The sequence below is a fragment of the Citrobacter sp. Cu231 genome, assembly GCF_030332265.1.
Taxonomy (GTDB): domain Bacteria; phylum Pseudomonadota; class Gammaproteobacteria; order Enterobacterales; family Enterobacteriaceae; genus Citrobacter; species Citrobacter meridianamericanus.
In genome coordinates, this window is record NZ_JAOWIE010000034.1 from 346,030 (window position 1) to 403,700 (window position 57,671).

The 57,671-nt window shown below is 53.4% G+C and carries 50 protein-coding genes (2 of these 50 only partly in view); 29 read left to right on the forward strand and 21 right to left on the reverse strand.

The features are described from left to right. Together glpG and OGY15_RS12525 are read left to right on the forward strand one after the other, a co-directional pair. Positions 1 to 567: the 3' portion of a rhomboid family intramembrane serine protease GlpG gene (gene glpG, locus OGY15_RS12520; protein ID WP_151224132.1), read on the forward strand. Its footprint begins 264 nt before the window's first position; 567 of the gene's 831 nt are visible here — the last part of the coding sequence; its start codon lies off the left edge, out of view; its stop codon occupies positions 565 to 567. Positions 568 to 728: 161 nt separating this feature from the next. Beyond that, entirely contained in the window at positions 729 to 1,487 is a 759-nt protein-coding gene (locus OGY15_RS12525) for a DeoR/GlpR family transcriptional regulator (RefSeq protein ID WP_151216868.1), read from the forward strand. Between the two features lie 41 nt (positions 1,488 to 1,528). Here the strand turns inward: OGY15_RS12525 and malT are convergent, their stop codons facing one another. Further along, positions 1,529 to 4,234: an HTH-type transcriptional regulator MalT gene (gene malT / locus OGY15_RS12530; protein WP_151216867.1), complete on the reverse strand. Its 2,706-nt coding sequence runs from the start codon at positions 4,232 to 4,234 to the stop codon at positions 1,529 to 1,531. A 595-nt stretch (positions 4,235 to 4,829) separates the two neighbouring features. Here malT and malP point away from each other — a divergent pair. Next, positions 4,830 to 7,223, forward strand: coding sequence for a maltodextrin phosphorylase (gene malP / locus OGY15_RS12535; protein ID WP_286539410.1), 2,394 nt, complete (start codon positions 4,830 to 4,832; stop codon positions 7,221 to 7,223). 9 nt (positions 7,224 to 7,232) lie between these two features. Further along, entirely contained in the window at positions 7,233 to 9,320 is a 2,088-nt protein-coding gene (gene malQ, locus OGY15_RS12540) for a 4-alpha-glucanotransferase (protein ID WP_151216865.1), read from the forward strand. 44 nt (positions 9,321 to 9,364) lie between these two features. Here the strand turns inward: malQ and gntT are convergent, their stop codons facing one another. From gntT to gntX, 3 genes are all read right to left on the reverse strand, one after another. Further along, positions 9,365 to 10,681 carry a gluconate transporter gene (gntT, locus tag OGY15_RS12545; protein WP_003023507.1) on the reverse strand — a complete coding sequence of 439 codons (1,317 nt, stop codon included), beginning with the start codon at positions 10,679 to 10,681 and terminating at the stop codon, positions 9,365 to 9,367. A 315-nt stretch (positions 10,682 to 10,996) separates the two neighbouring features. Further along, on the reverse strand, positions 10,997 to 11,572 hold the full coding sequence (nfuA, locus tag OGY15_RS12550; RefSeq protein ID WP_003023509.1) for a Fe-S biogenesis protein NfuA: 576 nt from the start codon (positions 11,570 to 11,572) through the stop codon (positions 10,997 to 10,999). A gap of 58 nt (positions 11,573 to 11,630) precedes the next feature. Beyond that, positions 11,631 to 12,314 carry a DNA utilization protein GntX gene (gene gntX / locus OGY15_RS12555; RefSeq protein ID WP_151216864.1) on the reverse strand — a complete coding sequence of 228 codons (684 nt, stop codon included), beginning with the start codon at positions 12,312 to 12,314 and terminating at the stop codon, positions 11,631 to 11,633. Positions 12,315 to 12,351: 37 nt separating this feature from the next. Here gntX and bioH point away from each other — a divergent pair, with 37 nt between their 5' ends. Then, positions 12,352 to 13,131, forward strand: coding sequence for a pimeloyl-ACP methyl ester esterase BioH (gene bioH / locus OGY15_RS12560; protein ID WP_151216863.1), 780 nt, complete (start codon positions 12,352 to 12,354; stop codon positions 13,129 to 13,131). Positions 13,132 to 13,227: 96 nt separating this feature from the next. Here bioH and feoC read toward each other — a convergent pair whose 3' ends face one another. From feoC to greB, 5 genes are all read right to left on the reverse strand, one after another. Next, on the reverse strand, positions 13,228 to 13,464 hold the full coding sequence (feoC, locus tag OGY15_RS12565) for a [Fe-S]-dependent transcriptional repressor FeoC (protein ID WP_003023516.1): 237 nt from the start codon (positions 13,462 to 13,464) through the stop codon (positions 13,228 to 13,230). An 11-nt stretch (positions 13,465 to 13,475) separates the two neighbouring features. Continuing rightward, positions 13,476 to 15,794: a Fe(2+) transporter permease subunit FeoB gene (feoB, locus tag OGY15_RS12570; protein ID WP_286539416.1), complete on the reverse strand. Its 2,319-nt coding sequence runs from the start codon at positions 15,792 to 15,794 to the stop codon at positions 13,476 to 13,478. 18 nt (positions 15,795 to 15,812) lie between these two features. After that, positions 15,813 to 16,040 (reverse strand): ferrous iron transporter A, encoded by a 228-nt coding sequence (gene feoA, locus OGY15_RS12575; protein ID WP_003023519.1) that lies wholly within the window; start codon positions 16,038 to 16,040, stop codon positions 15,813 to 15,815. A 373-nt stretch (positions 16,041 to 16,413) separates the two neighbouring features. Continuing rightward, the gene (locus OGY15_RS12580; protein WP_151224128.1) at positions 16,414 to 18,747 is read right to left on the reverse strand and encodes a Tex family protein; all 2,334 of its coding nucleotides are present in this window, start codon (positions 18,745 to 18,747) and stop codon (positions 16,414 to 16,416) included. Between the two features lie 98 nt (positions 18,748 to 18,845). Next, positions 18,846 to 19,319 (reverse strand): transcription elongation factor GreB, encoded by a 474-nt coding sequence (gene greB, locus OGY15_RS12585; RefSeq protein WP_003023524.1) that lies wholly within the window; start codon positions 19,317 to 19,319, stop codon positions 18,846 to 18,848. Positions 19,320 to 19,544: 225 nt separating this feature from the next. Between greB and ompR the strand changes: the two genes are divergently transcribed. Together ompR and envZ are read left to right on the forward strand one after the other, a co-directional pair. Then, on the forward strand, positions 19,545 to 20,264 hold the full coding sequence (gene ompR / locus OGY15_RS12590) for an osmolarity response regulator transcription factor OmpR (RefSeq protein ID WP_001157751.1): 720 nt from the start codon (positions 19,545 to 19,547) through the stop codon (positions 20,262 to 20,264). After that, the gene (gene envZ / locus OGY15_RS12595; protein ID WP_151216861.1) at positions 20,261 to 21,613 is read left to right on the forward strand and encodes a two-component system sensor histidine kinase EnvZ; all 1,353 of its coding nucleotides are present in this window, start codon (positions 20,261 to 20,263) and stop codon (positions 21,611 to 21,613) included. Before ompR ends, envZ begins: the two co-directional genes overlap by 4 nt. 87 nt (positions 21,614 to 21,700) lie before the next feature. Here envZ and pckA read toward each other — a convergent pair whose 3' ends face one another. Then, positions 21,701 to 23,323 carry a phosphoenolpyruvate carboxykinase (ATP) gene (gene pckA / locus OGY15_RS12600; protein WP_151216860.1) on the reverse strand — a complete coding sequence of 541 codons (1,623 nt, stop codon included), beginning with the start codon at positions 23,321 to 23,323 and terminating at the stop codon, positions 21,701 to 21,703. A gap of 378 nt (positions 23,324 to 23,701) precedes the next feature. Here pckA and OGY15_RS12605 point away from each other — a divergent pair, with 378 nt between their 5' ends. After that, positions 23,702 to 25,420: a DUF4153 domain-containing protein gene (locus OGY15_RS12605; protein ID WP_286539419.1), complete on the forward strand. Its 1,719-nt coding sequence runs from the start codon at positions 23,702 to 23,704 to the stop codon at positions 25,418 to 25,420. An 87-nt stretch (positions 25,421 to 25,507) separates the two neighbouring features. Here the strand turns inward: OGY15_RS12605 and hslO are convergent, their stop codons facing one another. From hslO to igaA, 4 genes are all read right to left on the reverse strand, one after another. Beyond that, positions 25,508 to 26,386, reverse strand: coding sequence for an Hsp33 family molecular chaperone HslO (gene hslO / locus OGY15_RS12610; RefSeq protein ID WP_151216858.1), 879 nt, complete (start codon positions 26,384 to 26,386; stop codon positions 25,508 to 25,510). A gap of 24 nt (positions 26,387 to 26,410) precedes the next feature. After that, positions 26,411 to 26,812, reverse strand: coding sequence for a ribosome-associated heat shock protein Hsp15 (gene hslR / locus OGY15_RS12615; protein ID WP_151216857.1), 402 nt, complete (start codon positions 26,810 to 26,812; stop codon positions 26,411 to 26,413). 10 nt (positions 26,813 to 26,822) lie between these two features. Then, a complete protein-coding gene (gene yrfG, locus OGY15_RS12620) occupies positions 26,823 to 27,491 on the reverse strand; it encodes a GMP/IMP nucleotidase (RefSeq protein ID WP_187253796.1) in 669 nt (222 codons plus the stop codon). A 62-nt stretch (positions 27,492 to 27,553) separates the two neighbouring features. Next, positions 27,554 to 29,689 carry an intracellular growth attenuator protein IgaA gene (igaA, locus tag OGY15_RS12625; protein ID WP_187253795.1) on the reverse strand — a complete coding sequence of 712 codons (2,136 nt, stop codon included), beginning with the start codon at positions 29,687 to 29,689 and terminating at the stop codon, positions 27,554 to 27,556. A gap of 322 nt (positions 29,690 to 30,011) precedes the next feature. On the opposite strand from igaA, the gene nudE reads away from it, so the two are divergent. Beyond that, positions 30,012 to 30,572, forward strand: a complete 561-nt coding sequence (nudE, locus tag OGY15_RS12630; protein ID WP_016154795.1) for an ADP compounds hydrolase NudE — start codon at positions 30,012 to 30,014, stop codon at positions 30,570 to 30,572. 87 nt (positions 30,573 to 30,659) lie between these two features. Here nudE and mrcA read toward each other — a convergent pair whose 3' ends face one another. Beyond that, positions 30,660 to 33,212 (reverse strand): peptidoglycan glycosyltransferase/peptidoglycan DD-transpeptidase MrcA, encoded by a 2,553-nt coding sequence (gene mrcA, locus OGY15_RS12635; protein ID WP_187253794.1) that lies wholly within the window; start codon positions 33,210 to 33,212, stop codon positions 30,660 to 30,662. Between the two features lie 120 nt (positions 33,213 to 33,332). On the opposite strand from mrcA, the gene OGY15_RS12640 reads away from it, so the two are divergent. From OGY15_RS12640 to OGY15_RS12735, 20 genes are all read left to right on the forward strand, one after another. Further along, entirely contained in the window at positions 33,333 to 34,112 is a 780-nt protein-coding gene (locus tag OGY15_RS12640) for a type IV pilus biogenesis protein PilM (RefSeq protein WP_151216854.1), read from the forward strand. Then, a complete protein-coding gene (locus OGY15_RS12645) occupies positions 34,112 to 34,651 on the forward strand; it encodes a PilN domain-containing protein (protein WP_286539427.1) in 540 nt (179 codons plus the stop codon). Before OGY15_RS12640 ends, OGY15_RS12645 begins: the two co-directional genes overlap by 1 nt. Beyond that, positions 34,635 to 35,090, forward strand: coding sequence for a HofO family protein (locus OGY15_RS12650; RefSeq protein WP_151216852.1), 456 nt, complete (start codon positions 34,635 to 34,637; stop codon positions 35,088 to 35,090). Before OGY15_RS12645 ends, OGY15_RS12650 begins: the two co-directional genes overlap by 17 nt. Beyond that, positions 35,080 to 35,493 carry a HofP DNA utilization family protein gene (locus OGY15_RS12655; RefSeq protein ID WP_187253790.1) on the forward strand — a complete coding sequence of 138 codons (414 nt, stop codon included), beginning with the start codon at positions 35,080 to 35,082 and terminating at the stop codon, positions 35,491 to 35,493. Before OGY15_RS12650 ends, OGY15_RS12655 begins: the two co-directional genes overlap by 11 nt. Next, positions 35,396 to 36,643, forward strand: a complete 1,248-nt coding sequence (gene hofQ, locus OGY15_RS12660) for a DNA uptake porin HofQ (RefSeq protein ID WP_151216850.1) — start codon at positions 35,396 to 35,398, stop codon at positions 36,641 to 36,643. The genes OGY15_RS12655 and hofQ overlap by 98 nt, the downstream gene beginning before the upstream one ends. A 404-nt stretch (positions 36,644 to 37,047) precedes the next feature. Beyond that, complete coding sequence (gene aroK / locus OGY15_RS12665) at positions 37,048 to 37,569, forward strand: shikimate kinase AroK (RefSeq protein ID WP_003023552.1); 522 nt, start codon at positions 37,048 to 37,050, stop codon at positions 37,567 to 37,569. A 57-nt stretch (positions 37,570 to 37,626) separates the two neighbouring features. Beyond that, positions 37,627 to 38,715: a 3-dehydroquinate synthase gene (aroB, locus tag OGY15_RS12670; RefSeq protein ID WP_151216849.1), complete on the forward strand. Its 1,089-nt coding sequence runs from the start codon at positions 37,627 to 37,629 to the stop codon at positions 38,713 to 38,715. Between the two features lie 96 nt (positions 38,716 to 38,811). Then, positions 38,812 to 40,101 carry a cell division protein DamX gene (gene damX / locus OGY15_RS12675; RefSeq protein ID WP_151216848.1) on the forward strand — a complete coding sequence of 430 codons (1,290 nt, stop codon included), beginning with the start codon at positions 38,812 to 38,814 and terminating at the stop codon, positions 40,099 to 40,101. Positions 40,102 to 40,218: 117 nt separating this feature from the next. Further along, the gene (gene dam, locus OGY15_RS12680; RefSeq protein ID WP_151216847.1) at positions 40,219 to 41,055 is read left to right on the forward strand and encodes an adenine-specific DNA-methyltransferase; all 837 of its coding nucleotides are present in this window, start codon (positions 40,219 to 40,221) and stop codon (positions 41,053 to 41,055) included. A gap of 17 nt (positions 41,056 to 41,072) precedes the next feature. Next, positions 41,073 to 41,750 carry a ribulose-phosphate 3-epimerase gene (rpe, locus tag OGY15_RS12685; protein ID WP_003023561.1) on the forward strand — a complete coding sequence of 226 codons (678 nt, stop codon included), beginning with the start codon at positions 41,073 to 41,075 and terminating at the stop codon, positions 41,748 to 41,750. Beyond that, on the forward strand, positions 41,743 to 42,501 hold the full coding sequence (gph, locus tag OGY15_RS12690) for a phosphoglycolate phosphatase (protein WP_003837920.1): 759 nt from the start codon (positions 41,743 to 41,745) through the stop codon (positions 42,499 to 42,501). The genes rpe and gph overlap by 8 nt, the downstream gene beginning before the upstream one ends. Then, positions 42,494 to 43,498 carry a tryptophan--tRNA ligase gene (gene trpS / locus OGY15_RS12695; protein WP_151216845.1) on the forward strand — a complete coding sequence of 335 codons (1,005 nt, stop codon included), beginning with the start codon at positions 42,494 to 42,496 and terminating at the stop codon, positions 43,496 to 43,498. Before gph ends, trpS begins: the two co-directional genes overlap by 8 nt. 165 nt (positions 43,499 to 43,663) lie before the next feature. Beyond that, positions 43,664 to 44,569, forward strand: coding sequence for a GntR family transcriptional regulator YhfZ (yhfZ, locus tag OGY15_RS12700; RefSeq protein WP_151216844.1), 906 nt, complete (start codon positions 43,664 to 43,666; stop codon positions 44,567 to 44,569). 15 nt (positions 44,570 to 44,584) lie between these two features. Beyond that, positions 44,585 to 44,947, forward strand: a complete 363-nt coding sequence (locus OGY15_RS12705) for a PRD domain-containing protein (protein WP_151216843.1) — start codon at positions 44,585 to 44,587, stop codon at positions 44,945 to 44,947. Between the two features lie 83 nt (positions 44,948 to 45,030). Then, on the forward strand, positions 45,031 to 46,194 hold the full coding sequence (locus tag OGY15_RS12710; RefSeq protein WP_151216842.1) for a YhfX family PLP-dependent enzyme: 1,164 nt from the start codon (positions 45,031 to 45,033) through the stop codon (positions 46,192 to 46,194). Beyond that, positions 46,194 to 47,420 (forward strand): phosphopentomutase, encoded by a 1,227-nt coding sequence (locus OGY15_RS12715; protein WP_151216841.1) that lies wholly within the window; start codon positions 46,194 to 46,196, stop codon positions 47,418 to 47,420. The genes OGY15_RS12710 and OGY15_RS12715 overlap by 1 nt, the downstream gene beginning before the upstream one ends. Beyond that, positions 47,417 to 48,295 (forward strand): phosphotriesterase-related protein, encoded by an 879-nt coding sequence (locus OGY15_RS12720; RefSeq protein ID WP_151224122.1) that lies wholly within the window; start codon positions 47,417 to 47,419, stop codon positions 48,293 to 48,295. The genes OGY15_RS12715 and OGY15_RS12720 overlap by 4 nt, the downstream gene beginning before the upstream one ends. Positions 48,296 to 48,305: 10 nt before the next feature. Further along, positions 48,306 to 48,659, forward strand: coding sequence for a DUF2620 domain-containing protein (locus OGY15_RS12725; protein WP_187253785.1), 354 nt, complete (start codon positions 48,306 to 48,308; stop codon positions 48,657 to 48,659). An 11-nt stretch (positions 48,660 to 48,670) separates the two neighbouring features. After that, a complete protein-coding gene (locus tag OGY15_RS12730) occupies positions 48,671 to 49,975 on the forward strand; it encodes a YhfT family protein (protein WP_151216839.1) in 1,305 nt (434 codons plus the stop codon). A gap of 13 nt (positions 49,976 to 49,988) precedes the next feature. Then, a complete protein-coding gene (locus OGY15_RS12735; protein ID WP_286539434.1) occupies positions 49,989 to 51,083 on the forward strand; it encodes an aminotransferase class I/II-fold pyridoxal phosphate-dependent enzyme in 1,095 nt (364 codons plus the stop codon). A 67-nt stretch (positions 51,084 to 51,150) separates the two neighbouring features. On the opposite strand, the gene OGY15_RS12740 is transcribed toward OGY15_RS12735, so the two are convergent. From OGY15_RS12740 to tsgA, 6 genes are all read right to left on the reverse strand, one after another. Beyond that, on the reverse strand, positions 51,151 to 51,321 hold the full coding sequence (locus tag OGY15_RS12740; protein ID WP_286539435.1) for a YhfL family protein: 171 nt from the start codon (positions 51,319 to 51,321) through the stop codon (positions 51,151 to 51,153). A 272-nt stretch (positions 51,322 to 51,593) separates the two neighbouring features. Further along, positions 51,594 to 52,967: a siroheme synthase CysG gene (cysG, locus tag OGY15_RS12745; protein WP_151216837.1), complete on the reverse strand. Its 1,374-nt coding sequence runs from the start codon at positions 52,965 to 52,967 to the stop codon at positions 51,594 to 51,596. 15 nt (positions 52,968 to 52,982) lie between these two features. Then, positions 52,983 to 53,792 carry a nitrite transporter NirC gene (gene nirC / locus OGY15_RS12750; RefSeq protein ID WP_187253782.1) on the reverse strand — a complete coding sequence of 270 codons (810 nt, stop codon included), beginning with the start codon at positions 53,790 to 53,792 and terminating at the stop codon, positions 52,983 to 52,985. Positions 53,793 to 53,987: 195 nt separating this feature from the next. Further along, positions 53,988 to 54,314 (reverse strand): nitrite reductase small subunit NirD, encoded by a 327-nt coding sequence (nirD, locus tag OGY15_RS12755; protein ID WP_151216835.1) that lies wholly within the window; start codon positions 54,312 to 54,314, stop codon positions 53,988 to 53,990. Then, a complete protein-coding gene (gene nirB / locus OGY15_RS12760) occupies positions 54,311 to 56,854 on the reverse strand; it encodes an NADPH-nitrite reductase large subunit (RefSeq protein ID WP_286539450.1) in 2,544 nt (847 codons plus the stop codon). Before nirB ends, nirD begins: the two co-directional genes overlap by 4 nt. Positions 56,855 to 57,125: 271 nt before the next feature. Then, positions 57,126 to 57,671: the end of an MFS transporter TsgA gene (gene tsgA / locus OGY15_RS12765; RefSeq protein WP_286539452.1), read on the reverse strand. 636 nt of this gene lie beyond the right edge of the window; only the last 546 of its 1,182 coding nucleotides appear in the window; its start codon lies beyond the right edge, outside the window — the gene reads right to left on this strand; it ends in the stop codon at positions 57,126 to 57,128.

Sequence of the window (57,671 nt, forward strand, 5' to 3'; positions counted from 1 at the left end):
TTGCGCGAACGTGCAGGCCCGGTAACCTGGATAGTGATGGCCGCATGCGTGCTGGTGTTTATCGCGATGAACGCGCTGGGCGACCAGGCGGTAATGCTCTGGCTGGCATGGCCGTTTGATCCTTCGCTGAAATTTGAATTCTGGCGTTATTTCACCCACGCTTTTATGCACTTCTCGCTGATGCATATTCTGTTCAACCTGCTGTGGTGGTGGTATCTCGGCGGCGCGGTGGAAAAACGTCTGGGTAGTGGAAAACTGATAGTCATTACCGTGATTAGCGCCCTGCTGAGCGGGTATGTTCAGCAGAAGTTTAGCGGCCCGTGGTTTGGTGGGTTGTCTGGCGTGGTATATGCGCTGATGGGCTACGTGTGGTTGCGCGGCGAGCGCGATCCGCAAAGCGGTATTTTCCTGCAGCGTGGTTTGATTATCTTTGCTTTGATCTGGATTGTTGCCGGCTGGTTTGATGTGTTCGGTATGTCGATGGCGAATGGCGCACATATCGCCGGGCTGGCCGTGGGTCTGGCAATGGCGTTTGCTGATACTATTCATGTGCGAAAACGAACGTAGAAATTCGCCTGTAGGCAATCTTATTTGCCTGTATGAGCCAGGGCAGTGCTCAAAATCCTCACGTACCGTAAGTACGCTGCGGTTTCTGCGCGCTGGCCATGCCCAGACGGCCTGCAACGATAACGCCTGATAGACGAATTCTATATTTTCAGGGAACTATAATGAAACAAACACAACGACATGACGCGATCATCGAACTGGTAAAGAAACAAGGATACGTCAGCACCGAGGAGCTGGTGGAGCATTTTTCCGTCAGCCCACAGACGATTCGCCGCGATCTCAACGATCTGGCCGATCAGAATATGATTTTGCGACATCACGGCGGCGCGGCGCTGCCATCCAGCTCGGTCAATACCCCGTGGCATGACCGTAAAGCGACGCAGACGGCTGAAAAAGAGCGCATTGCCCGCAAAGTCGCCACGCAGATCCCGAACGGCTCGACGCTATTTATTGATATCGGCACAACCCCGGAAGCGGTGGCCCACGCGCTGCTCAGTCACAGCAATTTACGCATTGTGACCAACAACCTCAATGTGGCGAATACTCTGATGGCGAAAGAGGATTTCCGTATTATTCTGGCGGGTGGCGAACTGCGTAGCCGTGACGGCGGTATTATGGGCGAAGCGACCCTCGACTTTATTTCTCAGTTCCGTCTGGATTTCGGCATTTTAGGCATCAGCGGCATCGACAGCGATGGTTCCCTGCTGGAATTTGATTATCACGAAGTCCGCACCAAACGCGCGATTATTGAGAATTCACGCCATGTGATGCTGGTGGTGGATCACTCGAAGTTTGGTCGTAACGCGATGGTGAATATGGGCAGTATCAGCATGGTGGATGCGGTGTATACTGACACGCTACCGCCCGCAGGCGTGATGCAGGTGATCGCTGACCATCATATTCAGTTAGAGCTGTGCTAAGTTAATTACAGGCCTGATTAGCATCGCTCGTCAGGCTCTCACTACACCCCATATCCCATCATCTTCAGCAGCTTCTGCGCATGTTGCACTGCATCCTGGCGATGTGCGACGCCGAGCTTTTGGTACAAATTGCGGATGTGCGTCTTGATAGTCGTTGCCGCGACGGCCAGCTCTCCGGCGATCTGCTCGTTGCTGTAGCCCGAATAAATCAGTCCCAAAACCTGCCATTCGCGCTGGGTCAGCGGGCTGGTGCGGATAAGCTCCGGTACTTCCGGGTGCGTAAGCAGACGCTCAACGAACCCTTCATCGAAGTGGGCGAATTTATGGCGATGGTGCTGGTTAATCTCACGCAAAATGCGTTGGGCGCGATGCTGATCGAGTTCCGGCAGCGTATTGAGCTGAATCAGCTGACGCAGTTGCTGCGCCATAGCCTCACCTTCGATAACAAAGTGACTGATAAACCCGGTGCGGTTCGCCAGCTGTAACGCGTCGAGTAACACGCGCTGTGCGTCATTTTTGCGCCCTGCCTGCCAGTACAACTGATTAAGCAGCAGCAGGTTGCGGTTCAGATCGCTCATCAGGCGCAGATTGCGCGCATTTTCATTCAACTCTTCCAGCACAATCTCAGCCGGTTCAAATTCGCCCAGCAGGATCTGCGCGCGGGCGATGTTGCGCCATTGGCCTTGCAGGAAGTGGTTATTGGCGAATTCCGGTTTCGGCGTGTGGCGCAGCCAGTTGGCGGCTGAATTTTTGTCGCCGACCATTTGCCAGTAAATCACCCGGACTTTATCAGCGTTTGAGATCCAGTCGCTGTGATAGTGGCCATTACCCAGCAGGTTTTCCAGACGGTTGAGCAGGCTACGCGCGTTGTCCAGATCGCCCCGCGCCAGCGAACACTGAACCAGCAGTGCCAGGCACTGTAGCTGCTGCTGCGGCTGGAAAGTGGAAAGCAGTTCAATACCCGAGCGGGCAGACGCTTCCGCTTCGTCCAGGCGAGCCCATGCCCACAGGAGCTGCGCACGGATGCGCACCAGGAACTCGTGCATCGGTAGCTGTTCGAGATGCTGCTCTTTGATCAACTGGAACGCTTTTTCCTGGATTTCCCAGGCGGCCTGCAAAAAGCCCTGGGCAAACAAGATTTCACTTTGCTGAATAAGACTCCACAGGGCGTAATGCCAGACGTCATGATGGCGCGCCATTTGTTCGGTTTGCTGCATCAACGCCAGAGAACGCGTGAGGTCGCCCTTACAGTGCAGAACTTCGCCGTGCACCGAGGTGGCGACGATTCGGCTGTAGAACCAGGCGATGGGTAGCTCATCCAGTGCCAGTTTCGCCAGACGCTCGGCTTCATCAGGATTTCCGTCGTTAATCGCGACCTGCGCTCGCAGGGCGTTAAATTCGGCATGCAGCGTCGGCTCCATGTCGCCTTTCATTTCCTGCTCAGCGCGTGCCAGCAGGGTATTCACCTCGCTGTAGCGGTGCTGGCTTTGCATCAGCCACGCTTGCAGCAGAACCAGACGCGGATTTTCCAGCAGGCTTTCCCATGGCAGCGCTTTCAGGGATTCTTCCAGTAGCGTCAGCTCACTGTGGTTAAACAGTCCCCACGCATGGTTAAGCAGGATATCGCGTAGCATATGGGCATCGCCTGCCGCCAGCGCATGGTGGATAGCTTCGCTGGGAAAACCTTGCGCCATCCAGCTTTCAGCAGCCGCGCGGTGTATTTCGGGCAGTTCGCTCGCCAGTTCCCATTGACAGCGTTGACGTAAAAAGCTGCCAAACAGCGGGTGATAGCTGAACCATTCACCGACGTCATCCATCCGCTGCAGAAATAATCCCTGGCGTTCGATCTCCTCCAGCCGCATCTGGCCATTTTCTTCCCCGGTAACCCGGACGATCAGCGCGTCGTTCATGGAGCGCAGAATGGCGCTTTTCAGCAGGAAGTGACGGGTGCCGAGGTCAACGCTGTCCAGCACTTCATCAACCAGATAATCGGACAAATGGCTGGCGTTTATCCCCGCGAGGCGGCGTGCGGACTGGTGTGCAGAATGGTTGTTCTGGCGGGCGGAGAGGGCAATCAGCTGTAACGCCGTGGCCCAGCCCGCAACGTCGTCGCACATTCGACTGCTTTCCGCTGCTTCGATAGGAGAAGACAAACGGCGATCGAAAAATTGTTTGGCTTCCTGGTGGTTAAACGCCAGTTGCTGGCTGCCTATCTCCAGCAACTGATCGCGTACTCGCAGGTTGGCAATGCCCAACTGTGGGAGATTGCGCGACAACACGACCAGCGTGAGATTTTCAGGCTGGTGACGCAGGAAGAAACGCATCGCTTCGTGGATAGCTGGGTTGGAGATCAGATGATAATCGTCCACCACCAGGTAGAGTGGGCGATGCCACTCGGCCAGTTCAATAAATAGCTGTGCAAACAGTGACGTCAGACTGGCGTATTGGCGCTTTTGCACCATCGCTTCGCTGGTGGTGCAGTGTCCACCGGTTGCCTGCTGAATTGCGGCGATCAGATAGCTGGCAAAACGTTCTTGCTGATTATCGCCTTCATCCAGTGAGTACCAGCCTAAGTCGTTCTTCCCCGCTGCCCATTGTGAGACCAGCGTCGTTTTTCCATAGCCAGCGGGACTTGTTATCAGGGCAAGCCTGAAATTATTCACGCCGGAAAGTTTAGCCAACAGGCGCTCGCGGACCACCGTATGGTCGAGTCGAACCGGACGACTTAATTTAGACGGAATCAACATAAGTTTGTCACTTCACTGTGTGAACATGGGGGAAGAATGATTTTTTTTGCGCTTCGTAATTAATGGGTATAAGGTCGGCCAGATTAATGTTTTATGCAAGCTAAGCGGCCTTTTTGTGTGTCTGATTTTGCACTATGTCACAAATCTATACATCTATTGCAATAATTACTTTAAAGAGTCGCAACAGGCGTGGTGACTGGATCCGTCGCGATTTTTACGATGCGTAAAAACCCCATCTCTTTGCAAGGTTATTCGGCGGGTTAATAAAAATATCCGAATTTTGTGGCCGATTTAAAGTTTTTATGTGAATCATCTTATTCATCACAGGTGTTTCAGGTTAGAAACTATTTCTCTGTTTACACATTGTTTCCCATCGTCACCCCTCTATTTGATATTGTCGATTAATTGCCCGGTAATAAGGGGGACGCCGTGGCACATGGGTGATTACGCTTCCCTTTAAGCGGTGTCGATCACACTTTTATGCTCATCCCCGCTCCTCCTCCCTGCCTAATCCGTGCCAGGATGAGGAATGTCAACAACGAGCCAGGCAAACTAGCGATAACGTTGTTTTATTACCTAAGGATCTGGAACCCCTATGTCACAGCCTACTTTCAACAAAGATCAATTTCAGGCTGCCCTGACGCGTCAGTGGCAGCGCTTCGGTTTACTGTCGGCTCAAGAAATGACGTCGCGCCAGTGGTGGCAGGCAGTGAGTGGGGCGTTGGCTGAGTTACTCAGCGCCCAGCCTGCGGCTAAGCCGGCAAAAAACCAGCGTCATGTTAACTACATCTCGATGGAGTTTTTGATTGGCCGTCTGACCGGCAACAACTTACTCAACCTCGGCTGGTATCAGGGGGTGAGCGATGAGCTTAAAGCGCATGACGTCAACCTGACCGATCTGCTTGAAGAAGAGATCGATCCGGCGTTGGGTAACGGTGGGTTGGGGCGTCTGGCAGCCTGCTTCCTCGATTCGATGGCGACTGTCGGCCAGTCGGCGACGGGTTATGGCCTCAACTATCAATACGGCCTGTTCCGTCAGTCCTTTGCCGATGGGCAGCAGATGGAAGCCCCGGACGACTGGCATCGCGGCAGCTATCCGTGGTTCCGTCACAACGAAGCGCTGGATGTGCAGGTAGGGATTGGCGGCAAGGTCAGCAAACAAGGCCACTGGGACCCGGGATTCATCATCACCGGTCAGGCCTGGGATCTACCGGTTCTCGGCTACCGTAATGGCGTGGCGCAGCCGCTGCGTTTGTGGCAGGCCAGCCACGCGCATCCGTTTAACCTGACAAAATTCAACGACGGTGATTTCCTGCGCGCAGAGCAGCAGGGTATCGACGCCGAAAAACTGACCAAAGTGCTGTATCCTAACGACAACCACACGGCAGGTAAAAAGCTGCGCCTGATGCAGCAGTACTTCCAGTGCGCCTGCTCCGTAGCCGATATTCTGCGCCGCCATCATCTGGCTGGGCGTAAACTTCATGAGCTGGCTGATTTTGAAGTTATCCAGCTCAACGATACTCACCCGACCATCGCTATTCCCGAGCTGTTGCGTGTACTGATTGATGAGCACCAGATGAGCTGGGACGATGCGTGGGCCATCACCAGCAAAACCTTTGCTTATACCAACCATACTCTGATGCCAGAGGCGCTGGAGTGCTGGGACGAGAAGTTGGTGAAAGCGCTACTGCCGCGCCATATGCAAATCATCAAAGAGATTAACGACCGCTTTAAGATGTTGGTCGATAAAACCTGGCCGGGTGATGCTGAAGTCTGGGCGAAGCTGGCGGTGGTACATAACAAACAGGTGCGCATGGCCAACATGTGTGTGGTCAGCGGCTTTGCGGTTAACGGTGTGGCGGCACTGCACTCCGATCTGGTGGTGAAAGATCTGTTCCCGGAATATCACCAACTGTGGCCGAACAAATTCCACAACGTCACTAATGGGATTACCCCACGTCGCTGGATTAAGCAGTGCAACCCGGCGCTTGCCGCGCTGTTGGATAAATCGCTGAAAAAAGAGTGGGCCAACGATCTCGACCAGCTGATTAATCTGGAAAAATACGCCGACGACGCGAAGTTCCGTCAGCAGTATCGTGACATCAAGCTGGCGAACAAAGCGCGTCTGGTGAAGTTTATTAAAGCGCGTACCGGTATTGAAATAACGACTAACGCGATTTTTGATATTCAGATCAAACGCCTGCATGAGTACAAGCGTCAGCACCTGAACCTGCTGCATATTCTGGCGTTGTACAAAGAAATTCGTGAGAACCCGCAGGCCGATCGCGTGCCGCGCGTATTCCTGTTTGGCGCGAAAGCCGCGCCGGGTTACTACCTGGCGAAAAATATCATCTTCGCCATCAATAAGGTGGCGGAAACCATCAATAACGACCCGCAAGTGGGTGACAAGCTGAAAGTCGTGTTCCTGCCGGATTATTGTGTCTCGGCGGCGGAAATGCTGATCCCGGCGGCGGATATCTCCGAGCAGATCTCAACAGCAGGGAAAGAGGCTTCCGGCACCGGCAACATGAAGCTGGCGCTGAACGGTGCCTTAACCGTCGGTACGCTGGATGGTGCAAACGTCGAAATCGCCGAAAAAGTGGGCGACGAGAATATCTTTATCTTTGGTCATACTGTGGAAGAGGTGAAGGCGCTCAAGGCCAAAGGTTACGATCCGGTGAAATGGCGTAAGAAAGACAAAGTACTGGATGCGGTCCTGAAAGAGCTGGAAAGCGGGAAATACAGCGACGGCGACAAACATGCTTTTGACCAGATGCTGCACAGTATCGGCAAGCAGGGCGGCGACCCGTATCTGGTGATGGCAGACTTCGCGGCTTACGTTGAAGCGCAGAAGCAGGTTGACGTGTTGTATCGTGACCAGGAAGCCTGGACCCGGGCGGCGATTCTGAATACTGCCCGTTGCGGCATGTTCAGTTCAGATCGCTCCATCCGCGATTATCAGGCGCGTATCTGGCAGGCGAAACGTTAAGGAATCGCGATGGAAAGCAAACGTCTGGATAATGCCGCGCTGGCGGCGGGGATCAGCCCCAATTACATTAATGCCCACGGTAAACCGCAGTCTATTGGTACCGAAACCAAGCGGCGTTTGCTTGACGCCATGCATCGCACCACCGCCGCCACTCCGGTGGCGGTGACCCCAGTGCCGAATGTCATGGTTTATACCGCCGGTAAGAAAATGCCGCTGGCGGTTGAGGGAAGCGGAGAGTTTACCTGGCTGCTGACTACCGAAGAGGGCGTGCAGCACAAAGGGCATGCTGTCGGTGGTAAATCTTTCAACCTTCCGGCCAGGCTGCCGGAGGGATATCACACGCTGACCTTGACCCAGGGTGAGCTGCGTAGCCATTGTCGCGTCATCGTGGCGCCAAAACGCTGTTATGAACCGCAGGCGCTGTTAGCCGGGCAGAAGCTGTGGGGCGCATGCGTTCAGCTCTACACCTTGCGTTCAGAAAAAAACTGGGGGATTGGCGACTTTGGCGATTTGCGCGCCATGCTGGTGGATGTGGCGCAACGCGGCGGCGCGTTTATCGGGCTCAATCCGATTCATGCGCTGTACCCGGCGAACCCGGAGAGCGCCAGCCCGTACAGCCCGTCGTCACGTCGCTGGCTGAACGTTATTTATATTGATGTTAACGCAGTAGATGATTTCCGCCTGAGTAAAGAGGCGCAGGCCTGGTGGCAGAAACCCGCGACTCAGCAAGCGCTGCAACGCGCGCGCGATAGTGAATGGGTTGATTACTCTACCGTTACCGTCCTGAAGATGACCGCGTTACGTATGGCATGGAAAAATTTCTCTGCACGTGACGATGAGCAGATGGCGGCATTTCGCCAGTTTGTCACTCGGGAGGGAGATAGCCTGTACTGGCAGGCAGCCTTTGACGCGCTGCATGCGCATCAGGTGCAAGAGGATGCATTGCGCTGGGGCTGGCCGGTGTGGCCGCAGGCACTCCAGTCGGTGGACTCACTGGAAGTAAAACGCTTCTGCGAAGCACATCGTGACGATGTGGATTTCTATCTGTGGTTACAGTGGTTGGCGTATACCCAGTTTGCTGACTGCTGGAAAACCAGCCAAAGTTTTGCGATGCCGATTGGACTGTATCGCGATCTGGCGGTTGGTGTGGCCGAAGGCGGGGCGGAAACCTGGTGCGACCGCGAGCTGTATTGCCTGAAAGCCTCGGTTGGCGCTCCGCCGGATATTCTCGGTCCGCTCGGGCAAAACTGGGGGTTGCCGCCGATGGATCCGCACATCATCACGGCACGCGCCTACGAACCGTTTATCGAACTGCTGCGCGCCAATATGCAGAACTGCGGCGCGCTGCGTATCGACCATGTTATGTCGATGCTGCGTCTGTGGTGGATCCCCTACGGTGAAACTGCCGATCACGGCGCTTACGTGCACTATCCGGTCGATGACCTGCTTTCAATTCTGGCGCTGGAAAGTAAACGTCATCATTGCATGGTAATTGGTGAGGATCTGGGTACCGTGCCGGTAGAAATCGTCAGCAAGCTGCGCGACAGCGGCGTGTACTCCTATAAAGTGCTTTATTTTGAGAATGACCATGAGAAAAACTTCCGTGCGCCGAAAGCGTACCCGGAACAATCAATGGCAGTCGCGGCGACGCATGACCTTCCTACGCTTAAAGGTTATTGGGATAGCGGCGATCTGACGCTGGGTAAGGCGCTGGGCCTGTACCCGGATGAGGTTGTGCTGCGTGGGTTGTATCAGGACCGAGAACTGGCGAAGCAGGGGCTGCTGGACGCGTTGCACAAGTACGGCTGTTTGCCAAAACGTGCTGGTCACAAGGCGTCACTGATGTCGATGACGCCGATTCTTAATCGCGGCATGCAACGCTACATCGCTGACAGCAACAGTGCGCTGCTGGGCCTACAACCGGAAGACTGGTTGGATATGGCTGAACCGGTCAACATTCCGGGGACCAGCGACCAGTACAAAAACTGGCGGCGTAAGCTCACCGCTACGCTGGAGCAGATGTTTGCCGATGAGAGAGTGAACAAGCTGATTAAGGATTTGGATAAGCGGCGAAAAGCGGCCGCGAAGAAGAAGTAAAAAAGCCGGGGATTCCCCGGCTTTTTTGTCTGAAACGTGTGTTGTTAAACTACCATACCCAGCAGCAGACACCCTACCAGGCCGCAGACGGAGATAATGGTTTCCAGCATTGACCATGACTTGATGGTTTCACCGATAGTCAGGTTGAAGTACTCCTTGAACAGCCAGAAGCCTGGATCGTTCACGTGGGAGAAGATGACCGAACCGGAACCCACCGCAATAACCATTAGCTCAGGGCTTACGCCGGTCGTTGCAATCAGTGGTGCCACAATCCCGCCTGCGGTGATTGCTGCAACAGTTGCAGAACCCAGTGCGATACGCAGGACCGCCGCGATAGACCATGCCATCAGCAGTGGAGACACGTTAGAGCCGTGCATCATTGATGCAATGTATTTGTCCACGCCGCTATCAACCAGGACCTGTTTGAAGGCACCGCCGCCGCCGATGATCAACAGCATCATCGCAATGATTTTGATTGAGGACACCAGCGTGTCGTTAATCTGATCCATCGAACGTCCACGGTTCAGACCAAACGTGAACATCGCAATCAGCACCGCGATAAGCGTTGCCATAACCGGGTCACCGAGGAATTCTGCAACCGTCAGGAAAGCATGACCTTTCGGCAGAATCATCTCCGCCACGGCACGCATCGCCATCAGGATCACCGGTACCAGAGAGGTCCAAACGCTGACGCCAAAGCCAGGCATCTCTTCTTCAGTGAAGGTTTTTGCGCTGTACAGACCTTCCGGGATCGGCTTGTCGATACCTTTCAGGAAACGTGCGTATACCGGACCGGCGAGAATAACGGTCGGGATTGCCAGAATCGTACCAAACAGCAGGGTTTTGCCCATATCTGCATGGAAAATAGTGGCGATAGCAGTCGGACCCGGGTGCGGTGGCAGGAAGCCGTGCGTTACGGACAGCGCCGCAGCCATCGGCACGCCAACGTACAACAGCGGGATGTTGGCAGCTGCGGCAATGGTGAACACCAGCGGCAGCATCAGTACGAAACCAACTTCGTAGAACAAGGCAAAACCAACGGTGAAGCCGGTTAATACCACCGCCCACTGAATATGTTTTTTGCCGAATTTAGCAATCAGGGTGGTTGCGATGCGCTGTGCGCCGCCGCAGTCCGCCAGCATTTTGCCCAGCATGGCGCCAAAACCCATAATCAGGGCGAGGCTGCCAAGGGTTCCGCCGACGCCGGCTTTAATCGAACCGATGACTTTATCCAGTGGCATCCCTTGCATCAATCCGACAGCAAGCGCCACCAGGACGAGAGCGATGAAACCGTTCATTTTGAAACGGATCATCAGGAGGAGTAACAAGATTACACCGATAGCAACGATGACTAATGGCATGATTTACCTGGCCTTAACTTTGTTATGGGTAACGTCAGTGTTTAGATGACAAATTCCGATTGTCCCGACCGGGAACAGAGTATTCTCAGCACCAATGCTGGTTGCCTGCAAAACTAATCAGTTTAGCGGACTATTATGTGTGTGTTAGGTGCTGATACGAATGATACGGGTAACATATGGCGCTTGAAAATCACCTGGGCAGGCAAAATTTAAATTATGAGAGGCTGGTCAAATTATGAGGGAGATTGTTGCAGGAGATATGCGAAGAATTTTCGACCCGGCAGGGATTAGGCTACCGGGCAAATACAGACGGGCTTAGTAGTAAGAGTGTTCGCCACGCTGGTGTTCGGTTAAATCGCGAACGCCTTTCAGTTCAGGGAATTCAGCCAGCAGCTGCTTCTCGATACCTTCTTTCAGCGTCACATCGACCATTGAACAGCCGTTACAGCCGCCGCCAAACTGCAGAATGGCGTAGCCTTCATCGGTGATTTCCATCAGTGAGACGCGACCGCCATGGCCTGCCAGCTGTGGATTGATCTGTGATTGCAGCATGTACTCCACGCGTTCCATCAGCGGTGCATCATCGGCCACTTTACGCATTTTGGCGTTTGGTGCCTTCAGCGTCAGCTGGGAGCCTAACTGGTCGGTAACGAAATCGATTTCTGCATCTTCCAGATACGGTGCGCTCAGTTCATCAACATATGCGGTCAGCAGGTCAAATTTAATGGCGGTGTCGGTTGCTTCCACGGCGTCCGGCGGACAATAAGAAACGCCGCATTCAGCGTTAGGCGTGCCGGGATTAATCACAAATACGCGGATTTGTGTCCCTTCTTCCTGATTTGCCAGCAGTTTGGCAAAGTGCGCTTGTGCAGCATCGGAAATATGGATCATAGTAATGGCCTAATAGTTGACTATTTTACTTGGTTATAATACGCCCATCATCGAGGCTCTACAAGGTTCGACACAGGCACCATACCTGGACAGTCGCGGCGCCGTTGCGTAAAAGCAGCTGCGCGATTTCCGCGACGGTACTTCCGGTAGTGACGACATCATCCACAATAACCATATGGAGTCCCTGCACCGGCAATTCAAGGCGAAAGGCGTTTTTCAGGTTACGTTTACGCAATCGGGCGCTGAGATGGTGCTGCGTGGCGGTTGCCCGAACCCGCGAGATGGTCCGGCTGTCCCAGTCGCAACCCAGCCAGTGCGCCAGTGGGCGACACAGCAATTCGCTCTGATTAAACCCCCTGCGCCAGTGCCGTCGTTGCCAGAGCGGGACGCTGACGAGCCTGTCTGGCAGGGGAAGACCGCTGACGCGCCGGGCCTGTAATACCTCCAGCAACAGCAAACGTGAAAGGGCGGAGGCCATTTCACTGCGTCGCGAAAACTTGAACTGGTGGATAAGTCCGCTCAACGGCGGAAGATAGTCGCTGATGGTGACCAGGCGCTGCCACGGTGGGGGTTTTTGCAAGCAACGTCCGCAGGGAACGACGGCGTGGGCGGCAGGGAGTCCGCATTGAGGGCAAAGGCTGACGTGCTGACGCGTTGCCCGTGCGCAGACTGAACAGATCCCCCAATGCCCTAACGTCAGGGGCATTCGGCATAGCCAGCACAATCCCGGTACTGTTAGCATAGAAACATCCTGTTAGGCTAAAAGAGAACAATAACTGATGAATGACATCTGGTGGCAGACCCAGGGTTCGGGAAATTGCCATCTTGTGCTGCTGCACGGATGGGGACTGAATGCGCAAGTGTGGCATTGCATAAGCGAGGAACTGAGCTCGCATTTCACGCTGCATCTTGTCGACTTACCGGGATTTGGCCGCAGCCAGGGTTTCGGCGCGATGTCGCTGGAAGAGATGGCTGAGCGGGTATTAAAACAGGCGCCGGAGAACGCTATCTGGCTCGGCTGGAGTCTGGGGGGGTTGGTTGCAAGCCAGGTGGCGTTAACTCATTCTGAGCGTGTTCAGGCGTTGGTGACCGTGGCGTCATCCCCTTGCTTTAGCGCGCGTGAGGAGTGGCCGGGCATCAAGCCAGAAGTGCTGGCCGGTTTCCAGCAGCAACTGAGTGAAGATTTCCAGCGTACGGTGGAGCGTTTTTTGGCGTTGCAAACGATGGGCACGGAAACCGCCCGTCAGGATGCGCGAGCGCTGAAGAAAACGGTACTGGCTTTACCCATGCCGGATGTTGAGGTACTTAATGGCGGGCTGGAGATCCTGAAAACGGTCGATTTGCGTGAGCCATTGTGCTCGGTGGAAATGCCTTTCCTGCGGTTGTACGGCTATCTCGATGGACTGGTTCCGCGCAAAGTCGTCCCGATGCTCGATGCCCTGTGGCCACAGAGCGAGTCGTTGGTGTTTGCCAAAGCGGCGCATGCACCGTTTATCTCGCATCCTGCCGAGTTTTGCGCAGCGCTGGTGGCGTTAAAACAGAAACTGAATTGTTTCTAAAGTAACGGATATCTGCATAAACGAGTTATCCGGCCTGAACATTTGCAGTTTTTTGTAGGCCGGATTAGCGTAGCGCCATCCGGCAGGAGCGGCAAATTAACGCAAGGCCCACCATTCGCGCAGGCAGGCTTTACCTTCCGGGCAACTTTTGCAGCTTCCGGAAAGACACCCGTCGGCATCCTCCTGAATCCGCACCGCTTTGCCCATTTTTTCTAACTGATTCAGCATGGCGTCAATCATAGGCTGTGGGGTATGTAGCGTGTGGCTAATTTGTGTTGCCTCCATGCGCCCCCGCAAAGCCAATAAATCACGAACCTGAATTAGTGATGCCATTGTCGATAACCTTAGTGGCAATCGCCAGTTGTGCTGGAACAGCAGGAACTCGCCGTTCTGTTGGTTGCCAGCAGGGCGAGGTCCACGCGGCTACGAGCTCGACGCAGCAGGCCCAGTAACACGATGTTAAACAGGATGACCGCTAAAATGCACACCAGACTGTAGGTCGGGTGCTCTTTGTAGCTGACCGTCTGATAAAACAGCGTCGACAGAGAGTAGGCGATATTCAGGCCCCACAGAATCGAGAAGCCCATCCAGCCACGGCTGGATTCACGTGCGATAGCGCCCATAACTGAAATGCACGGCACATACAGCAAAACAAAGATCAGGTAGCTGTACGCGGCGGCGGCGCTGCCAAATTTCTCGCCCATCACGCCCATTGCGCCGGTAGCCATTTCACCGTCGCCCTTGCTGGCTTCGATAGGGTTAGCCAGCACGCTCAGGCTAAAGGTGTCTTTCAGGCTTTGCCAGGTTTCATCCACTGCGCCGAGCAGCTCGTCAGCGAGGTGGAAATCTGCCGGATTGAACTCTTCTTCCTGAATGTTTTCTGCGGTATAGAGCGTGTTCAGCGTACCAACGACCACTTCTTTTGCCATCGCGCCGGTGAACAAACCTACGGTTGCCTGCCAGTTATCTTCGTGAACGCCAATCGGTTTAAACACGGGAGTAATAACACGGCTAACGGAGGCCAGAGCAGAGTCGTTGATGTTATCGACGATTTTCCCGCTCAGTGAGAAACTGTTAAACGCGCTGAGGAAAATGCTGACGATGATGATGACTTTACCCGCACGCAGAACGAAGCCTTTCAGGCGTTGCCAGGTCTGAATGATCAGACTCTTGATGTGCGGCACGTGGTATACCGGCAGCTCCATCACGAACGGCGTTGCTTCACCACGCATAATAGTGTGTTTGAGCATCAGGCCCGTCAACACCGCCATCACGATACCCAGTACGTACAGCGAGAAGACCGCCAGTGCGCCGTTCTGACCAAAGAACGCCGCGGCAAAGACGGCGAAAATCGCCAGACGTGCGCCGCAGGACATAAACGGCGCCATCATGATGGTCATCAGACGCTCACGCGGGGCGTCCAGCGTACGTGCGCCCATCACTGACGGTACGTTACAGCCAAAGCCGACGATCAGCGGGACGAACGACTTGCCCGGCAGTCCCAGCGCCTGCATCAGACGGTCCATCACAAACGCGGCGCGTGCCATGTAACCGGAGTCTTCAAGGAAGGAGAGGAACAGGTACATCATGCCGATTTGCGGTACCAGCGGCAGCACAGTGTTAATCCCGCCGCCAAGCCCCTGGGCCAGGAAGATAGTGAGCCAGTCCGGGAAGTGCAGCGTGTAGCCAATCCACTGAATACCATGGATAAAGAGCGCTACGGAGCCGACGTCAAACAACGGTTGCAGCGCGCCGCCAATGTTAATGGCGAGCAGGAACATCAGGTACATCACGAACAGGAAAATCGGCAGCCCGAGGAAGCGGTTGAGAACGATTTTATCTACTGCGGTGGTGAATCGGCTTGGCTCTGCCGTCAAGGTATTGCTTACGGTATCGCAGATAGCGGCAATGCACTGATAGCGCGCATCGGCGATATGCAGCGCCGGATCGTCCATTGTTTCGCTCAGGCGTGCGATGGAGGCATCGAGATTTTGCGCGGCATCACCCGCGTAGGCGCGGCTGTAGATATCGCCTTCCAGCATCTGCAGGCCCAGCCAGCGGCGCTGTTGTAGCGGCATATCTTTGGCCATCGCGTCGGCGAGAGAGTCCGCTTCCTGCAGCAGCGGCTGGGCATAATGGACCAGCTCGACGGTGTCGTTTTCTTTGTAGCGGTCGATCGCCAGCTTCAGCGCTTCTATGCCGCGGGCGCGGGTGGAAACCAGCGGAACCACCGGGCAGCCAAGACGCGCTGAGAGGGCGTCTATATCGATACGGATTTGCTGCTTTTCAGCGATATCCAGCATATTCAACGCGACGATGCAGGGGATGCCCAGCTCAAGCAGTTGCAACGTCAGATAGAGATTGCGTTCAAGGTTTGACGCATCGACCACGTTGATCAACAGATCTGCGTCGCCGCTCAAAATATAGTGACAGGCAATCTGCTCATCGAGAGAAGTCTGAGATGAGATTGTCGTCAGAGAATAGGTGCCGGGTAAATCCACCAGCGTGACCTGATGGTCCGTTGTGGCGAAATGACCTTCTTTACGCTCAACGGTAACGCCAGCCCAGTTACCTACACGCTGGCGCGCGCCGGTGAGCTGGTTGAATAAGGTTGTCTTGCCGGAATTAGGATTACCAATTAAACCAATGGTTAGTTTTTTCATTTTTATAGACTCACTGTATTAACAGGAAACCGCTTCCACTTCTAATAACGCCAGATCTTTCTTACGCAATACCAGACTTACACGACGCGTTTCGATATGGATAGGATCGCCGAGCGGGGCGACGCGTACCACGTTGAAGGAGGAGCCGGGCAGCATGCCAAGTGACAACAGTTTCTGACGATAAGCCGGGCTGATTTCACGGGCAAAACCGGTAATTTTCCACGCACTGTCAGGAGTGAATTGCATAGGGACCTACTTATATCTCGCTAACTGGATGATTACCTCATGGGGCGACAGGGCGGCATGAGACCAGATGATTAGCCAACGTAAGGAAAGAGTAAATAATCAACAGAACAATGATAATGAGAATGGTTTCTATCATCAATAGAATAAATGTGACGGAATGTAGAATTGAACAATAATTTGAGCCAATTTTGATATTTCTCAACATTTATTCCGCTTTGGAATGAATGTTTCTGCAGTGTCATTATTGACTTTCTTAATGTGTAATTAAGGTTTTATTTGTTAACGAAATGATAAATATAAGGAGGGAAGAGAAAATAATATATTAAATATGCCGGACAGAGGTTTACACTGCCATCCGGCACACGATCCAAACTTAGCGTTTTTTACCCATTGCCGCCGCCAGCGCATCCATCATGGCGCTGTTGCCCGCAGGCTGTGCGTCACGACCGCGAGGTTTCGCGGCTTTGGGGGCCGAGCGATTAGCCTGAGCGCGATCGTTGTTCCCACCGCCGCGACGCGCATTGGTTTCACCCGGTTGCTCGTCCAAACGCATGGTCAGCGCGATACGCTTGCGTTGCAGGTCAACTTCCAGCACTTTCACCTTCACAATATCGCCCGCTTTCACCACGGTGTGCGGATCGTCGACGAACTTATTCGACAATGAAGAGATATGCACCAGACCGTCCTGATGAACACCAATATCAACAAACGCGCCGAAGTTGGTGACGTTGGTGACTGCCCCTTCCAGAATCATCCCCGGCAGCAGGTCATTCATGGTTTCTACGCCATCAGCAAACTGTGCGGTTTTAAATTCAGGACGCGGGTCGCGGCCCGGTTTTTCCAGCTCTTTAATGATGTCGGTGACGGTCGGCACCCCGAAACGTTCATCGGTAAAATCGGCAGCTTTCAGATTGCGCAGTTCGTTGCTATTACCCATCAGGTCACGCAACGATTGCTCGGTGGCGGCCAGAATGCGTTCCACAATCGGGTAGGCTTCCGGGTGAACGGTGGAGGCATCCAGTGGGTTATCGCCATGATTGATACGCAGGAAGCCCGCGCATTGTTCAAAGGCTTTAGGCCCCAGACGGCTGACTTTCAGCAACTGCTGACGGTTCTGGAACTGACCGTTCTCATCGCGCCAGGCGACGATGTTTTGCGCCATCATGCGCGTCAGACCGGCAACGCGGGTTAACAACGGTACGGAGGCGGTATTGAGATCGACGCCGACGGCGTTCACGCAGTCTTCCACCACCGCATCCAGCTTACGTGCCAGCTGCGTCTGGCTAACGTCGTGCTGATATTGGCCCACGCCGATCGATTTAGGATCGATTTTCACCAACTCTGCAAGTGGATCCTGCAGACGACGGGCGATGGACACCGCGCCACGCAATGAAACGTCGAGATCCGGGAACTCCTGCGCCGCCAGCTCGGAAGCTGAGTAAACCGATGCCCCGGCTTCGCTGACGATCACTTTCTGCGCGGTGACTTTCGGGAACTGTTTCTGCATGTCGAGGAAGAAACGCTCGGTTTCGCGTGACGCCGTGCCGTTACCAATCGCTACCAGCTCAACGTGGTATTTTTCGCACAGCGTCGCCACCGCAACGGCAGCTTTGGCGGCCTGACCGGTGTGTGGATAAATGGTGTCGGTCGCGACCAGCTTGCCGGTGCCGTCAACAACTGCCACCTTCACACCGGTACGCAGGCCGGGATCGAGTCCCATGGTGGCACGCAGACCCGCAGGCGCGGCCATCAGCAGATCGTGCAGATTACGGGCGAAGACGTTAATAGCTTCGTCTTCGGCGCGCTCACGCACGGTGCCCATCAGCTCGGTTTCGAGGTGCATCAGCACCTTAATACGCCAGGTCCAACTGACCACGCCTTTACGCCAGCTGTCGGCAGGTGCGTTGTTCAGGCGTAATCCCAGGTGGTCCTGGATAATCTGTTCGCCGTGGCTTTCTTTTGGCGGCTCATCGAATTGCGGATCGGCATTCAGCGAAAGCTGTAGCACACCTTCGTTACGGCCACGGAACATGGCCAGCGCACGGTGGGATGGCACGGTAGAGATCGGTTCGTGATGATCGAAGTAGTCGCGGAACTTCGCGCCTTCCTCTTCTTTTCCGCTTACCACAGTGGAGACCAGATGGGCGTTTTTCCACAAGTAATCACGTACTTTCGCCAGCAGTGCAGCGTCTTCAGCAAAGCGTTCCATCAGAATATAGCGTGCGCCGTCGAGGGCGGCTTTGGTATCCGCCACGCCGTTTTCGGCGTTGAGATACTTTGCGGCTTCGGTTTCCGGGTCGTGGGACGGTTCGTTCCACAGCAGGTCAGCCAGCGGCTCAAGGCCTGCTTCAATGGCGATTTGCCCACGGGTGCGACGCTTAGGTTTGTACGGCAGATAGAGATCTTCGAGTTCGGTCTTACTTAACGTGCCGTTGATCGCTTTCGCCAGATCGTCGGTCAGTTTGCCTTGCTCGCCGATAGATTTCAGGATTGCCTGACGGCGGTCTTCCAGTTCACGCAGATATCCCAGACGGGTTTCCAGATTACGCAGTTGCGTATCATCCAGACCGCCGGTGATTTCCTTACGATAACGTGCGATAAACGGCACGGTGTTCCCTTCGTCAAGCAGGCGAACGGCAGCTTCTACCTGTTCAGCACGAGCCTGAATTTCACCTGCGATAATGCGGCAGAAAGAATCATTCATCATGGATAGCTTCGTCTATAGGATAAAAAATCAGGGGATAGTTATACGGATTGACTGGCAAAAATGCCAGTCATCTACCGGGGCTTCGGATTGTTCCGGTCTCACTTAACGTATTCAATCTCGTTCACGTACCAGCTGGCTTCTCCGCCTGGAGTGTTTACCACAGCAAGATCGCCGACCTCTTTTTTCAGCAGCGCCCGCGCCATTGGCGAGTCGATAGAGATGTAATCTTTCCGGCCGAAGATCTCGTCGTAACCGACAATGCGGAATTTGCGGATGTCGCCATCGTCATTTTCAATCTCAACCCATGCGCCAAAGAAGACTTTACCCTCCTGCTGTGGGGAGTAATCGACGATTTTCAGATTCTCCATGCACTTCGTCAAATATCGGACACGGCGATCGATCTCACGCAGGCGCTTTTTATTATACTGGTAGTCGGCATTTTCGCTGCGGTCACCCAGACTTGCAGCCCAGGTAACCTTTTTGGTGACTTCCGGGCGCTCTTCACGCCAGAGATAATTCAGCTCTTGTTTGAGTTTTTCATACCCTTCACGGGTTATCAGGGGCGTTTTCATCTTATTGTTTTACCTTCGACTCTGTGATGATGCGCACAATTAGTATTACGTGAGCATATCAACAGAATAAATAATGTATTGCGAGAAACATTGTATACTTAAGCTGCTGTTTAATATGCTTTGTAACAATTTAGCCTGGAATTAATACCAGAATTCGCTGGTGACTCACGTGAGCTTTCTTAAGAATATACACTTAATTGTTGCGAACCTTTGGGAGTAATAACAATGCAAGAGAACTATAAGATTCTGGTGGTCGATGACGACATGCGCTTACGTGCGCTTCTGGAGCGTTATCTGACCGAGCAGGGCTTCCAGGTTCGAAGCGTCGCAAACGCTGAGCAGATGGATCGTCTGCTGACCCGTGAGTCTTTCCACCTGATGGTGCTGGATTTAATGCTGCCGGGAGAAGATGGCCTGTCTATTTGCCGTCGCCTGCGCAGCCAAAGCAACCCGATGCCGATCATTATGGTTACGGCGAAGGGCGAAGAAGTGGACCGTATTGTAGGACTGGAAATCGGCGCTGACGATTACATTCCGAAACCGTTTAACCCGCGTGAACTGCTGGCGCGTATTCGCGCTGTACTGCGTCGTCAGGCGAACGAACTGCCGGGAGCGCCTTCCCAGGAAGAAGCGGTTATTGCGTTTGGTAAGTTCAAACTGAACCTCGGTACGCGTGAAATGTTCCGTGAAGATGAGCCTATGCCGCTCACCAGCGGTGAGTTTGCGGTGCTGAAAGCACTGGTCAGCCATCCGCGTGAGCCGCTGTCCCGCGACAAGTTAATGAACCTGGCCCGAGGTCGTGAATACTCGGCGATGGAGCGTTCCATCGACGTCCAGATTTCTCGTCTGCGTCGAATGGTGGAAGAAGATCCGGCGCATCCGCGCTATATTCAGACCGTATGGGGTCTGGGCTACGTCTTTGTTCCGGACGGTTCTAAAGCATGAGGCGAATGCGCTTCTCGCCACGAAGTTCATTTGCCCGCACGTTATTGCTTATCGTCACCTTGCTGTTTGCCAGCCTGGTGACGACCTACCTGGTAGTGCTGAACTTCGCGATTCTGCCGAGCCTCCAGCAGTTTAATAAAGTCCTGGCCTACGAAGTTCGTATGCTGATGACCGATAAACTACAGCTGGAGGACGGTACGCAACTGGTGGTGCCGCCCGCATTCCGCCGGGAAATTTATCGTGAGCTGGGTATTTCCCTCTATTCCAACGAGGCCGCTGAAGAAGCCGGGCTGCGTTGGGCGCAACACTATGAATTCTTAAGCCATCAGATGGCGCAGCAATTGGGTGGCCCGACGGAAGTGCGCGTTGAAGTAAACAAAAGCTCGCCTGTCGTGTGGCTGAAAACCTGGCTGTCGCCCAATATCTGGGTTCGCGTACCGCTTACGGAAATCCATCAGGGTGATTTCTCACCGCTATTCCGCTATACGCTGGCGATTATGCTGCTGGCTATTGGCGGGGCGTGGCTGTTCATTCGTATTCAGAACCGACCGTTGGTGGATCTTGAACATGCTGCGCTGCAGGTGGGGAAAGGTATCATTCCACCGCCGTTGCGCGAGTATGGCGCCTCAGAGGTGCGCTCCGTAACCCGAGCCTTTAACCATATGGCCGCAGGTGTGAAGCAACTGGCCGATGACCGTACGCTGTTAATGGCGGGTGTGAGCCACGATTTACGTACTCCGCTGACGCGTATTCGTCTGGCGACGGAGATGATGGGCGAAGAGGACGGTTATCTCGCGGAGTCCATCAATAAGGACATTGAAGAGTGTAATGCCATTATCGAGCAGTTTATCGATTACCTGCGCACTGGTCAGGAGATGCCGATGGAGATGGCGGATCTGAACTCGGTGTTAGGCGAAGTGGTCGCGGCGGAAAGCGGTTATGAACGTGAAATCGAAACGGCGCTGCAGCCGGGCAGCATTCAGGTGAAAATGCACCCGCTGTCGATCAAGCGTGCGGTTGCCAATATGGTGGTTAACGCCGCCCGCTACGGCAACGGCTGGATTAAGGTCAGTAGCGGTACGGAGACGCATCGCGCCTGGTTCCAGGTGGAAGATGATGGCCCGGGCATCAAGCCGGAGCAGCGTAAACATCTGTTCCAGCCATTTGTCCGTGGTGACAGTGCGCGTAGTACCAGCGGCACGGGGCTGGGTCTGGCGATTGTGCAACGTATTGTCGATAACCATAATGGCATGCTGGAGATTGGCACCAGTGAACGGGGCGGGTTGTCAATTCGCGCCTGGCTTCCGGTTCCTTTCACTCGCGCGCAGGGTATCTCGAAAGACGTATAAGAAAGGGAGGCGAAATGCCTCCCTTTTTGTTGCGGTAGGCCGGATATGTGGCAACCACCATCCGACACTTTTTGTTACAGCTTCTTGTTACAGCTTCGGTCCGGCGCTAACCAGTGCTTCACCCGCAGGGGTGTCGGTGTATTTCTCGAAGTTTTCGATAAACAGTTTCGCCAGCGCGTTGGCTTTTTCTTGCCATTGTTCCGGAGACGCGTAGGTATTACGCGGATCGAGAATGCGCGTATCCACGCCAGGCAGCTCGGTCGGGATAGCGAGGTCAAACATCGGCAGACGGAACGTTTCCGCATCATCCAGCGAGCCGTTCAGAATGGCATCGATAATCGCGCGAGTATCTTTGATAGAGATACGCTTACCAGTACCGTTCCAGCCAGTGTTAACCAGATATGCCTGCGCACCTGCCGCTTGCATGCGTTTTACCAGTACTTCTGCGTACTGTGTTGGGTGCAGCGACAGGAAAGCTGCGCCAAAGCAGGCGGAGAAGGTTGGGGTGGGTTCGGTGACGCCACGTTCGGTACCGGCCAGTTTGGCGGTGAAGCCAGACAGGAAGTGGTACTGGGTTTGGTCCGCCGTCAGGCGAGAAACCGGTGGCAGTACGCCAAACGCATCGGCGGTCAGAAAGATTACTTTAGTGGCATGACCCGCTTTTGAGACCGGCTTAACGATATTATCGATGTGATAAATCGGGTAGGACACACGGGTGTTTTCGGTCTTGGAACCGTCGTCGAAGTCGATGGAACCATCTTCTCGCACGGTGACGTTTTCCAGTAGTGCGTCACGACGGATCGCGTTGTAAATTTCCGGCTCGGCGTCTTTAGACAGCTTGATGGTCTTCGCGTAGCAACCGCCTTCAAAGTTAAACACGCCGTCGTCATCCCAGCCGTGTTCGTCATCGCCAATCAGGCGGCGTTTCGGGTCGGTGGACAGTGTGGTTTTACCGGTGCCGGACAGGCCAAAGAAGACCGCCACATCACCTTTTTCCCCGACGTTTGCCGAGCAGTGCATGGAGGCAATGCCTTGCAGCGGCAGCAGGTAGTTCATTACGGAGAACATCCCTTTCTTCATTTCGCCGCCGTACCAGGTGCCGCCAATCAGCTGAATACGCTCAGTCAGGTTGAAAGCCACGAAGTTTTCAGAGTTCAGACCCTGCTCTTTCCATTGTGGGTTGGTGCACTTAGCGCCGTTCATCACGATGAAATCCGGTTTGAAATCAACCAGCTCTTCGTCGCTTGGGCGGATGAACATGTTTTTGACAAAATGCGCCTGCCAGGCCACTTCGGTAATGAAGCGTACGGAAAGACGGGTATCGGCGTTAGCGCCGCAGAATGCATCAATGATAAACAGGCGCTTGCCGGAAAGCTGCTGGGTGACTAATCCTTTCAGATGCTGCCAGGTTTCCGGGGAGAGCGGTTTGTTGTCGTTCTTACCTTTACCTTTGTCGGACCACCAGAGCGTGTCGCGCGTAGTGTCGTCACGGACAATGTACTTATCCTTTGGCGAACGTCCGGTAAAGATACCGGTATCAACGGCAACGGCGCCCAGGTTCGTTAACACGCCACGCTCATAACCTTGCAGGGAAGGATCGAGTTCCTCCTGGAAAAGTGTGTCGTAGTCTGGATTGTAAACGATATCCTGAACGTCATTGATACCATAAGCCTTGAGATCTTGCGGGGTTAAACTGTTGTTCACACGCATTTCACTGCTCCTTAGCCAATATGTATTACCTGGAATAGTAAGGTTTTTTAGGGATTGCTAACCGCGACAAGGCTCATAGATTTACGCATCCGGGAAAATCACGGGTAACCGAATACGCTGCGACTCCTGTCACAAAGAGGCGGATATTATGGCAGGAAACCCTTTTTTGTTGTGGAAAATGTTCTTAAAACGTTAATGAAGAGTGTTTTTGGCGGGAATCTTGTGAGTGTAATCGCATTCACGTAAGAAAATAACGTAACTCATACATAAACAATATCGATTCACTTCCCGTCGTTTTAGTCTGAAATTAGCCTGCCAATGCTCAAAATTGTGAAGTTGATGCGATAATTACCTTTTCTCTTCATTCTGGATGACGACATGGATAGTGTTGAACTTTCACGTACCACTCGCTGGGGCATGATATCAATTGGCCTGTTACAGGGAATGTTGTGCTACCTGCTGATAACCTTTCTGGCGCCGCATAACGACGGCTGGTTGTTTTGTGGCATGCCCGCGACGATTGCTTTCTCCTCGGCGCTTTTACTCACCGTTGTCTCGTTCAAACAACGTGCGCTGTGGTACTGGATGGCGTTGATTTTTGTGGCGGTGCTGGCGATGAGCGTCTGGCTGAAGTGGCAAGTTGAGGGTGGAGATAAGTGGCGGCAGCAGGAAACCTTTTTTCTCTACGGCTGGCGCTTGTTGTTGATGGCAATGCTGGCGTTGCCGTGGATTCAGTACTCGCTTCGCGCGTCCCGCCAGCAGACGCGCTATGCGCAATTTTATACGCAATTGTGGCTTAACGCGTTGACGCTGCTGATTGTGTTCATTTCCAACGGGTTGTTCTGGATGGTGCTCCTGCTGTGGAGCGAGATGTTTAAACTCGTCGGCATTACCTTTTTTGAAACGCTTTTTTTTGATACCGACTGGTTTGCCTACATCGTATTAGGCCTGATTACCGCGTTGGCGGTCGTACTGGCGCGTACGCAGTCGCGTCTGGTTGCGGCGGTACAAAAGCTGCTGACGTTAATCGCCACGGGTTTGCTACCTCTGATAGCGCTACTCGCGCTGATGTTTATGCTGACTTTGCCTTTCACCGGGCTGGAGGCTATTTCGCAGCGGGTTTCAGCGGCGGGGCTGATGTCAACGCTGACGTTTAGCCTGCTGCTGCTCATGGCCATGGTGCGCGAGCCACAAAAGGAAGCTCTACCTTATCCTGGCGCGTTACGCTATCTCATCAAATGTGCTCTGGCTGTCGCACCTATCTATACGCTGATTGCCGGCTGGTCACTGTGGGTGCGAATTCAGCAGTACGGTTGGACCCCTGAGCGTCTGCATGGCGTATTGGTGGTCTGCGTACTGTTGGTCTGGTCGTTTGGCTATCTGGTGAGCATTTTACGCCGGGGACGCAACCCACTTCAGATTCAGGGAAAGGTCATTCTCGGCGTTTCGTTACTGGCATTAGGGTTACTGGTTCTGCTCACGTCGCCAGTGATTGATGCCTGGCGCATTAGCGTCAACAGCCATATGGAGCGCTACTACAGCGGGAAAATCAAAGCAGATCAGGTTAGCCTGTATATGTTGAATCGCAGCGGGAAGCCGGGGCGTGCGGCGCTGGAAGCGTTACAAAAAGATGAGGCATTCAATAAGGATAGCAAGCGTAAACGTGACTTAAACGCCATTCTTCAGGAGGATCGCGATCCTGTTCAGAACCTGACTACCACTCAGTTAGCGCCGAAAGTCATGATCGCACCGGGGAGCAAGAAACCCGATGATACCTTCTGGACGTTTATCAAAGGACAACGCTATCGTATTACTTCCTGCGTTGAACAGGACGCATGCGTGCTGGTCGATCAGGACCTCAATGCGGATGGTCAACCTGAGCAGGTGCTGTATGCCTTTGGCGATGGCGAAACACTGGTCTTCGGCAGGAAGGAGGATAAATGGGTTCTCATCGCGTCCGCTCAGCTACCAGAAGGGTTCAATAAAGATAAATTGCTCAAGGCGGTGGCGAATCATCAACTGGATTCAGCTCCCAGAGTCTGGCGGGATATCACTATTGATGGCACCCGGTTACCGATGAATTATTACAACGAGTGAGCTTGTTGCGGATAGGTTTTTTGCCGGGTGGCGAGGCGTACGTCTTATCCGGCCTACAACCGTTTACCTGTAGGCCGGATAAGAAGATTAATGTACCTGCGGGTCTGCCGGGGAGGCGTTGCTGCGGATCTCAGCAATGTCCATGGCGTTAAACAGATAGTGGCTACCGCAGTAATCGCAGTGCATATCAATCTCGCCTTCTTCCGCCAGAATGCTGTCTACTTCTTCGTCCGGTAGCGTTTTCAGTGCGCCAGCGCAGCGTTCGCGTGAGCAGGTGCATTTGAACTCAACGTCCTGCGGATCGTAGAGGGTAACCTCTTCTTCGTGGTACAAGCGCCACAGCACTTCGTTGGCCGGCAGTGTCAACAGCTCTTCAGTTTTGATGGTTTCGGTCAGGGCGGTCAGGTGATCGAAATCATCGGTCTGTGCGTTTTGCGCCGGCATGACCTGCAGCAGCATTCCGCCAGCCGCGGGTTTGCCATCGACGTCGCCAGTGCGGATAAACAGACGCGTTGGCAGCTGTTCAGAACGCATGAAGTAGTCTTCCAGGCAGGCAGCCAGCGTGTCACCTTCCAGACCGACCACGCCCTGATAGCGCTCGCCTTCTTCCGGGGTTATGGTGATCACCAGGTAGCCATTACCCACCAGCGTTTTCAGATCTGCGTCTTCAGGGATATCGCCCTGCATGCGGGCCACGCCGCGCATTTGTTGGTTGTTGTTGCCGTTAATGACGGCCAGGCTCAGCGGACCGTCGCCCTGCAGCTGTACAGTGATATCACCAGCAAACTTCAGCGTGGCGGTAAGCAGGCTGGTGGCGACCAGCAGCTCGGCCAGCACGTTTTTGACTGGCTGCGGATAAGTATGGTTTTCGAGGATCTGTTGCAGGGTTTCCGAAACGGTCACCAGCTCGCCGCGCACGGCAAAGTTTTCAAACAGATAACGATGTAATTGGTCATGTTGCGGCATAATCATCTCTCTTGCAGGTGACAGTCACTCGCTGTCGCCATGTTTAAATCGTAACAGGTCGCGGCGCTCTTTCTTGTCCGGTCGCCTGTCCGGGTGCGGCATGGTTAACGCGTTAAGTTTACGCGCCAGTGCCACTTTTTCGCGTTTTTCCACGCTTTCCGCGGTTTCTTCATACAGCGTAACGGCTTCCGTGGCCGGGCGACGCTGCTCGGTAATAGCCTTGATAATGACCGTTCGTTCGTCATTTCCCTGGCGCAGGGTGAGGGTGGCGTTCAGCTCGACAATCTTGCTCGGCTTGCTGCGTTGGCCGTTGTAATGCACCTTACCGCCTTCAACCATTTCGCGGGCTAGCGCACGCGTTTTGTAAAAGCGAGCAGCCCACAGCCATTTATCCAGCCTGACTTCAACAGGGGGCTTTTCTTTCATGGCGTCTCCTTCACATCAGTGAGGGGATCAGTCGGCGGTAGTCATTCAGTGACGGGTGGCGTGCATACTGTTTTTCCGCAATGCCAGAATCGGGATTGGTTACGCCGAGGCAGTAACGAATACCGTACAGAGCAGCGGCATCGAGAATGGGTTCGCTGTCGTCAATAAACAGCGTCTTCTCTGCACTCATTCCCGTTTCTTCAGCCACAGCGTGCCATAACCGCTGATCCTCTTTGGGATAACCAAATGTGTGGGTGGAAAGTAATAAATCAAGGTGTGAGGCCAGACCGGTGTGCTCCAGCTTCACCGCCAGGTTATGCGGATGCGCGTTGGTGAGCAAAATACGACGCTTGCCGCTGGCTTTTAAGGCATCAAGAAACGGTACGGTATCTTCACGTAAAACGGCGCGTGGTCCCTGTTCCGTTGTCATCGCGCAAATATCCAGATCCAGGCATTCGCTCCAGTAATCCAGGCAATACCAGTTCAGCGTATGCTGCACGGCGTGATACTGCTGACGAATATAGGTCTGGGCTTCCTGGGGAGAGATACCCTGCTTCGCGCCATAGGTTTCAGGCACCAGTTTTTGCCAGAAATAGTTATCGAATGCCAGGTCGAGCAACGTGCCGTCCATATCTAACAACACGGTGTCGACATCCTGCCAGGCAATATTGATCTGCATGGAAACTCCCCAGAAGAAAACATGATGCGCGACAGAGTAGCATATCCTGTCGCGCGAGCGTGTTATCGAATCAGGCTTTCCGTGTCGTCAATCAGCGTAGGATTCAGGCAGCTTTCGTAGTAGCTCTGAATTTCCGCGATGCGGGTGCGATGACGCTGGTAGCGTCTGAATGCCTGTATGCTGTTGTAGATAGCGCATCCGAGCATCGAGAACATCAGCAGCGTTGTGCCAAGGTAGCGCCATAATCCTGAACGGTCCGGGATACGATGAAGGCCAATGTGCTGGGTTCCATTGGCGTCGGTCGAAATATTGGTGACGATCCCCTCCGCACGAAACGGCGTCTGCATCAGCATCTGCGCCAGTCGCTGGAAGGCGTTCCACTGTTCCTGTGGGGGATAGTCATATAGCGAAGTCGTCGGCCACGGTTGATCGACCAGATCGCTGCCTTCGTCGCTGATAATCAGGAAACCGCCGGGCGCAGGGCTATTCAGCGCCTGGGCCGCTCGCGCTGTCTCGCGAGAAATAAACGGTGCCGTAGAGGTATTCACCAGATTATCCAACGACTCCGCGCTTACCGGACGCAGCAGCACGTTCACGCCATCCAGTTTACCTGCGTTCGCCCGTTTCACTAGCGCCGCCCAGTCTTTACTATTACCCAGGTTCACCAGCGCATTTTTTAATCGTACACATTCATCTTTGGCCGCGCAAAGATCGGCCGTTTTCAGGACTATCTCGCCAAAGTCGTCCAGTAACACCATGCCGGATTTTTGGATTGCAGAGCGTAACGATGCGCTAACACGAGAGTCATCATCCGCTTTGGGATGCAGTTGTCGGTTCACGGCCTGTGTCAGCGCGATGGCTTTATTCACCAGCTCGGATTCGGGCAGCGGTAATGCGCGCGCGTCATTCCAGATAATTTGCGTGCAATCGAAAGGCGTAAACGGTGTGGAAGGCTGAGCATTCCAGCTCCCCTGGGTATGAATGTTACACATACCCGTCCCGCTCAGTTGCAGCGTGTCACCCACACGAACGCCTGCGTTTTCAAGTTGTTTAACGCTGGTGGCTTCGATAGTTTGCGCCCCCTTCATCCAGGAAAGCGTAAGCTTTATCGGCATATCCAGCGGGATCCAAACAAGCAGCATCAGCAGTACCAGCAACGAGCCGCCTGCGATGACGGCATTGCGTAACCAGTGCTGTAACGGGAAGTTTTTGACTTCGTCATGCAGGGATAAAAAGCGTCCCTGGCGGACAACGTGGCGATCGAGATAAATATCGATATCTGTTTGCTGGCCGAGATCCTGCGCAATGTAAGGCTGCCAGTGACGTGGATAAATCAGATCAATAATGCCCAACGAGATATTATTAATTTGCTCCTGATCGTTTTCGCCAAACAGCCCCCAGCGACGCGGAGTCCCGCGCAGACAATGAATTTCCCGCAGGGCGGTTTTCGACGGCGGGGCGAAAAGTCCCCACAGACCCGCAGCCAGCAGCAGCACGGCTCCACCGACCGTCCACGGAACAAACGTATCCGGGATTATCAAACAGAAGAAGAACAACAGGAATGATGCGGCAATTAACAACGCTTCGCGCAGTCCAGACGGACGACTGAGCGCATATTCTTCATGAGTTTCCTGGCGAATATTCAGCAGTTCAATCTGCTCGCTTTCTTCACCACGAATGGACGCTTGGGTAGAGGCGGTGTGCTGTAGCGCATAGCCACGCGCTTCCTGCATATATTCCTGCAGCGTATGGCCGTTCAGAGAGATAACCAGCGGTATCGTATTGGTGTGGATTAGCTCAACGCTGTTTTCGTCATTGATGTATTGTTCCCAGAAGGGGGGAAGATGTACCTCAACGGAATCAAGATAGTAACGCCATTTGTTAGGATCGTCGGTGGTAATGCCGTAACGTGTAATCGCGTGCGTAAGCACGATGACGCTATTACTTTGGGCATTCAGCGTTAGCGATACTGGCGCGGAGCTGGCACCCGTTGGGCCGGGTACCTGCTGAATTTGACTAAGGCTTTCGAGATAATTTTCGACTGCACTGCGCTCTTCTGGCGTAAGTTTACGTTCTGAGGCGTCTGAGAAGACGTTGCTCAAAGGAAAATTTTTCCGCCTGGTTTTTGTTCTGAGTAGCCATCCTGCAAGCAATGAGCAGGCCAGCAAAGCAGCTAAAAAAATCAGAATGGTGCTCATGCTTTCCCCATCTTACTTAGTCTGTCAGGCGTGGTCAGTCGCACCCTGTTCAATATTCGTGATTCTGTGGTTGGCTATCGGCAAGTGTGGAGTCGAACTTGAGCATCTTTAAGTACAGCCCAGTAAATGCGAATCATAGCAAAATCACTAAAAATGGAATATCAGCAAATTCCTGGAGTTATTTCAACCTATTGACTTTTAATTTGAAATAAGGATTAACTTTTAGTACGTTACATAAATGTAAATAAACGGCAATTCACATTGCCGAAACCTTGCGGCATGTCGCACAATAACCCCAGATTTCACAGCAAAGATCCTCACAATGAGCAAATCATTACAGAAACCCACGATTTTAAAAGTGGAAACCGTCGCCCAATCCCGGCTGTTTAAAGTCGAAAGCGTGGACCTTGAGTTCAGCAATGGCGTCCGCCGCGTTTATGAACGTATGCGCCCTTCCACGCGTGAAGCGGTAATGATTGTGCCGATTGTGGACGATCACCTGATCCTCATCCGTGAATACGCGGTTGGCACCGAATCTTACGAACTGGGTTTTTCTAAGGGGTTAATTGACCCTGGCGAAAGCGTCTATGAAGCGGCAAATCGGGAACTAAAAGAAGAAGTAGGGTTTGGCGCAAAAGATCTGACGTTTTTGAAGAAACTCAGCATGGCGCCGTCCTATTTCTCCAGCAAGATGAACATTGTGGTGGCAGAGGACTTATATCCTGAATCACTGGAGGGCGATGAGCCTGAGCCATTACCGCAAGTGCGCTGGCCGCTGGCGCATTTGATGGATCTGCTGGAAGATCCTGATTTTCACGAAGCGCGTAATGTGAGTGCGCTGTTCCTCGTGCGCGAATGGCTGAAAGGGCAGGGGCGGCTTTAATTGCGATTGCCGGAACTCGGCTAACGCCTGCTCCGGCCTACAGCGAGTATGTGAATAATAAAAAAGGCGCCTAAGCGCCTTTTTTGATCAGAACAGTTCGTGCGTCTCACCATTATCGATAATGGTCGTCCCCACCTCATGCACTGCCTGCTGCGTCGGCTGAGTGCCTTCAATGAAATACTCTGCGCGGCTGTTACCACCGCTTGCCAGTTGACCGGTGCTGCGATCGATATTGACCGTCACGATGCCCGGAGGCGGCGTCAGCGGCTGCTCAGGCACACCTTCCAGCACGGATTTCATGTAGGCATCCCATGCAGGCTGCGCACTCTTCGCGCCGCCTTCGTAACCGGAGATTTGGTCTTTGATCGCCCCGGAGGCCGTTGTGTGACCAAGGTTGCGGCGATGGTCGTCAAATCCGATCCAGACCGATGTCACCACCCCCGGCCCGTAGCCGGAGAACCACGCATCTTTAGAGCTGTTGGTGGTCCCGGTTTTCCCGCCGATATCATGGCGCTGTAGATCGCGACCTGCACGCCAACCGGTTCCCATCCAGCCTGGCTCACCAAAGATATTGGTGTTCAGCGCGCTTTTAATCAGGAAGGCCAGCGGCGTGTTGATCACGTGAGGCGCATACTCCTGCGTTCCGCTTTGCGCGACCAGCGCCTGGTTAGCTTGCTCAAGCTGCGGCATTGGCACGGCGGCATTCTGCTGTTCCTGCGAGACGGCGACATCTTCTACGTTATTGTTTTCCAAAACATTAGATTTCTGGGTGTCACCATAAATCACTGGAATATCACATTCCGGGCAGGCAATTTTTGGCTTCGCCTCGAAGATCACGCCGCCCATATCGCTTTCGATCTTGCTGATGAAATACGGATCGACCAGGAAGCCGCCGTTAGACATTACCGCGTAACCGCGCGCCACCTGTAACGGCGTGAACGAGGCAGAACCCAGCGCGAGCGACTCAGTGTGCACAATGTTCTGCGCCGGGAAGCCGAAACGTTGCAGATACTCTGCCGCGTAATCCACGCCCATTGCGCGCATGGCGCGTACCATCACCACGTTTTTCGACTGGCCCAGACCCTGACGTAAGCGGATAGGACCAGCATACTGCGGCGGTGAGTTCTTCGGCTGCCAGTCAGAACCGGCACCAGCATCCCAGCGGGAGATCGGCACGTCATTGAGCATGCTCGCCAGCGTCAGACCTTTATCCATCGCGGCGGTATACAGGAAAGGTTTGATGTTAGAACCTACCTGGCGTAACGCCTGGGTGGCACGGTTAAACTTGCTTTGGTTGAAGTCAAAACCACCAACCAGTGCCAGCACCGCGCCGTTTTGCGGATTGATGGAGACCAGTGCGGAGTTGACATCCGGCACTTGCGCCAGCCACCAGGCATTGCCAACCTGGCGTACCCAGATTTGCTGCCCGGTTTGTACCACATCGGTCACTTTACGCGGCGTTGGGCCTTGCTGGGTATCCGAGCGGTAAGGACGCGCCCAACGCATGCCGTCCATCCGTAATGACACTGACGTACCATCCGCTAGCGCGGCAATGGCTTCCTGCGGATTGGCGCTGGTAACAACCGCCGGTAATAGCGGTCCATAAGTCGGCAACGCTTTCAGCGTATCGGTGATTTTTTTACTGTCCCAACTGCTTTCGCCCACTTTCCACAGCACGTTCGACGGGCCGCGGTAGCCGTGACGCATGTCATAATCCATCACGTTGTTACGTACTGCCTGCTGAGCTGCCTGCTGTACTTTACGCGTAATGGTGGTGGTAATGCGATACCCGTCTTCATAGGCTTTCTCGCCATAACGGTTATACATCTCCTGGCGCACCATCTCAGACAGATACGGTGCAGAGAAAGCGATTTCCGGCGCGTGATAGTTGGCGTCAATCGCTTCATTACGCGCCTGGTCGTACTGGGCCTGCGTGATGTAGTTTTCGCTCAACATGCGCGACAGCACGACGTTACGTCGCGCGGTTGCCCGGTCCATCGAATAGAGTGGGTTGAAGGTTGACGGCGCTTTTGGCAGACCGGCAATCACTGCAATTTCACTTAAGCTAAGCTGATCAACGGTCTTACCGAAATAGACCTGCGCGGCAGCACCCACGCCATAGGCGCGATACCCCAGGTAAATCTTGTTCAGATACAGCTCGAGGATCTCATCTTTACTCAGCAGTTGTTCAATGCGGATCGCCAGGAACACCTCTTTGATCTTACGCATCAGCGTACGTTCTGGGCTGAGGAAGAAGTTTCTCGCCAACTGTTGGGTAATGGTGCTCGCCCCTTGCGACGCGTGCCCAGAGAACAACGCGACACTGGCCGCACGGAAGATCCCCACCGGGTCTACCCCATGGTGATCATAAAAACGGCTGTCTTCTGTGGCGATAAAGGCTTTAACCATTACTGGCGGCATCTGATCCAGCGTGACCGGGATTCGACGTTTCTCGCCATATTGCGCGATCAGCTCGCCGTCAGCGCTGTAAACCTGCATCGGGATCTGTAAACGCACGTCTTTGAGCGTCGCGACGTCAGGTAATTGCGGCTCAATATAGCGATAAAGGCCATAAATCGAGCCTGCTCCCAGCAGGATGCAACATACTGCAAGGATTAATAAATACTTTACGAACTTCACTGGAGATTTCCCATTTAGTGGCATTTGGGCAGTTTATAAACAAACGCGCGGTAGTATAAAGGCAAGCCAGACGCATTGATATACCCGTTAAAGCAACGGGTGATACGGAGATCATCAGCAATGGCTTTCAATATCTGGAAAATTGGTCTGCATATTCAGCAACATGAAGCGCTGGCAGTCGCCGCTGTTCGCGACGCATCCGGTTGGTTTCTACAACGCTGGTGGCGCATACCGCTGACGCCTCAGGTTATCGTCGATGGCCACATTCGCGAGCCTGAACAGCTTGTCGCTGCGCTACTGCCGTGGAGCCGTGAGCTTCCTCGCCGACACCATATTCATCTTTCCTTTCCCGCCAACAGGACTTTACAAAAAAAGTACCCTCGTCCGGATATGACATTACGCGAGCCGGAGCAAACCGCATGGTTATCCGGTTCGATGGCGCGTGAATTGGATATGGCACCAGATGCGCTGCATTTCGATTATAGCGAAGACGCATTGAGCCCGGTGTTTAACGTCACTGCCGCGCAAAGCAAAGAGATTTCAACACTGCTGACGCTTATTCAAACGCTGAAAGTGCAGGTTACGGCGATTACCCCGGATGCCAGTGCGTTACAGCGATTTATTCCCTATTTGCCAGAACATCAACAGTGTTTGGTATGGCGTGATGACGCCCAGTGGCTGTGGGCTACCCATTCGGCATGGGGACGTAAATCAACGGGTGATATTGGCAGTATCGACGAGCTTGCCGCGACATTGTCTCTTCCCACGACAGCCATTGCGCTATGTGACCCCGACGGCTTCGATCCGTTAAGCGTGGTATCCGTGCGCCAGCCGCCCATTCCCACGCAAAGCCATCGTTTCGCCATTGCTTTGGGACTCGCTATGGGAGGCGTGTGCTAATGATAGCGACCATCAACCTCCTCCCCTGGCGCCAGACGCGACGACGCGCCTGCCTGCGTTTCTGGGGCGTTTTATTTAGCGCTTCGCTAGTGCTTAGCATTGGCGTGTTGTTGCGCTATTGCAGCGTTTTTTACATAGAAACCCGGATTGAATTGTTGCTGGCTGATGCCGAAAAGACGCGAGGCGAGGCCTTAATGGCGCTAAAGCCGCGCATGAAGCATCGCCGGCAACGATGGCTGCAGGTAAAAGAACGAAACAGGCAGCGTGAGCAGACCCGAAGCTGGCAGCTGGTTTTGCAAGGGCTAGCGGAATTACTGCCAGAGCAGGCGTGGTTTACAAAAATCACCTGGCAGCAGGAGACGCTGGAGCTGACGGGAAACACGCTGAATTTTGCGGCGCTAAAGACGCTGGAAGCGCAATTACGCCAGCCGTCGCGGTTTCAGTTGAACAGCCCAGGGGAAACGCAGCAGGATGCGCAGGGACGCTGGCAATTCCACTATCGACTAACGCGGAGCGGTGCGCATGATAACGCTCTGTGATAGCTGGTTAGCACAGTCGCCGCGCTTTCGGCTCATTTGCTGGTGTGGCTGGCTGCTGGGACTGCTTATCGCCGTCTTGCTCTGTCTTCATCCCGTCGCGCAGAAACGGGTGATGCATCAAGAGGCGCTCAACCAGCAACGTGCGGCCATTCAGACACAATGGCGAAATCTATATTTGCTGGCGACATCATCAGAAGCTCCTGAAGAGCCGCTGATTCCGTTCTCTCCGCTGCTGTTTCAGACTCTGCACACACGTCTTCTCCACTGGCAGCCCTCCGCTCAGGGTGGAGAGATGACGCTCAAGCCAGCCTGGGATGCCATCCCGCTGATGTTTGTCCAACTGGCGGAGCAGGGAATGAACGTTAGCCAATTTTCTCTCAGCCAGGAAGGAGCTGAATTGCTGCTAACGCTACAACTGGAGCGCCTGAATGACGGTTAAACGCTGGTTGTTGGCATGCGTAAGCGTACTGGTGCTCACCGGTATGCGTAATCCCTTCCTGCCGCCGGAAGACCACTGCCAAATTGCTGAACTGTCAGCATGGCGTTTTCAGGGAATGGTGAGCCAGGACACACGACCCATCGGCATCGTGCAGGATAACCAACACAAATGGCGGCGAGTGGAGCGAAATGAGGTACTGAAAAACGGTTGGAAAGTGGCACAGATAACAGCTCAGAGCATAACCCTCGACATAGGGAAAAACTGCGAGCCACCACAGTGGCAGTGGCAACGACAAGGAGCGGTAAATGAAGCGAAGGATGGCGTGGATAGTGATAATGGTAATGGTCGTGATTCCCAGCGTGCTGGCGGGGAAATCACAAAACGTGACGCTGGTGGTCGATGAAGTGCCGGTTGTGCAGGTATTGCAGGCATTAGCTGAACAAGAACAGAAAAACCTGGTGGTTTCACCGGATGTTAGCGGTGTGCTGTCACTGCATCTGACGAATGTGCCCTGGAAGCAGGCATTGCAAACGGTAGTGAAAAGCGCCGGGCTGGTATTACGCCAGGAGGGCAATATTCTGCATGTGCATTCTGTTCAATGGCAGAGTGAAAATGCGGCCCGCCAGGAAAATGAGCAGGCACGGACTCAGGCCAGTTTACCACTGGAACATCGCAGCATCATTTTGCACTATGCCGATGCATCCGAGCTGGCCAAGGCCGGAGAAAAGCTGCTTAGCGCCAAAGGCAGCATGACGGTGGATAAACGAACCAACCGTTTACTGCTGCGTGATAATCGCGTTGCGCTTAACGCACTGGAAAAGTGGGTGGCGCAAATGGATCTGCCGGTTGCACAGGTTGAGCTGGCGGCGCATATCGTCACAATTAATGAAAAAAGTTTGCGTGAGCTGGGGGTTAAGTGGTCGCTGGCTGACGCACAGCAACTCGGTACGGTGGGTAATGTTACAACGCTTGCCAGCGATCTCTCTGTCGCCACCGCTACAACCCGTGTAGGATTTAACATTGGCCGCATTAACGGTCGTTTACTCGAACTGGAACTGTCTGCGCTGGAGCAAAAACAGCAGTTGGATATCATCGCCAGTCCACGTTTACTGGCTTCTCACCTGCAACCTGCCAGTATTAAGCAGGGTAGCGAAATCCCATATCAGGTCTCCAGCGGTGAAAGCGGCGCGACATCCGTCGAGTTTAAAGAAGCTGTATTGGGGATGGAGGTAACGCCTACCGTGTTGCAGAAAGGACGAATCAGGCTGAAACTGCATATCAGCCAGAATGTTCCCGGGCAGGTGTTACAACAGGCGGATGGCGAAGTTCTGGCTATAGATAAGCAGGAAATTGAAACGCAGGTCGAGGTAAAAAGCGGCGAAACGATTGCCCTGGGCGGGATTTTTTCACACAAAAATAAATCCGCTGCCGACAGCGTGCCGCTGTTAGGCGATATTCCCTGGCTTGGCTCTCTCTTTCGCCATGATGGAAAAGAAGACGAACGGCGCGAATTAGTGGTGTTTATTACGCCCAGACTGGTTTTAACGGAATAACTTATGCATGAAAAGCCGTTGTTTTTGCACTGAACACGTTTCAGGGATTTGACGTGCGGGAGTATTTAGCATACAAGGAGTACCGATTTGAGCGTCGGTACTTTTCTTTACTTATGCGGCAATGAATACGCTTTGCCTTTCCGGTGGTGTGTCATAGGCTTATTTCGTGTCATTTGGCTGCGCGATACGTCGCCAGGTCTGATGTTTGCAGGGTAGCATGCCTGCCACGACCAGAAATGCGTAAGGTTTGGTGATTTATTCAGTTGCCAAACCCGCTTGAGTATTGAGATAATTTTCAGTCTGACTCTCGCAATATCTTATGAGGTTTCAGTTCATGTCCTGCTGCGCTGGGTGTCTGCGAAGCGGGTTTACCATTAACGAATAGTCTTAGTAGTACCGAAAAAATGGCAGAGAAACGCAATATCTTTCTGGTTGGGCCTATGGGTGCCGGAAAAAGCACTATTGGGCGCCAGTTAGCTCAACAACTCAATATGGAATTTTACGATTCTGATCAAGAGATTGAGAAACGAACCGGAGCTGATGTGGGCTGGGTCTTCGATGTAGAAGGTGAAGACGGCTTCCGTGATCGCGAAGAAAAAGTCATCAACGAGTTGACGGAAAAACAGGGTATTGTGCTGGCAACTGGCGGTGGCTCTGTAAAATCACGTGAAACACGTAACCGTCTCTCCGCGCGTGGCGTCGTGGTCTATCTTGAAACGACAATTGAAAAACAACTTGCGCGTACTCAACGTGACAAGAAACGCCCGCTGCTGCAGGTAGAATCACCGCCTCGTGAAGTTCTGGAAGCGTTGGCTGACGAACGTAATCCTTTGTATGAAGAGATTGCTGACGTGACCATTCGCACCGACGATCAGAGCGCAAAAGTCGTAGCAAACCAGATTATTCATATGTTGGAAAGCAACTAATTCTGGCTGAATACACACTCGTCTGCGGGTACAAGTAACTAAGGTGGATGTCGCGTAATGGAGAGGATCACAGTCACTCTCGGGGAACGTAGTTACCCTATCACCATCGCGGCTGGTTTGTTTAATGAGCCAGCTTCATTCTTACCGCTGAAATCGGGCGATCAGGTTATGTTGGTGACCAACGAAACCCTGGCTCCCCTTTATCTCGATAAGGTTCGCGGCGTACTTGAACAGGCGGGTGTTAACGTTGATAGCGTTATCCTCCCCGATGGCGAGCAGTATAAAAGCCTGACGGTTCTGGATACGGTTTTCACTGCGTTACTGCAAAAACCACATGGTCGTGATACCACGTTAGTCGCACTTGGCGGCGGCGTGATTGGCGATCTGACCGGTTTTGCGGCTGCCAGCTATCAGCGCGGTGTTCGTTTTATTCAAGTCCCAACAACCCTGTTGTCGCAGGTCGACTCTTCCGTTGGCGGCAAAACCGCCGTAAACCATCCCCTCGGTAAAAACATGATTGGCGCGTTTTACCAACCGGCCTCTGTGGTGGTGGATCTCGATTGTCTGAAAACGCTTCCTGCGCGTGAGCTGGCATCGGGCCTGGCGGAAGTGATCAAATACGGCATCATTCTTGACGGTAAGTTTTTCAACTGGCTGGAAGACAATCTGGATGCGTTGTTGCGCCTGGACGGTCCGGCAATGGCGTACTGTATTCGTCGTTGTTGTGAGCTGAAAGCAGAAGTTGTTGCAGCAGACGAGCGAGAAATGGGCTTACGTGCTTTACTGAATCTGGGGCATACGTTTGGCCATGCAATTGAAGCTGAAATGGGTTATGGCAATTGGTTACATGGTGAAGCAGTCGCAGCAGGTATGGTAATGGCTGCCCGTACCTCGGAACGCCTGGGTCAGTTTACCTGTGCTGATACGCAGCGCATCATAACGCTGCTGCAACGCGCGGGTTTACCGGTTAATGGGCCGCGTGAGATGTCTACCGAGGCTTATCTGCCGCACATGCTGCGAGATAAAAAAGTGTTAGCGGGAGAGATTCGTTTAGTGCTTCCGCAGGCTATAGGGAAGAGTGAAGTGCGCGGCGGAGTGTCGCACGAGGTGGTTCTTAACGCTATTGCTGATTGCCAGCTGGCGTAACAACAAGAAAGGTCTGGCTTACGTTGCGAAACGTAGGTCTTTTAGCTTCAGGTTATGTGCAAAGTCGTAAGCATTAACCTTTGAGTGGGGTGTTAAATGGATGAATTCAAACCAGAAGACGAGCTGAAACCCGATCCCAGCGATCGTCGTACTGGTCGTTCTCGTCAATCGTCTGAACGCGATAATGAGCCGCAAATCAATTTTGATGATGTTGATCTGGATGCTGACGATCGCCGTCCTGCGCGCGCACGTAAAGAGCGTGAAGAAGAGCGGGACATTGAAGAAGAGTATGAATCTGAAGACGATAACGTGGATGAAGAGCGTGTAGAACGCCGTCCGCGCAAGCGTAAGAAAGCCGCCAGTAAGCCTGCCTCACGTCAGTATATGATGATGGGGGTCGGTGTTCTGGTGCTCCTGCTGCTGATTATCGGTATCGGTTCTGCGCTGAAAGCCCCCTCATCATCTTCTTCCAATGAGCAGGCAGCATCTGGTGAGAAGAGCATCGACCTTTCTGGCAGCAATGCAACGGATCAGGCGAGTACGACTACGCCTGCAGCGGGCGCTGAGCAAACTGCGGGCAATACCCAGCAGGATGTTTCCCTGCCACCGATTTCCTCCACGCCGACTCAAGGTCAGACACCTGCGGCAACCGAAGGCCAACAGCGTGTTGAAGTGCAGGGCGATCTGAACAACGCTTTGACGCAACCGCAGGGTCAGGAGCAGGTTAATAATGTTGTAGTTAACTCTACGCTGCCGACCGAACCTGCGACCGTAGCTCCCGTTCGTAATGGTAATGCTGCGCGCCAGACTGCGAAAACGGAAACGACTGAACGTCCTGCTGCTACGCGCCAGGAACGTAAACAGGCTGTTATTGAGCCGAAGAGCAAGCCGCAAACCACGGTGAAAACAACGCCGGCAGAGCCGAAACCTGTTGTTCAGGCAAAACCAACCGCAACTGCACCGACGACCACAACTAAAGCGCCAGTGGTAACCGCTACGCCGAAAGCAACCGCGGCGACGACGCCAGCCCAGACTGCAACGCCTGCGCCAACCGCGACGGCAACAACGTCAACACCTGTTGCTGGCGGAGCGAAAAGTGCTGGAAATGTCGGCGCGTTAAAAGCTGCGCCGTCCAGCCATTACACGCTGCAGCTCAGCAGTTCTTCTAACTACGACAACCTGAACGGTTGGGCGAAGAAAGAAAACCTGAAGAACTACGTGGTGTACCAGACGACGCGTAACGGTCAACCGTGGTATGTTCTGGTGACGGGCGTTTATGCCTCTAAAGAAGATGCGAAACGTGCAGTGTCTACGTTACCCGCCGATATTCAGGCGAAAAACCCGTGGGCAAAACCGCTGCACCAGGTTCAGGCCGATTTGAAGTAAGATAGGATATGTTCTGCAATGGTTTGCTGTTTCGCCCAATTGCGGGACAAAGACTAAAGCGCAGGATGCTGTCGGAGCTTTCTCCACAGCCGGAGAAGGTGTAATTAGTTAGTCAGCATGAAAAAAAATCGCGCTTTTTTGAAATGGGCAGGGGGGAAATATCCCCTGCTTGATGATATCAAACGGCATTTACCTCAGGGTGAGTGCCTGATTGAACCCTTCGTGGGTGCCGGGTCGGTGTTTCTCAACACCGACTTTTCTCGTTATATTCTTGCCGATATCAACAGCGACCTCATCAGTCTCTATAACATCGTGAAGACGCGTACCGATGAGTATGTGCAGGCTTCACGCGAGCTGTTTATGCCTGAAACCAATCAGGCTGAGGTGTACTATCGGTTCAGAGAAGAATTTAATGCCAGCCAGGATCCGTTCCGCCGTGCAGTGCTGTTCTTGTATCTGAACCGCTTTGGTTACAACGGATTATGCCGTTACAACCTGCGCGGCGAGTTTAACGTACCGTTTGGTCGTTATAAAAAACCTTACTTCCCGGAAGCCGAGTTGTACCATTTTGCTGAAAAAGCGCAGAATGCGGAGTTCCATTGCCTCTCTTATGAAGAGTGTATGGATCGAGCAGACAGTAACTCTGTGGTCTATTGTGACCCGCCTTATGCACCACTTTCGGCGACGGCAAATTTCACCGCGTATCATACCAATAGCTTTAGCCCGAAAGAGCAGGCGCATCTGGCCCAGATGGCAGAAAAGCTGGTCAGTAAGCAGATCCCGGTGTTAATTTCGAATCATGACACGCCCGATACCCGTGAATGGTACAGCGCGGCGAAACATTTTCAGGTCAAAGTGCGGCGCAGCATTAGCAGCAATGGCGGCACGCGTAAAAAGGTGAATGAACTGCTGGCACTGTATAAACCAGGAGTTGTAACGCCTGCGAAGAAATAATTCTCAAGGAGAAGCGGATGAAACAGTATTTGATCGCCCCCTCAATTCTGTCGGCTGATTTTGCCCGCCTGGGTGAGGACACCGCGAGAGCGCTGACTGCCGGAGCCGACGTCGTGCACTTCGATGTCATGGACAATCATTACGTACCGAACCTGACCATCGGCCCGATGGTGCTGAAATCGTTGCGTAAATATGGCATTACCGCCCCGATTGATGTTCACCTGATGGTGAAACCGGTCGATCGTATTGTCCCGGACTTCGCCGCAGCCGGCGCCAGCATCATTACTTTTCACCCGGAAGCCTCCGAGCATGTCGATCGCACTTTACAGCTGATCAAAGAACATGGCTGTAAAGCGGGCCTGGTATTCAACCCGGCAACGCCGCTGAGCTATCTGGACTACGTCATGGATAAGCTCGACGTGATCCTGCTGATGTCCGTTAACCCAGGTTTTGGCGGGCAGTCTTTCATCCCACAAACGCTGGATAAGCTGCGTGAAGTACGTCGCCGTATTGATGAGTCTGGCTACGATATCCGTCTGGAAGTGGATGGCGGCGTCAAGGTGAACAACATCGGTGAGATCGCGGCGGCGGGTGCAGATATGTTTGTCGCAGGCTCTGCTATTTTCGACCAACCAGACTACAAAAAAGTCATTGATGAAATGCGCAATGAACTGGCGAAGGTAAGTCATGGATAAGTTTCAGGATATTCGGGGCGCTGCATTTGACCTCGACGGCACGCTGGTCGACAGCGCGCCGGGATTAGCCGCAGCGGTGGATATGGCGCTGTATGCGCTGGAACTGCCGGTGGCCGGTGAAGAACGCGTTATCACCTGGATTGGTAACGGTGCAGATGTACTAATGGAGCGCGCGCTGGCGTGGTCTCGTCAGGAGCGCGCGACATTACGTAAAACAATGGGTAAACCACCCGTTGATGATGATATTCCCGCCGAGGAACAGGTGCGGATTTTGCGCAAGCTGTTCGACAGATACTACGGCGATGTCGCAGAAGAGGGGACATTCCTGTTCCCTGATGTAGCCGATACGTTGGGCGCGCTGCATGCGAAAGGATTGCCGCTGGGTCTGGTGACTAACAAACCGACCCCGTTTGTCGCGCCATTGCTTGAGGCGTTAGATATCGCCAAATACTTTAGCGTGGTCATCGGTGGCGACGACGTGCAGAATAAAAAACCCCATCCGGATCCGCTGCTGCTGGTGGCAAGTAAGCTTGGCATCAAGCCTGAGCAAATGCTCTTCGTAGGGGATTCACGCAATGATATTCAGGCGGCAAAAGCTGCTGGTTGTCCGTCCGTTGGCCTGACCTATGGCTACAACTACGGCGAGTCGATCGCGCTGAGCCAGCCCGACGTTATTTACGACCGTATTAATGAACTACTGCCCGCTCTCGGGCTTCCGCATAGCGAAAATCAGGAATCAAAAAATGACTAAGCCCATCGTTTTTAGTGGCGCACAGCCCTCAGGTGAATTGACCATTGGCAACTATATGGGTGCGCTGCGTCAGTGGGTGAGCATGCAGGATGACTACCATTGCATCTACTGCATCGTTGACCAACATGCTATCACCGTTCGTCAGGACGCTCAGCAGTTGCGTAAAGCAACGCTGGATACGCTGGCGCTATACCTGGCATGCGGTATCGATCCTGAAAAAAGCACTATTTTCGTCCAGTCTCATGTGCCGGAACACGCACAGTTAGGTTGGGCGCTGAACTGCTACACCTATTTCGGTGAGCTGAGCCGTATGACCCAGTTCAAAGATAAATCCGCACGTTATGCGGAGAACATTAACGCCGGGCTGTTTGATTATCCGGTACTGATGGCGGCAGACATCCTGCTGTATCAGACCAACCAGGTCCCGGTTGGCGAAGATCAGAAACAGCATCTGGAGCTGAGCCGCGACATCGCCCAGCGCTTCAACGCCCTGTATGGCGACATCTTCAAAGTGCCGGAGCCGTTCATTCCTAAATCCGGCGCGCGTGTGATGTCGCTGCTGGAGCCGACGAAGAAGATGTCAAAATCTGATGACAACCGCAACAACGTTATCGGCCTGCTGGAAGACCCGAAATCTGTCGTCAAAAAAATCAAACGTGCGATGACCGACTCGGAAGAGCCGCCAGTTGTTCGTTACGATGTGAAAGAAAAAGCGGGCGTTTCCAACCTGCTGGATATCCTCTCTGCCGTCACTGGCCAGAGCATTCCGGAGCTGGAAAAACACTTCGAAGGCAAAATGTATGGCCATCTGAAAGGCGAAGTTGCTGAGGCTGTTTCCGGCATGCTAACTGAGCTTCAGGAGCGTTATCACCGTTTCCGTAACGATGAAGCTTTCCTGCAGAAAGTGATGAAAGACGGTGCTGAAAAAGCCAGCGCCCGTGCGTCTGTTACGCTGAAAGCCGTTTATGAAGCCATTGGTTTTGTCGCCAAGCCGTAATACGCGCTGCAGTTCTGAAGAAACCGGGGTATACCCGGTTTTTTTTCGCCTGTTTGTTTGTGAATAGCAAAAACTGTGAAGCACCTCGCCGTTTGCATATTTCCTTGTTGTGCTATATTTTCATTTTAATGAAGATATAAATATTCAATTTACTGAAAATATATAATGAGTCGGACATTTATTAAGAAGGAAGGGGTTGTACTGACAACCCTGGCCCGTTACCTGCTCGGTGAAAAGTGTGGTAACCGTTTGAAAACCATTGATGAACTGGCGAGCGAATGCCGCTCGTCGGTGGGATTAACGCAGGCCGCGCTAAAAACACTGGAATCGTCAGGCGCGATCCGTATTGAGCGTCGTGGGCGTAATGGTAGTTACCTGGTAGAGATGGATAACCGCACGCTGTTGACGCATGTGGATATCAATACTGTGGTCTGTGCGATGCCGCTACCCTACACCCGTTTATATGAAGGGCTGGCGAGTGGGCTTAAGGCACAGTTTGATGGGATCCCGTTTTATTACGCACACATGCGTGGGGCCGATATTCGCGTGGAATGCCTGCTAAACGGCGTTTACGACATGGCGGTGGTTTCTCGCCTGGCTGCGGAAAGTTATCTTGCCCAGGACGGGCTGCGCATCACGTTGGCGCTGGGGCCGCATACCTACGTCGGCGAACATCAACTGATTTGTCGCAAAGGCGAATGTGCCGCGGTAAAACGTGTCGGGCTCGATAATCGCTCGGCGGATCAGAAAATCATGACCGAGGCCTGTTTTGGCGATCGTGACGTTGAACTGATCGATATGCCTTACCACGAGAGTTTGCAGCGCATCGCGAAAGGAGATGTCGATGCGGTGATCTGGAACGTGGTAGCAGAGGCCGAATTGGCGGTACTGGGATTAGAAGCCACGCCGCTCACCAACGATCCGCGATTTCTACAGGCCACGGAGGCGGTGGTGCTGACCCGGGCAGAGGATTATCCGATGCAACAGTTACTGCGGGCGGTTGTTAATAAAGAGGCACTGCTCGCCCACCAACAACGTGTGGCGAACGGTGAACAGGAACCCAGTTATTAAGTGAAGGCGAACGACATGGAAAACAGGTTGAACCTGCTGTGTGAAGCAGGTGTTATCGACAAGGATATTTGCAGCGGCATGCTGCAGGTCGTCAGGCGGCTGGACGAAGAATGGCGTTTGCCGATTCACAGCGAGCAAGGAACCATGGCGATGACGCATATGGCGAGTGCGCTCATGCGCAGTCGCCAGGGCGAGGTGATTGAAGCGCTGGATGGTGAGCTGCTGGAGGAACTGGCGCAATCTCATCTCTGGCCGACTATTTTACTGGTCCATCAGGCATTGCTGAAAGAATTCACGGTGACGCTACATGTGAATGAAGAAGGCTACATGCTGGCGAACTTGTATGGATTGTGGATGGCGGCACACGAAGACGTCTGAAATCAATGGGGAAATAGCGTATTGCATCCTAAATATTCAAAAAAATGAATATTTAGCTGAAGGATTAGAAACGAGGCAGAGAAATGTTTATAGACGCATTGAAACGCCAGAACCCCGCGCTAATCTCCGCTGCTGTCGCGCTGTGGCAGCAGGGAAAGATCGCGCCTGACAGTTGGGTTATTGATGTTGACCAGGTTATTGATAATGGCAAACGCCTGCTGGATGTCGCCAGGCAGTATGGCATCTCGCTGTACCTGATGACCAAACAGGTTGGACGCAATCCATGGCTGGCGGAGAAACTATTGCAGCTTGGCTATGAAGGCATCGTGGTTGTCGATTACAAGGAGAGTCGCGTCATGCGCCGTGCCGGGTTGCCGGTGGCGCATCAGGGACATCTGGTGCAGATCCCTTCGCGACAGGTCAATCAGGCTGTCGCACAAGGAACCGAGGTCATTACGTTGTTTTCGCTGGAGAAAGCGCGCGAAGTTTCGGCGGCGGCGGTGAAGGCCGGTTGCCAGCAAAACGTGATGCTGAAGGTGTATGACAAGGATGATTTTCTCTATCCGGGGCAAGAAAGCGGCTTTCCGCTGATATATCTGACGGATGTGGTCAATGAAATCCGCAGACTGCCGGGCCTGCGCCTGAGCGGCCTCACCCATTTCCCGTGCCTGTTATGGGATGAAAACTCCGCGCAGACGATGCCGACGCCTAATCTGCACACGCTGGTGAGTGCCCGGCGTCAGTTGGCCCAAGCCGGAATTACTATTGATCAGCTTAATGCGCCGTCAGCCAGTAGCTGCACATCATTACCCCTACTGGCGGAATATGGCGTCACCCACGCCGAGCCGGGTCATGCGCTGACAGGCACCATCCCTGCCAATCAAAAGGGCGACCAGCCTGAACGTATTGCGATGCTGTGGCTGAGCGAGGTCTCGCACACGTTTCGCGGGGACAGTTATTGCTACGGCGGGGGCTATTACCGTCGCGGTCATGCGCAAAACGCACTGGTCTTTACGCCGGAAAATGACGCCCCCATAGCCGCGAAGCTAAAACCCGTTGACGACAGCAGTATCGATTACTACCTGCCCGTAGCCGGTGAGTTTCCGGTGAGCAGCGCAGTGATCTTCTGTTTTCGCACCCAGATCTTCGTGACGCGCAGCGACGTGGTGTTGGTGTCGGGTATCCAGCGTGGCGTGGCTGAAATCGTCGCGCGTTATGACAGTCTCGGCAATATTCTGGAGGACTAATGGCCCGATTCGTGGTGTTGGTAATCGACAGTTTTGGCGTCGGCGCAATGAAAGACGTTGCGCGGGTTAGACCTCAGGATGCCGGGGCGAATACCTGTGGACATATCCTGAGTGAATTCCCGCAGTTACGGCTACCTACGCTGGAAAAGTTGGGATTGATTAACGCGTTGGGTTATACGCCAGGCGTGATGAATCCTTCGGAATCGGCAGTCTGGGGCGTTGCACAGTTGCAGCATGAAGGTGGCGATACCTTTATGGGGCATCAGGAAATTTTAGGCACACGGCCTCAGGCGCCGCTGCGGATGCCATTTAACGACGTCATCGATGGCGTTGAGCAAGCGCTGAAATTGGCGGGCTGGCAGGTGGAACGCCGTGGTAGCGAGCTGGCGTTTCTGTGGGTCAACAATGCGGTTGCGGTGGGCGATAACCTCGAGGCTGATTTAGGTCAGGTCTACAACGTCACTGCCAACCTGTCCGCCATTGCGTTTGATGAGGTGCTAAAGATTGGCCGCATAGTGCGTGAACAGGTTCAGGTCGGGCGCGTCATAACCTTTGGCGGCCAGCTTGCGAACAGCCAGCGCATTCTGGATGCCGCCGAAACGATGGAAGGGCGCTTTGTTGGCATTAATGCCCCACGTTCTGGCGCGTATGAAAACGGCTTTCAGGTCAGGCATATGGGCTTTGGCGTAGATGAGCAGGTACAGGTACCGCAAAAACTGCATGACGCCGGGATCCCTACCGTGCTGGTCGGTAAAGTGGCGGATATCGTTGGCAATCCGCACGGGCGCAACTGGCAAAACCTGGTGGATAGCCAGCAGATCATGGATATCACCCTTAACGAATTTAACGCTGAGTCGACGGTATTTATCTGTACCAACATTCAGGAAACCGATCTTGCCGGGCACGCTGAAGACGTCGCGCGGTATGCCGAACGATTACAGCTTGTCGATCTTAATCTTTCGCGCCTTCTGGCTGCCATGGATCCCAATGACTGTCTGGTGGTCATGGCCGATCACGGCAACGATCCGACCATTGGGCACAGCCATCATACCCGGGAAGTTGTGCCAGTTCTGGTGTATCAACAGGGCCTGGAGCCTGCGCAATTAGGCATCCGGGCGACGTTATCCGATGTTGGCGCGACGGTGTGCGAGTTTTTTGGCGCGCAGCGACCGCAAAACGGCAGCTCTTTTCTTTCGGCTTTACGGCTTTCAGGAGACACCTTATGAATTTTGATCCGACGGGCTACACCTGGGTCCACGAGCATCTGCATATCGATCTCTCCGGGTTCAAGAATAACCTCGACTGCCGGTTAGATCAGTACGATCTCATCTGTCAGGAGATGAAGGATCTCCGGACGTCAGGCGTCAGCAACATTATTGAGATGACCAACCGCTATATGGGACGTAATCCGCAATTCATGCTCTCACTGATGCGTGATACCGGAATTAACGTTATGGCCTGTACAGGCTATTACCAGGATGCGTTTTTCCCTGAACATGTCGCAACCTGCAGCGTAGAACAGCTCGCGCAGGAGATGGTCGATGAGATTGTCGTCGGTATTGATGGCACTGAATTGAAAGCCGGAATTATCGCGGAAATTGGCTCCAGCGAAGGGGTAATTACGCCGCTTGAAGAGAAGGTGTTTATCGCTGCAGCGCGGGCACATCGCGAAACCGGACGCCCTATCTCGACCCATACCTCTTTTAGCACGATGGGGTTGGAACAGCTGGCTCTGCTGAAGGCGCACGGCGTTGACCTTTCCCGTGTGACCGTGGGTCATTGTGATTTGAAAGATAACCTCGACAACATCTATCGCATGATTGATCTCGGCGCGTATGTGCAGTTCGATACCATCGGTAAAAACAACTATTACCCGGATGAGAAACGCATCGCCATGCTGCATGCGATACGCGATCGCGGACTGCTTAGCCACGTCATGCTCTCTATGGACATTACCCGCCGCTCGCATTTAAAAGCCAATGGCGGTAATGGCTACGACTACCTGTTAACCACCTTTATCCCACAGCTGCGCCAGTCAGGATTCAGTCAGGCCGATGTGGACACGATGTTACATGATAACCCTTCAAAATTTTTCCAATAAGGACAGAATCATGAAAAAGATTGGCGTTGCTGGCTTACAGCGTGAGCAGATTAAAAAAACTATCGAAACTGCCGCTCCGGGCTGTTTTGAAGTCTCCATTCATAACGATATGGAGGCGGCAATGAAGGTGAAATCCGGACAGTTGGATTACTACATCGGTGCGTGTAACACCGGCGCGGGGGCTGCGCTGTCGATTGCCATCGCGGTGATTGGCTACAACAAAAGCTGCACTATCGCCAAGCCGGGTATTAAGGCGAAAGACGAACAGATCGCAAAAATGGTCGCGGAAGGGAAAGTGGCATTTGGTCTCTCCGTCGAACATGTTGAACATGCGATTCCGATGCTGGTTAACCATCTGAAATAAAAGGCATGACTATGGATCTGTATATTCAGATTGTGGTGGTGGCCTGCCTGACCGGCATGACGTCACTTCTGGCGCATCGTTCGGCGGCTGTCTTTCATGACGGCATCCGTCCGATTCTGCCGCAGCTGATCGAGGGGTACATGAATCGCCGCGAGGCGGGAAGTATCGCGTTTGGTCTGAGCATTGGCTTTGTCGCATCGGTTGGGATCTCCTTTACTCTGAAAACCGGTTTACTTAACGCCTGGCTGCTGTTCCTGCCGACGGATATTCTCGGCGTGCTGGCAATGAACAGCCTGTTGGCGTTCGGTCTGGGTGCTATCTGGGGCGTACTGATTCTGACCTGCCTGCTGCCGGTGAACCATCTGCTCACAGCGTTGCCGGTTGATGTACTGGGTAGCCTTGGCGAGCTGAGTTCTCCGGTCGTTTCCGCATTCGCACTTTTCCCGCTGGTCGCGATTTTCTACCAGTTTGGCTGGAAACACAGCATTATCGCGGCGGTGGTGGTGCTGATGACCCGCGTCGTGGTGGTGCGTTACTTCCCGCATCTGAACCCGGAATCGATTGAGATTTTTGTGGGGATGATGATGCTGCTGGTGATTGCCATTACGCATGATATTCGCCACCGTGGCGATGAAGAGATGGATGGCAGCGGGCTATCGGTCTTTGAAGAACGAACCTCGCGGATTATTAAAAACCTGCCGTACATCGCGATTGTCGGTGCACTGATTGCCGCCGTCGCCAGTATGAAGATTTTCGCTGGTAGCGAAGTTTCAATTTTTACGCTGGAAAAAGCCTATTCGGCGGGGATTACGCCGGAGCAATCGCAGACGCTGGTTAACCAGGCGGCGCTGGCAGAATTTATGCGTGGGTTGGGTTTTGTGCCGTTGATTGCCACCACCGCGCTGGCAACCGGTGTATACGCGGTAGCGGGCTTCACCTTTGTTTATTCCGTTGGCTATCTGGCTCCGAACCCGTGGATAGCGGCAATCCTTGGCGCTATCGTGATTTCCGCAGAAGTGCTGCTGCTACGCTCAATTGGCAAATGGCTGGGGCGTTATCCATCAGTGCGTAACGCGTCGGACAATATTCGTAATGCGATGAATATGCTGATGGAAATGGCGCTGTTGGTAGGCTCGATTTTTGCCGCCATCAAGATGGCTGGCTACACCGGTTTCTCGATTGCGGTGGCGATCTACTTCCTCAACGAATCGATAGGGCGTCCGGTTCAGAAGATGGCAGCCCCGGTCGTGGCAGTAATGATCACCGGTATTGTGCTGAATATTCTCTACTGGTTTGGTCTGTTTGTTCCGGCCTGAGGAGGTGTAAAACATGAAGACGTTCCCTCTGCAAAGCCTGACGATTGCGCAGGCACAGCAGAAGCAGTTTGCGTTGGTGGATGTGAGCTGCCGTCACTTTCCGGGTGCTGATTTTCTGTCCGGCGGAGATTTGGGACTGGCTCCGGGGCTGAATCAGCCCCGGGTCACGCAGCGTGTGGAAAAGGTGTTGGCCGAGGCTTTTCATGCTGAGGCCGCTGCCCTGGTCCAGGGCGCAGGCACCGGGGCTATTCGCGCTGGGCTGGCTGCACTCCTCAAACCTGGGCAGCGACTGCTGGTTCACGACGCGCCTGTGTATCCGACAACACAGGTGATCATCGAGCAGATGGGCATCACCCAGGTCAGGGCTGATTTCAACTGCCCCTCGGCAATCATGCGGGCTATTACGCAGTATCGCCCTGACGCCGCGCTGGTACAGCATACGCGGCAGCAACCGCAGGACCGTTACGTTTTAGCGGATGTGTTGGCGGAAATAACGCAATGCGGCGTACCGACGTTAACCGATGATAACTACGCGGTGATGAAAGTAGACGGAATTGGTTGTGAACGAGGGGCGACGCTGTCCACCTTTTCCTGCTTTAAGCTCTTCGGTCCGGAAGGCGTAGGGGCGGTTGTCGGCAAGGCGGAGATTATCGCTAAAATCCGTACCAGCCTCTATTCCGGTGGCAGCCAGATCCAGGGGGGGCAAGCACTGGAAGTGCTGCGTGGCCTGGTTTTCGCCCCTGTAATGCATGCGGTACAGGCTGGGGTAACTGAACGGCTGCTAACGATGCTCAATAGCGGAGTGCTACCCGAGGTGAAACAGGCTGTTATTGCCAATGCCCAGTCGAAGGTACTGATCGTGGAGTTTCACCAGCCGATTGCCGCCCGCGTGCTGAAGGTGGCGCAAGAAAGAGGCGCGCTACCGTACCCGGTGGGAGCGGAGTCGAAGTATGAGATCCCGCCGCTGTTCTATCGCCTTTCCGGGACATTTCGTGAAGCAAATCCGTCGTTGGGTGATTATGCGATTCGCATTAATCCAAATCGCAGTGGAGAAGAGACCGTACTACGTATTTTGCGCGAGAGCGTGAATGCGATGATGTGTGAATGAGTATCTAATCTATAAATGGAAAAACCGGGGAGTTCCCGGTTTTTTTGTATCTGCGCAATCGCTTCTATTACTGATCTGCAGCCGGGCCGCAACCACCAATAATTTTAGAAATTGAAATAGCCGGATGCAGTAAGTAATCGTAGCTACAGTTATTTTTTTTGTTTTCGATATGACCAGTACATGCAGTCAGCGTAGCCAGTACACCTGCCACGATGGTGATTTTTGCAAATTTAAGCATGATAAAATCCTTGTAAGATATCTGTTTTTTAAATGGATGAAATCCATTTCTCGTCGATTAAGATATCAACTAAGGAAAATTTTAAATAGTCCGAATAAGGACATAGTAATGTTTGTGTGGAATATATTTTTAATGGATTAAAATACTATGAAATGTATCTGTAATTAATGAAATGATGAATGCTATGAATGATATATTGTGTAGATTAAATATTGATTCTTATGAATCATAAATAGATGCCCTGATATTAAGGGCATCTATTTAACGTTCAATTAATGGTTTGAGAACCAGTTGAGTTTATCACGCAGTCCAACCACGCGACCGACAATAATCAGCGCCGGACTTTCAACCTGTTGTGCCAGCTCACCGAGCTGCGTCAGTACCCCGTTGACGACGCGTTGCTTCACGGAAGTCCCGTTTTCTACCAGCGCGACGGTCATATCAGGCTGCATGCCAAACTCGATCAATTTTTCCTGGATGGTTGCGGCCTGGTTCAGTCCCATATAGAACACCAGCGTCTGTTTCTCGGCCGCCAGGTTTTCCCAGTCCAGTTCTCCGCCGGTTTTCAGGTGTCCGGTGACCAGACGTACACTCTGGGCGTAATCACGATGGGTCAGCGGAATGCCGGAATAGGCAGAACAACCGGATGCTGCGGTAATCCCTGGCACAACGGAGAATGGAATACCGGCGTGGCACAAGGTTTCCAGCTCTTCACCGCCGCGGCCAAAGATGAACGGGTCGCCACCTTTCAGTCGCACGACGCGTTTGCCCTGTTGCGCCTCACGCAGCAGGATCTGGTTAATCTCGTCCTGCGGGACGCAGTGGTAGCCCGCGCGTTTACCGACAAACACCCGGTCAGCATCGCGGCGTACGAGATTCATGATGTCGTCGGAAACCAGACGGTCATAAACCACGACATCCGCTTGCTGGATCTGCTGTAACCCTTTCAGTGTCAATAGCCCGGCATCGCCAGGACCGGCGCCAACCAGCACCACTTCACCACGATGGTCCAGCGGTTCGCTGAGCAACTGCTCGGTGGTTTCCTCGACGGCCTTCTGATCGCTGTTCGCCAGCGACTGTGCCAGTCGGTCATTAACGAACAATTTTTCCCAGAAGCGGCGACGTTCACCCATACTGGCAAATTGTTTTTTCACCCGGGAACGCAACTTGCCTGCATACTGCGCGACCTGACCCAGATGCTGAGGCAGTAAGGATTCGAGTCTTTCACGCAGCAGACGGGCAAGCACCGGCGATGTACCGCCGGAGGAAACCGCCACCATCAGCGGCGAGCGATCGATAATGGAGGGCATGATAAAACTGGCTGCTTTTGGCGCATCGACCACGTTACAGAAGATGCGGCGTGACTCCGCAGCAGTACTGACGCTTTGGTTGACGGCGTCGTCATCGGTGGCGGCAATAGCCAGCCAGCAGGTGTCGAGCAGGGACTCATCGAACGGTCCCTCAACCAGCGTCAGCATGCCTTCATCTGCCCATACGGTAAACTGCGGAATAAACGCCAGCGCATTAACCGTTAAACGGGCGCCCGCTTCCAGCAGTAACCGCGCTTTGCGTTCTGCGACATCACCACCGCCGACGATCAGGCAGTCGCGGTCACGTAGTTGACAAAATATAGGCAAATGGTCCACGACATTACCCCTTAATTAATTATTAGCAGCCGCCTCTGGCTGGTTGATTTTTGCCGGAGCCGGACGCTCCGATTTTGGCGTAGCATACCAATAACCCAATCCCATGAATACGACACCGGACAAAGTATTACCGAGTGTCACCCACAGCAAGTTATGACCAATTCCTGACAAGGTATACGCCTCGCTGTGATGACCGAACCAGGAGAGGGCAAACAGTGTCATGTTGGCAACCGAGTGCTCATAGCCGGAAGCGATAAATGCCAGCAAACACCACCAGATTGCGAGGAACTTTGCTGTACCTTCGGTACGGATTGCCATCCAGATAGCCAGACAAACCAACCAGTTACACAGTGCGCCTTTAAAGAAAAGCACCGTTGCAGGCGCGGTGGCTTTTGCCAGTGCAACCGTATGTACAATGCTGGTATCGACCGGCAGCAGGCTACCGCCACCCCAACTGTACAGCAGGGCGACAAACACGGAACCCACCAGATTTCCCAGCCAGGTTTGCGGCAAAATGGCCCACATCTGACCGTGGCTGATGGTGCCCGCTTTTACGCCAAGTGTCAGGAACATTGTATGGCCTGTGAACAGTTCGGAACCGGCAATAATCACCAACGTCAATGCAATACCAAAGGTTGCACCCATCACCAGCGGACGCACAGACGGGTCAAGCAGATTACCGAGCGTAAAAATAAGGATGATGCCAAGGCCAACATAGGCTCCTGCCATGGCGGAGCTGACCCAGAATCCGAGTGGGTTATTAGCCGACAGGCGTGCGATGCGCGCAGCATTGGCCGCACACTTATTGATAGTGTCAGTAAACATTTGATTATCCTTTTCTCACTTCATCCTTTGCACTGCCTCTTTGTTGGCTGCCCTCGCTCACCCCAGTCACATAGTGAACTATGCTCCTGGGGGGTTGCTCAGTTGCTGCCGCGATGCAGCACAAATGATTTGGTGATAACAATTACAATGAAAAAAATACAAAAAAGGGGAGGCGTTGCGCCTCCCAAAAATTAATTAACCGCGCAGTTGTACCGTGCCGTCTTTCACGCGGGCTTCGTAATGTTTCACGGAGAACTGTTCGTCTTCCATGCACAGTCCGTCGCTTAAACGAAAGCGCTGTTTTTTCAGCGGGCTGGCGACCCACAATTCGCCCTGATGCTCCGCAATCAGCCCACGAGACAACACGCTCGACTCAAAAAACGGGTCAATGTTGCTGATCGCATACACCTGGTCGCTGTGATATGGGCGGAAAATCGCAACCTGCTCGCTACCTAACAGGGCGCAGACGCCTGTTGCAGGCAGAATGTCATCGATTTTGCAGATGTTTTTCCACTGGCTCATGCGTTTTCCTCCACCAGAGTGACCGGGATACGCTCGTATGGCGTGGCCGGACGATGTTGTTCACGTTCAGGCACAACCTGGACATTCGGATCGCGTTGATCGCTGTTGATAAAGTGTTTGAAGCGAACCTGTGCGGATGGGGTGTTAACAGTCTCCGTCCACTCGCAGACCACCGCCTCACGCAGACGGGCCATCTCTTCTTCCAGGTGCTGGTTCAGACCCAGTTTGTCGTCGATGATGACTGATTTCAGATACTCGATACCGCCTTCCAGATTGTCTAACCATGGCGCGGTACGGGTCAGTTTATCGGCGGTACGGATATAGAACATCATGAAACGGTCAAGGTACTTGAGCAGCGTTTCGCGATCGATATCCGCTGCCAGCAGATCCGCATGGCGAGGTTTCATCCCACCGTTACCGCAAACGTACAGATTCCAGCCTTTCTCAGTGGCGATAATACCCACGTCTTTGCCCTGAGCTTCCGCACATTCGCGGGTACAGCCGGAGACGCCGAATTTCATTTTGTGCGGGGTACGAATACCTTTGTAGCGATTTTCCAGTTCCACGCCGAAGCCGACGCTATCGCCGACGCCATAACGACACCAGGTGCTACCGACGCAGGTTTTCGCCATACGCAGTGCTTTGGCGTACGCATGGCCGGTTTCAAAGCCCGCTTCAATCAGCTGGCGCCAGATTTCCGGCAGGTCATCTTTCTGCGCGCCGAACAGGCCGATACGCTGAGAACCGGTGATTTTGGTGTACAGGTTAAATTTACGCGCGATACGACCCACGGCAACCAGGCCTTCCGGGGTAATTTCACCGCCCGCAGAGCGCGGGATCACGGAGTAGGTACCGTCTTTCTGGATGTTTGCCAGGAAGTTGTCGTTGGTGTCCTGCAGCGGTGTGTGCTGTGGTTTGAGGATGTACTCATTCCAGCAGGACGCCAGCAGGGAACCTACGGTCGGTTTGCACACTTCACAGCCGTAGCCTTTCCCGTGTTTTGCCAGCAGTTCTTCGAAGGTTTTAATACCTTCTACACGGATCAGATGGAACAGTTCCTGACGTGAGTACGGGAAATGCTCACACAGATTGTTGTTAACTTCGATCCCCTGTTTCGCCAGTTCGGCGTTCAGAACCTGCGTTACCAGCGGGATACACCCGCCGCAGCCGGTACCGGCTTTGGTTTCTGCTTTAAGCGCCGCCACGGTGTGGCAGCCTTTGTTGATAGCGGCAACCAGCATGCCTTTAGTGACATCAAAGCAGGAGCAAATCTGCGCGCTGTCCGGCAGTTTATCCACGCCGATAGACGGCTTACCACTGCCTGCGTGTGCTGGCAGAATCAGTGAATCCGGATTTTCTGGCAGTTCGATGGCGTTCAGCACCAGTTGCAGCAAATTGCCGTAATCGCTGGTGTCGCCCACCAGAACCGCGCCGAGCAGGGTTTTGTTATCTTCGCTAACGATGAGGCGTTTGTAGACTTCTTTGCTTTCGTCGAGATAGACGTAGCTACGGGCGCCCGGCGTGCGCGCATGCGCATCGCCAATCCCGCCAACATCTACGCCGAGGAGCTTCAGTTTGGCGCTCAGATCCGCGCCTTCAAAGGCGTTTTCGGTTTCGAGAATATGGTCAACGGCAACCTGCGCCATTTTGTAGCCTGGGGCCACCAGACCATACACGCGGTTGTTCCAGCTGGCGCATTCGCCGATGGCGTAGATATCCGGGTCAGAGGTCTGGCAAGAATCGTTAATCACGATCCCGCCGCGCGGCGCGACGTCCAGGCCGCACTGAGTCGCCAGTTTGTCGCGTGGGCGAATACCGGTGGAGAAGACGATGAAATCAACTTCCAGTTCGCTACCGTCGGCAAAACGCATGGTTTTGCGTGCTTCGGTGCCTTCCTGAACGATCTCTTTGGTATTTTTGCTGGTGTGCACACGCACGCCCATGCTTTCAATTTTGCGACGTAACTGCTCGCCACCCATATGATCCAGCTGTTCAGCCATCAGCATCGGTGCGAATTCAATGACGTGAGTTTCAACGCCGAGGTTTTTCAGAGCGCCAGCGGCTTCCAGACCCAGCAGGCCACCACCGACGACGGCGCCGCGCTTACTACGACGCGCGCAAGACTCAATAGCGTTGAGGTCTTCAATGGTCCGGTAAACGAAACAGTCCTGGGTTTCCGAACCTTTAATCGGTGGGATCCACGGGTAAGAGCCCGTTGCCATGATCAGCTTATCGTAATAGACCGTACGACCTGCGCTGGAGTGGATCACCTTCTCCTGGCGGTTGATAGTAATTGCGCGCTCGCCCACTAACACCTTAACGGCGTGCTTCTCGTAGAATCCTTCACGCACCAGAGAAAGCTCTTCGGCGGTGTGGTGGGAGAAGTAGGAAGACAGGTGTACACGGTCGTACGCTTTGCGGGGTTCTTCACAGAAGACGGTAATATCAAAATTGGCAGCGTCGGATTTATCAAGAAGATCCTCAATAAAGCGATGGCCGACCATACCATTACCGATAATAGCGAGTCTGACTTTGCTCATTTTTGCCTCGATTTCTTTTCTATTACCGCCTACCTTAACGATTCAGCAACCCCGCTTATTGATGCAAATCAAATTCACCTTTATATACTCCTTAAGAGGTATATGGCTGATTTAACTGCATTTTTATAAGTTACGGAATTAACTGGCTTTTCGTGTTTGTATAAAAAGCATACAAATTAAAGGGTTTTTGTAAGAGTTGGCCTACATGACCAGCGAAAGGAAGAGGGGGCGAGAATGTGCCGGACAGCGCAGATACTATCCGGCGTTGAGATTAATGCGTGACTGGCGCGTTATGCTGGCGATGACGCGTGACGAACCCAAGAATAAAGCACATCACGAATACAACAGCATACAAACCGTTAGCCGTCTGCAATGCCGCCAGCGGGCCGCTGTGCGCCACAATAGGACCGGTGACCACGAAGGTGAGCATTGTACCGATGGTGCCACAGGTCAGAACGAAGTTAACCAGTTTTGGTGAGGCGACCTTCGTCTGCTGTGAGCCGAGGGTAATAATGGTGGTATAAATCGCGCTGGAGAAGAAGCCCAGCGTCAGGATGAACCACGGCATATGTTCCGGCGCACCGGTGATGAACAGATACATCAGTACGGTGGCCAGACCTGCCAGTACAGTCAGGATGCGCTGCAGATCGAAGAATCGCAGGATAAAGCTAAATGCCCACATACCAACCATGTAAGACATCCAGAAATCGCTGACCAGTTTACCCGCATCGTTCAGGCTCATTCCCAGACTTTTGGCGTATTCTGGTACCCAGGAGATAAAGCCCAACTGACCGAGGATGTAGCACAGCGCGGCGAT

Bases quoted from the DNA above. Each gene is read 5' to 3' on its own strand.
- yhfZ (WP_151216844.1), top strand. From the start codon at position 43,664: ATGAGTCGGACATTTATTAAGAAGGAAGGGGTTGTACTGACAACCCTG.
- envZ (WP_151216861.1), top strand. From the start codon at position 20,261: ATGAGGCGAATGCGCTTCTCGCCACGAAGTTCATTTGCCCGCACGTTA.
- aroK (WP_003023552.1), top strand. From the start codon at position 37,048: ATGGCAGAGAAACGCAATATCTTTCTGGTTGGGCCTATGGGTGCCGGA.
- OGY15_RS12740 (WP_286539435.1), bottom strand. From the start codon at position 51,321: ATGCTTAAATTTGCAAAAATCACCATCGTGGCAGGTGTACTGGCTACG.
- OGY15_RS12645 (WP_286539427.1), top strand. From the start codon at position 34,112: ATGATAGCGACCATCAACCTCCTCCCCTGGCGCCAGACGCGACGACGC.
- OGY15_RS12655 (WP_187253790.1), top strand. From the start codon at position 35,080: ATGACGGTTAAACGCTGGTTGTTGGCATGCGTAAGCGTACTGGTGCTC.
- nirD (WP_151216835.1), bottom strand. From the start codon at position 54,314: ATGAGCCAGTGGAAAAACATCTGCAAAATCGATGACATTCTGCCTGCA.
- OGY15_RS12710 (WP_151216842.1), top strand. From the start codon at position 45,031: ATGTTTATAGACGCATTGAAACGCCAGAACCCCGCGCTAATCTCCGCT.
- bioH (WP_151216863.1), top strand. From the start codon at position 12,352: ATGAATGACATCTGGTGGCAGACCCAGGGTTCGGGAAATTGCCATCTT.
- OGY15_RS12650 (WP_151216852.1), top strand. From the start codon at position 34,635: ATGATAACGCTCTGTGATAGCTGGTTAGCACAGTCGCCGCGCTTTCGG.
- greB (WP_003023524.1), bottom strand. From the start codon at position 19,319: ATGAAAACGCCCCTGATAACCCGTGAAGGGTATGAAAAACTCAAACAA.
- feoA (WP_003023519.1), bottom strand. From the start codon at position 16,040: ATGCAATTCACTCCTGACAGTGCGTGGAAAATTACCGGTTTTGCCCGT.
- OGY15_RS12725 (WP_187253785.1), top strand. From the start codon at position 48,306: ATGAAAAAGATTGGCGTTGCTGGCTTACAGCGTGAGCAGATTAAAAAA.
- aroB (WP_151216849.1), top strand. From the start codon at position 37,627: ATGGAGAGGATCACAGTCACTCTCGGGGAACGTAGTTACCCTATCACC.
- hslR (WP_151216857.1), bottom strand. From the start codon at position 26,812: ATGAAAGAAAAGCCCCCTGTTGAAGTCAGGCTGGATAAATGGCTGTGG.
- gntT (WP_003023507.1), bottom strand. From the start codon at position 10,681: ATGCCATTAGTCATCGTTGCTATCGGTGTAATCTTGTTACTCCTCCTG.
- nirB (WP_286539450.1), bottom strand. From the start codon at position 56,854: ATGAGCAAAGTCAGACTCGCTATTATCGGTAATGGTATGGTCGGCCAT.
- OGY15_RS12715 (WP_151216841.1), top strand. From the start codon at position 46,194: ATGGCCCGATTCGTGGTGTTGGTAATCGACAGTTTTGGCGTCGGCGCA.
- malP (WP_286539410.1), top strand. From the start codon at position 4,830: ATGTCACAGCCTACTTTCAACAAAGATCAATTTCAGGCTGCCCTGACG.
- gntX (WP_151216864.1), bottom strand. From the start codon at position 12,314: ATGCTAACAGTACCGGGATTGTGCTGGCTATGCCGAATGCCCCTGACG.
- OGY15_RS12730 (WP_151216839.1), top strand. From the start codon at position 48,671: ATGGATCTGTATATTCAGATTGTGGTGGTGGCCTGCCTGACCGGCATG.
- trpS (WP_151216845.1), top strand. From the start codon at position 42,494: ATGACTAAGCCCATCGTTTTTAGTGGCGCACAGCCCTCAGGTGAATTG.
- yrfG (WP_187253796.1), bottom strand. From the start codon at position 27,491: ATGCAGATCAATATTGCCTGGCAGGATGTCGACACCGTGTTGTTAGAT.
- OGY15_RS12580 (WP_151224128.1), bottom strand. From the start codon at position 18,747: ATGATGAATGATTCTTTCTGCCGCATTATCGCAGGTGAAATTCAGGCT.
- gph (WP_003837920.1), top strand. From the start codon at position 41,743: ATGGATAAGTTTCAGGATATTCGGGGCGCTGCATTTGACCTCGACGGC.
- hslO (WP_151216858.1), bottom strand. From the start codon at position 26,386: ATGCCGCAACATGACCAATTACATCGTTATCTGTTTGAAAACTTTGCC.
- OGY15_RS12640 (WP_151216854.1), top strand. From the start codon at position 33,333: ATGGCTTTCAATATCTGGAAAATTGGTCTGCATATTCAGCAACATGAA.
- OGY15_RS12705 (WP_151216843.1), top strand. From the start codon at position 44,585: ATGGAAAACAGGTTGAACCTGCTGTGTGAAGCAGGTGTTATCGACAAG.
- OGY15_RS12735 (WP_286539434.1), top strand. From the start codon at position 49,989: ATGAAGACGTTCCCTCTGCAAAGCCTGACGATTGCGCAGGCACAGCAG.
- ompR (WP_001157751.1), top strand. From the start codon at position 19,545: ATGCAAGAGAACTATAAGATTCTGGTGGTCGATGACGACATGCGCTTA.
- damX (WP_151216848.1), top strand. From the start codon at position 38,812: ATGGATGAATTCAAACCAGAAGACGAGCTGAAACCCGATCCCAGCGAT.
- OGY15_RS12525 (WP_151216868.1), top strand. From the start codon at position 729: ATGAAACAAACACAACGACATGACGCGATCATCGAACTGGTAAAGAAA.
- nudE (WP_016154795.1), top strand. From the start codon at position 30,012: ATGAGCAAATCATTACAGAAACCCACGATTTTAAAAGTGGAAACCGTC.
- hofQ (WP_151216850.1), top strand. From the start codon at position 35,396: ATGAAGCGAAGGATGGCGTGGATAGTGATAATGGTAATGGTCGTGATT.
- feoC (WP_003023516.1), bottom strand. From the start codon at position 13,464: ATGGCATCACTAATTCAGGTTCGTGATTTATTGGCTTTGCGGGGGCGC.
- pckA (WP_151216860.1), bottom strand. From the start codon at position 23,323: ATGCGTGTGAACAACAGTTTAACCCCGCAAGATCTCAAGGCTTATGGT.
- nirC (WP_187253782.1), bottom strand. From the start codon at position 53,792: ATGTTTACTGACACTATCAATAAGTGTGCGGCCAATGCTGCGCGCATC.
- malT (WP_151216867.1), bottom strand. From the start codon at position 4,234: ATGTTGATTCCGTCTAAATTAAGTCGTCCGGTTCGACTCGACCATACG.
- OGY15_RS12605 (WP_286539419.1), top strand. From the start codon at position 23,702: ATGGATAGTGTTGAACTTTCACGTACCACTCGCTGGGGCATGATATCA.
- malQ (WP_151216865.1), top strand. From the start codon at position 7,233: ATGGAAAGCAAACGTCTGGATAATGCCGCGCTGGCGGCGGGGATCAGC.
- dam (WP_151216847.1), top strand. From the start codon at position 40,219: ATGAAAAAAAATCGCGCTTTTTTGAAATGGGCAGGGGGGAAATATCCC.
- nfuA (WP_003023509.1), bottom strand. From the start codon at position 11,572: ATGATCCATATTTCCGATGCTGCACAAGCGCACTTTGCCAAACTGCTG.
- rpe (WP_003023561.1), top strand. From the start codon at position 41,073: ATGAAACAGTATTTGATCGCCCCCTCAATTCTGTCGGCTGATTTTGCC.
- igaA (WP_187253795.1), bottom strand. From the start codon at position 29,689: ATGAGCACCATTCTGATTTTTTTAGCTGCTTTGCTGGCCTGCTCATTG.
- OGY15_RS12720 (WP_151224122.1), top strand. From the start codon at position 47,417: ATGAATTTTGATCCGACGGGCTACACCTGGGTCCACGAGCATCTGCAT.
- feoB (WP_286539416.1), bottom strand. From the start codon at position 15,794: ATGAAAAAACTAACCATTGGTTTAATTGGTAATCCTAATTCCGGCAAG.